Source organism: Streptomyces poriticola (assembly GCF_036689765.1).
In the GTDB taxonomy this organism is placed as follows: domain Bacteria; phylum Actinomycetota; class Actinomycetes; order Streptomycetales; family Streptomycetaceae; genus Streptomyces; species Streptomyces poriticola.
The window spans coordinates 57,672-114,621 of the sequence record NZ_JBAGKH010000007.1 but is presented as its reverse complement, the minus strand read 5'-3'; the positions used below and the strand labels follow the sequence as shown (position 1 = coordinate 114,621).

General features: G+C 72.3%; 51 protein-coding genes, 1 tRNA gene and 1 pseudogene (2 of these 53 only partly in view). 18 read left to right on the top strand and 35 right to left on the bottom strand.

The features are described 5' to 3' along the window. The 4 genes in view from V5O46_RS13770 to V5O46_RS13755 are tightly spaced (at most 3 nt apart) and all read right to left on the bottom strand, a layout consistent with a single transcriptional unit that may run on beyond the window. Positions 1-666, bottom strand: the 5' end (the start) of a protein-coding gene (locus V5O46_RS13770; RefSeq protein ID WP_332884859.1) for a lipid II flippase MurJ. The gene continues 1,359 nt to the left of window position 1, outside the view; the window shows 666 of its 2,025 coding nt (coding positions 1-666); the start codon lies at positions 664-666; its stop codon lies beyond the left edge, outside the window. Beyond that, positions 663-1,964 carry an O-antigen ligase family protein gene (locus tag V5O46_RS13765; RefSeq protein ID WP_332884858.1) on the bottom strand — a complete coding sequence of 434 codons (1,302 nt, stop codon included), beginning with the start codon at positions 1,962-1,964 and terminating at the stop codon, positions 663-665. The genes V5O46_RS13770 and V5O46_RS13765 overlap by 4 nt, the downstream gene beginning before the upstream one ends. A gap of 3 nt (positions 1,965-1,967) precedes the next feature. After that, positions 1,968-3,464, bottom strand: coding sequence for an exopolysaccharide biosynthesis polyprenyl glycosylphosphotransferase (locus V5O46_RS13760; RefSeq protein ID WP_332884857.1), 1,497 nt, complete (start codon positions 3,462-3,464; stop codon positions 1,968-1,970). Continuing rightward, entirely contained in the window at positions 3,461-4,714 is a 1,254-nt protein-coding gene (locus V5O46_RS13755; protein ID WP_332884856.1) for a glycosyltransferase, read from the bottom strand. Before V5O46_RS13755 ends, V5O46_RS13760 begins: the two co-directional genes overlap by 4 nt. Positions 4,715-5,106: 392 nt before the next feature. On the opposite strand from V5O46_RS13755, the gene chpG reads away from it, so the two are divergent. From chpG to V5O46_RS13720, 7 genes are all read left to right on the top strand, one after another. After that, positions 5,107-5,346, top strand: coding sequence for a chaplin ChpG (gene chpG / locus V5O46_RS13750; RefSeq protein ID WP_332884855.1), 240 nt, complete (start codon positions 5,107-5,109; stop codon positions 5,344-5,346). 300 nt (positions 5,347-5,646) lie between these two features. Then, positions 5,647-6,381: a hypothetical protein gene (locus tag V5O46_RS13745; RefSeq protein ID WP_332884854.1), complete on the top strand. Its 735-nt coding sequence runs from the start codon at positions 5,647-5,649 to the stop codon at positions 6,379-6,381. Positions 6,382-6,615: 234 nt separating this feature from the next. Continuing rightward, positions 6,616-6,897: a hypothetical protein gene (locus V5O46_RS13740; RefSeq protein WP_332884853.1), complete on the top strand. Its 282-nt coding sequence runs from the start codon at positions 6,616-6,618 to the stop codon at positions 6,895-6,897. A 1-nt stretch (position 6,898) separates the two neighbouring features. Continuing rightward, entirely contained in the window at positions 6,899-7,495 is a 597-nt protein-coding gene (locus tag V5O46_RS13735) for a vitamin K epoxide reductase family protein (protein ID WP_332884972.1), read from the top strand. A gap of 143 nt (positions 7,496-7,638) precedes the next feature. Beyond that, positions 7,639-8,145 (top strand): hypothetical protein, encoded by a 507-nt coding sequence (locus tag V5O46_RS13730; protein WP_332884852.1) that lies wholly within the window; start codon positions 7,639-7,641, stop codon positions 8,143-8,145. Positions 8,146-8,324: 179 nt separating this feature from the next. Next, positions 8,325-8,840, top strand: a complete 516-nt coding sequence (locus V5O46_RS13725) for a tyrosinase family oxidase copper chaperone (protein ID WP_408648988.1) — start codon at positions 8,325-8,327, stop codon at positions 8,838-8,840. Next, complete coding sequence (locus V5O46_RS13720; protein WP_332884851.1) at positions 8,824-9,690, top strand: tyrosinase family protein; 867 nt, start codon at positions 8,824-8,826, stop codon at positions 9,688-9,690. Before V5O46_RS13725 ends, V5O46_RS13720 begins: the two co-directional genes overlap by 17 nt. 68 nt (positions 9,691-9,758) lie before the next feature. Here V5O46_RS13720 and V5O46_RS13715 read toward each other — a convergent pair whose 3' ends face one another. Together V5O46_RS13715 and V5O46_RS13710 are read right to left on the bottom strand one after the other, a co-directional pair. Next, positions 9,759-10,049, bottom strand: coding sequence for a chaplin (locus V5O46_RS13715; RefSeq protein WP_332884850.1), 291 nt, complete (start codon positions 10,047-10,049; stop codon positions 9,759-9,761). A gap of 496 nt (positions 10,050-10,545) precedes the next feature. Beyond that, a tRNA-Arg gene (locus tag V5O46_RS13710) sits at positions 10,546-10,618 on the bottom strand. A gap of 322 nt (positions 10,619-10,940) precedes the next feature. On the opposite strand from V5O46_RS13710, the gene V5O46_RS13705 reads away from it, so the two are divergent. The 7 genes from V5O46_RS13705 to V5O46_RS13675 all read left to right on the top strand — a co-directional run bounded on the left by V5O46_RS13705 (position 10,941) and on the right by V5O46_RS13675 (position 20,334). Then, positions 10,941-12,548 (top strand): dynamin family protein, encoded by a 1,608-nt coding sequence (locus V5O46_RS13705; RefSeq protein ID WP_332884849.1) that lies wholly within the window; start codon positions 10,941-10,943, stop codon positions 12,546-12,548. 3 nt (positions 12,549-12,551) lie between these two features. Further along, entirely contained in the window at positions 12,552-14,840 is a 2,289-nt protein-coding gene (locus V5O46_RS13700) for a YfjP family GTPase (protein ID WP_332884848.1), read from the top strand. Between the two features lie 288 nt (positions 14,841-15,128). Next, positions 15,129-15,692: a single-stranded DNA-binding protein gene (locus V5O46_RS13695; RefSeq protein WP_332884847.1), complete on the top strand. Its 564-nt coding sequence runs from the start codon at positions 15,129-15,131 to the stop codon at positions 15,690-15,692. Positions 15,693-15,962: 270 nt separating this feature from the next. Continuing rightward, complete coding sequence (locus V5O46_RS13690) at positions 15,963-17,387, top strand: TQXA domain-containing protein (protein WP_332884846.1); 1,425 nt, start codon at positions 15,963-15,965, stop codon at positions 17,385-17,387. 137 nt (positions 17,388-17,524) lie between these two features. Beyond that, entirely contained in the window at positions 17,525-19,189 is a 1,665-nt protein-coding gene (gene ettA, locus V5O46_RS13685; protein ID WP_332884845.1) for an energy-dependent translational throttle protein EttA, read from the top strand. Between the two features lie 6 nt (positions 19,190-19,195). After that, on the top strand, positions 19,196-19,624 hold the full coding sequence (locus V5O46_RS13680; RefSeq protein WP_332884844.1) for an acyl-CoA thioesterase: 429 nt from the start codon (positions 19,196-19,198) through the stop codon (positions 19,622-19,624). Continuing rightward, positions 19,621-20,334: a hypothetical protein gene (locus V5O46_RS13675; RefSeq protein WP_332884843.1), complete on the top strand. Its 714-nt coding sequence runs from the start codon at positions 19,621-19,623 to the stop codon at positions 20,332-20,334. Before V5O46_RS13680 ends, V5O46_RS13675 begins: the two co-directional genes overlap by 4 nt. Here V5O46_RS13675 and V5O46_RS13670 read toward each other — a convergent pair. Together V5O46_RS13670 and V5O46_RS13665 are read right to left on the bottom strand one after the other, a co-directional pair. Beyond that, on the bottom strand, positions 20,321-20,455 hold the full coding sequence (locus V5O46_RS13670; RefSeq protein ID WP_332884842.1) for a hypothetical protein: 135 nt from the start codon (positions 20,453-20,455) through the stop codon (positions 20,321-20,323). The two genes, V5O46_RS13675 and V5O46_RS13670, sit on opposite strands and share 14 nt — an antisense overlap. 246 nt (positions 20,456-20,701) lie before the next feature. Continuing rightward, positions 20,702-21,115 carry a globin gene (locus V5O46_RS13665; RefSeq protein ID WP_332884841.1) on the bottom strand — a complete coding sequence of 138 codons (414 nt, stop codon included), beginning with the start codon at positions 21,113-21,115 and terminating at the stop codon, positions 20,702-20,704. 88 nt (positions 21,116-21,203) lie between these two features. On the opposite strand from V5O46_RS13665, the gene V5O46_RS13660 reads away from it, so the two are divergent. After that, positions 21,204-22,214: a methyltransferase domain-containing protein gene (locus V5O46_RS13660; RefSeq protein WP_332884840.1), complete on the top strand. Its 1,011-nt coding sequence runs from the start codon at positions 21,204-21,206 to the stop codon at positions 22,212-22,214. A gap of 80 nt (positions 22,215-22,294) precedes the next feature. Here the strand turns inward: V5O46_RS13660 and V5O46_RS13655 are convergent, their stop codons facing one another. From V5O46_RS13655 to V5O46_RS13595, 13 genes are all read right to left on the bottom strand, one after another. Then, positions 22,295-23,641, bottom strand: coding sequence for an FHA domain-containing protein (locus V5O46_RS13655; RefSeq protein WP_332884839.1), 1,347 nt, complete (start codon positions 23,639-23,641; stop codon positions 22,295-22,297). A 48-nt stretch (positions 23,642-23,689) separates the two neighbouring features. Next, complete coding sequence (locus V5O46_RS13650; RefSeq protein ID WP_332884838.1) at positions 23,690-25,036, bottom strand: vWA domain-containing protein; 1,347 nt, start codon at positions 25,034-25,036, stop codon at positions 23,690-23,692. Between the two features lie 128 nt (positions 25,037-25,164). Next, positions 25,165-26,550 (bottom strand): PP2C family protein-serine/threonine phosphatase, encoded by a 1,386-nt coding sequence (locus tag V5O46_RS13645; RefSeq protein WP_332884837.1) that lies wholly within the window; start codon positions 26,548-26,550, stop codon positions 25,165-25,167. 378 nt (positions 26,551-26,928) lie between these two features. Then, on the bottom strand, positions 26,929-29,958 hold the full coding sequence (locus V5O46_RS13640; protein ID WP_332884836.1) for a serine/threonine-protein kinase: 3,030 nt from the start codon (positions 29,956-29,958) through the stop codon (positions 26,929-26,931). A 22-nt stretch (positions 29,959-29,980) separates the two neighbouring features. Next, entirely contained in the window at positions 29,981-31,288 is a 1,308-nt protein-coding gene (locus tag V5O46_RS13635) for a hypothetical protein (protein WP_332884835.1), read from the bottom strand. Between the two features lie 144 nt (positions 31,289-31,432). Beyond that, entirely contained in the window at positions 31,433-32,485 is a 1,053-nt protein-coding gene (locus V5O46_RS13630) for a glutamate ABC transporter substrate-binding protein (RefSeq protein ID WP_332884834.1), read from the bottom strand. Between the two features lie 14 nt (positions 32,486-32,499). After that, the gene (locus V5O46_RS13625) at positions 32,500-33,960 is read right to left on the bottom strand and encodes a hypothetical protein (RefSeq protein ID WP_332884833.1); all 1,461 of its coding nucleotides are present in this window, start codon (positions 33,958-33,960) and stop codon (positions 32,500-32,502) included. A gap of 161 nt (positions 33,961-34,121) precedes the next feature. Further along, entirely contained in the window at positions 34,122-35,093 is a 972-nt protein-coding gene (locus V5O46_RS13620; protein WP_332884832.1) for an N-acetylglucosamine kinase, read from the bottom strand. Continuing rightward, positions 35,084-36,352: a 6-phospho-beta-glucosidase gene (locus V5O46_RS13615; protein ID WP_332884831.1), complete on the bottom strand. Its 1,269-nt coding sequence runs from the start codon at positions 36,350-36,352 to the stop codon at positions 35,084-35,086. Before V5O46_RS13615 ends, V5O46_RS13620 begins: the two co-directional genes overlap by 10 nt. Before the next feature lie 101 nt (positions 36,353-36,453). Further along, positions 36,454-37,344, bottom strand: a complete 891-nt coding sequence (locus V5O46_RS13610; RefSeq protein WP_332884830.1) for a carbohydrate ABC transporter permease — start codon at positions 37,342-37,344, stop codon at positions 36,454-36,456. Between the two features lie 3 nt (positions 37,345-37,347). Beyond that, complete coding sequence (locus V5O46_RS13605; protein ID WP_332884829.1) at positions 37,348-38,289, bottom strand: carbohydrate ABC transporter permease; 942 nt, start codon at positions 38,287-38,289, stop codon at positions 37,348-37,350. 10 nt (positions 38,290-38,299) lie between these two features. Further along, positions 38,300-39,646 (bottom strand): ABC transporter substrate-binding protein, encoded by a 1,347-nt coding sequence (locus V5O46_RS13600; protein ID WP_332884828.1) that lies wholly within the window; start codon positions 39,644-39,646, stop codon positions 38,300-38,302. Positions 39,647-39,782: 136 nt separating this feature from the next. After that, the gene (locus V5O46_RS13595; RefSeq protein ID WP_332884827.1) at positions 39,783-41,045 is read right to left on the bottom strand and encodes an ROK family transcriptional regulator; all 1,263 of its coding nucleotides are present in this window, start codon (positions 41,043-41,045) and stop codon (positions 39,783-39,785) included. Between the two features lie 351 nt (positions 41,046-41,396). On the opposite strand from V5O46_RS13595, the gene V5O46_RS13590 reads away from it, so the two are divergent. Further along, complete coding sequence (locus tag V5O46_RS13590) at positions 41,397-41,975, top strand: phosphoesterase (protein ID WP_332884826.1); 579 nt, start codon at positions 41,397-41,399, stop codon at positions 41,973-41,975. Beyond that, entirely contained in the window at positions 41,972-43,543 is a 1,572-nt protein-coding gene (locus V5O46_RS13585) for an alkaline phosphatase D family protein (RefSeq protein WP_332884825.1), read from the top strand. The genes V5O46_RS13590 and V5O46_RS13585 overlap by 4 nt, the downstream gene beginning before the upstream one ends. 66 nt (positions 43,544-43,609) lie before the next feature. Here V5O46_RS13585 and V5O46_RS13580 read toward each other — a convergent pair whose 3' ends face one another. Further along, positions 43,610-44,734, bottom strand: coding sequence for a mechanosensitive ion channel family protein (locus V5O46_RS13580; protein ID WP_332884824.1), 1,125 nt, complete (start codon positions 44,732-44,734; stop codon positions 43,610-43,612). Between the two features lie 327 nt (positions 44,735-45,061). On the opposite strand from V5O46_RS13580, the gene V5O46_RS13575 reads away from it, so the two are divergent. Then, positions 45,062-45,598: an HNH endonuclease gene (locus V5O46_RS13575; protein ID WP_332884823.1), complete on the top strand. Its 537-nt coding sequence runs from the start codon at positions 45,062-45,064 to the stop codon at positions 45,596-45,598. 37 nt (positions 45,599-45,635) lie between these two features. Here the strand turns inward: V5O46_RS13575 and V5O46_RS13570 are convergent. The 13 genes and pseudogenes from V5O46_RS13570 to V5O46_RS13510 form a co-directional block, all read right to left on the bottom strand. Continuing rightward, positions 45,636-46,031: pseudogene (locus tag V5O46_RS13570) on the bottom strand (Uma2 family endonuclease); the annotation flags it as partial. 191 nt (positions 46,032-46,222) lie between these two features. Continuing rightward, positions 46,223-47,401, bottom strand: coding sequence for a winged helix-turn-helix domain-containing protein (locus V5O46_RS13565; RefSeq protein ID WP_332884822.1), 1,179 nt, complete (start codon positions 47,399-47,401; stop codon positions 46,223-46,225). A 226-nt stretch (positions 47,402-47,627) separates the two neighbouring features. Then, entirely contained in the window at positions 47,628-48,401 is a 774-nt protein-coding gene (locus V5O46_RS13560; protein ID WP_332884821.1) for an NAD(P)H-dependent oxidoreductase, read from the bottom strand. A gap of 223 nt (positions 48,402-48,624) precedes the next feature. Beyond that, entirely contained in the window at positions 48,625-49,020 is a 396-nt protein-coding gene (locus V5O46_RS13555) for an ectoine synthase (protein WP_332884820.1), read from the bottom strand. Between the two features lie 48 nt (positions 49,021-49,068). Beyond that, positions 49,069-50,343, bottom strand: a complete 1,275-nt coding sequence (locus V5O46_RS13550; protein WP_332884819.1) for an NAD(P)/FAD-dependent oxidoreductase — start codon at positions 50,341-50,343, stop codon at positions 49,069-49,071. Continuing rightward, on the bottom strand, positions 50,340-50,537 hold the full coding sequence (locus V5O46_RS13545) for a ferredoxin (RefSeq protein WP_332884818.1): 198 nt from the start codon (positions 50,535-50,537) through the stop codon (positions 50,340-50,342). The genes V5O46_RS13550 and V5O46_RS13545 overlap by 4 nt, the downstream gene beginning before the upstream one ends. A 24-nt stretch (positions 50,538-50,561) precedes the next feature. Further along, positions 50,562-51,767, bottom strand: coding sequence for a cytochrome P450 (locus tag V5O46_RS13540; protein WP_332884817.1), 1,206 nt, complete (start codon positions 51,765-51,767; stop codon positions 50,562-50,564). Positions 51,768-51,835: 68 nt separating this feature from the next. Then, positions 51,836-52,468 carry a diaminobutyrate acetyltransferase gene (gene ectA, locus V5O46_RS13535; protein ID WP_332884816.1) on the bottom strand — a complete coding sequence of 211 codons (633 nt, stop codon included), beginning with the start codon at positions 52,466-52,468 and terminating at the stop codon, positions 51,836-51,838. Next, positions 52,465-53,727 carry a diaminobutyrate--2-oxoglutarate transaminase gene (gene ectB, locus V5O46_RS13530; RefSeq protein ID WP_332884815.1) on the bottom strand — a complete coding sequence of 421 codons (1,263 nt, stop codon included), beginning with the start codon at positions 53,725-53,727 and terminating at the stop codon, positions 52,465-52,467. The genes ectA and ectB overlap by 4 nt, the downstream gene beginning before the upstream one ends. Then, the gene (locus tag V5O46_RS13525; protein WP_332884814.1) at positions 53,724-53,987 is read right to left on the bottom strand and encodes an acyl carrier protein; all 264 of its coding nucleotides are present in this window, start codon (positions 53,985-53,987) and stop codon (positions 53,724-53,726) included. Before V5O46_RS13525 ends, ectB begins: the two co-directional genes overlap by 4 nt. 65 nt (positions 53,988-54,052) lie before the next feature. Beyond that, a complete protein-coding gene (locus tag V5O46_RS13520) occupies positions 54,053-55,603 on the bottom strand; it encodes a class I adenylate-forming enzyme family protein (RefSeq protein ID WP_332884813.1) in 1,551 nt (516 codons plus the stop codon). Then, positions 55,603-56,604 carry a holo-ACP synthase gene (locus V5O46_RS13515; protein ID WP_332884812.1) on the bottom strand — a complete coding sequence of 334 codons (1,002 nt, stop codon included), beginning with the start codon at positions 56,602-56,604 and terminating at the stop codon, positions 55,603-55,605. Before V5O46_RS13515 ends, V5O46_RS13520 begins: the two co-directional genes overlap by 1 nt. After that, positions 56,601-56,950, bottom strand: partial view of a type III PLP-dependent enzyme domain-containing protein gene (locus V5O46_RS13510; protein ID WP_332884811.1) — the 3' end only. 937 nt of this gene lie beyond the right edge of the window; the window shows 350 of its 1,287 coding nt (coding positions 938-1,287); its start codon lies off the right edge, out of view; it ends in the stop codon at positions 56,601-56,603. The genes V5O46_RS13515 and V5O46_RS13510 overlap by 4 nt, the downstream gene beginning before the upstream one ends.

Below are 56,950 nucleotides of genomic sequence, written 5' to 3'. Positions count from 1 at the left end.
TCCTGCGCCGGCCACGACCAGCGCGGCGACCGCGGCGAAGGCCAGCAGCAGCCGGGGCAGGGTGGCGGCGACCAGCGAGCGGACCGGGTCGCCGGCGCTGCCCCGCGCGCGGCGGGCCAGGGCCAGGCTGAACATCGGGATCAGCGCGAAGGCCAGCCCGTCCTCGATGAGCAGCGTCGCCGCGAACTCCGGCACCGTCCACGCCACCAGGAACGCGTCCGTCTCGCTCCCGGCGCCGAACAGCCGCGCCAGCGCCTGGTCCCGGGCCAGCCCGAGCACCGACCCGGCCACCGACAGCGCGGCCGTGAGCGCGGTGGCCCTGGCGAGGAACCCACGACCCGGCCGAGCGGCCCCGTCCTTCCGCCCCGCGTCCCCGCCCCCTGCCCGGCCCACCGACTCGCCCGGCGCCGGGTCTGTGGGCCCGTCGGCTACCGGGTCCGTCGGCTCGCCCGGTGCCCGGTCCACGGGTTGGATCGGTGCCCTGTTCGGTGTGGCGTCCGGTGCCGGGTTCGTCGGCTCGTGTGGTGGCGGGTCCGTGGGCTCGCCCGGTGCCGGGTCTGTGGGCTCGCCCGGTGCCGTCTCGTCCGGCGGTACGGACGGGGCGGTGGTCCGGGTGCGCGGCACGGTCGGCGCGCCGTCCGTTGCGGGCGGCGGGGTCGTGGTCATCGCCGGCCACCCTCCTCGGCACCGGACCCGAGCGCCCACCAGAGCGCCAGCCCGAGGGACACGGCGGTCAGGACCGTCGTGGGCCCGCCGATGTCGGCGTATGCGAAGTTCGTCAGCTGCCACACCAGCAGACCGCAGGCGATCAGCCCGCAGTCGGACCCGGAGCGGCCCGCTCTCCGCAGGGCGAGGACGAGCAGCGCCAGCCAGCCCCCGGCCAGCGCCAGCAGCCCGATCAGCCCCTGCTCGGCGAGGACCAGCAGATACATGTTGTGCGGAGACAGCAGCGGCTGCTTGACGTACCCGGCGCCGGCGCCGTCGGTCTCGCTGCCGGAGCTGAGGGCCACCGAGGCGTGCGCGTCCCGGTGCTCGCGGAAGCCCTTGAGGCCCACGCCGGTCAGCGGCTGCTCGCGCCACATGCCGACGGCGGCGGACCACATCGCGTACCGGTCGGTCACCGACTGGTCGGGGGCGTCGGCGACCTGGGTGATGCTGCCCACGCGCTCCTGCAGCAGCGCCGTTCCGAGCCCGAACCCGCCGACCAGCACCACCCCGGCCGCGACCACCGCCGCCCCGACCGCGAGCGCCCGCCGGACCCCGGCGAGGAGCAGCTGTGCCGTGCAGGTCACCGCCGTGGCGATCCACGCCCCGCGGCTGAAGGACAGCGCCAGCGGCAGCAGCAGTGCCAGCGCACAGCCCGCGGCGAGCAGCCGCCGCCGTGGCGCGGTACGGCCCAGCGCCAGCCCGAGCGCGCACACCAGCCCCAGCGCGACCACCGTTGCCATCGCCATCACGTCCTGCGGCCCGAACGTGCCCACGGCCCGGATCCGTTCGCCCTGGTACGAGGCGCCGGTCCCGGTGACGTACTGGTGCACGCCCACCGCCCCCTGCCACAGCGCCAGCGCCACCGTGGACCAGGCCAGCAGCCGGACGTCGCGCCGCGCCCGGACCAGCAGCAGCACGGCCGCCGGGACGAGCACGAACACCTGGAGGTAGCGGCCGAGGCCGGTCAGCCCGGCCTCCGGCGACACCGCGCCCACGGCGGCGAACGCCAGGCCCGCCACCGGCAGGCCCAGCAGCACGGCCGTGGCGGGGGGCAGCGGACGGCGCCGGTCCCGGACCAGGCGGAGCGCGCAGTAGAGCACCACCAGCGCGGAGACCGCGTCGGCGGGATGGGCGCCGCCCTCGCCGTCGCCGCCCGCCGCCACGGGCAGCGCCAGCACGCAGATCACGGCGACGACGGCGGCGGCGGGCGGCAGGCTCCGCGCGCGCACCGCCGGCCGGGGCAGAGCGAGGCTCATCGCTCAGCTCCCCGTCGGACGCACCAGCGACACGGCCGTGCGCAGCAGGATGCACACGTCCTGCCACAGCGACCAGTCGTCGATGTAGGCGTTGTCGAGCCGGGCCCGGTCCTCGATCGAGGTGTCGCCGCGCAGCCCGTGGATCTGGGCCAGGCCGGTGATGCCGACAGGCATCCGGTGGCGGGCGGCGTAGCCGGGGTGGGCCTGGCTGAACCGGTCGACGAAGTAGGGGCGTTCCGGGCGCGGGCCGACCAGGCTCATGTCGCCCCGGAAGACGTTCCACAGCTGCAGCAGCTCGTCCAGCGAGGTGCGGCGCAGAAAGCGGCAGAACCACGGCATCCGCTGCTCGTCCGCCACGCTCCAGCGGGTCGCCGACTCGTGCGCGTCGGCCGGGCGGTGGGTGCGGAACTTCAGCAGGGTGAACGGCCGTCCGCCCGCGCCGATCCGCTCCTGCTTGAACACCACCCCCGGTCCGCTGCTGATCCGCAGCACGGTCGCGCAGGCCAGCAGCAGGGGACCGGTCAGCAGCAGCAGCACGCCGGAGGCCAGCACATCCAGCACCCGCTTGCCCGCGGTGCCCGCGGGGCCGCGTCCCAGGGGCGCCGGCCTGCGGCAGGGGAACCCGGCGAGCCGGTCGCCGTACGGACCGGTGGGGGCGGGTTCCGCGTCGATCTCCCACACCGTGCAGCCGGACTCGGCCAGCGCCCGTGGCAGCGGAGCCCGCCCGGCCCGTGCCGGGGGACGCACCACCAGCACGTCCCGCACACCGTTCTGGACGATGGCGCGCTGCACCTCCTCGCCGGTGGTCAGCACCGGCAGCCCCTCGGCGCCGTCCGGATCGTCGGCGACGACTCCGACCGGCCGCACTCCGCAGCGCGGATCCCGCAGCACCGCCGCGGCCACGCGCTGCGCGGTCGCCGCGGGCCCGACCACCAGCGCGGCGCACGGACGCTGGGCCAGTGCCGTGCGCCGCCACCCGTGCACCGTGCCGCGGGCGGCGCAGCTCGCCGCCGCGTGCAGCGCAAGACCCAGCAGCAGGGTGCGCGCCGACAGCGCGTGCTGTGGGTCGTACGCCGCTGTGAGCGCTGCCAGCGCCAGCCAGACCACCGCGATCCGGCCCAGGACGGCGGGGAGTTCGTCGAGCAGGGCGGGCAGCCGCCGGGCCGGTACCGGCGGGCGCAACAACAGCGCGGCGGCCACCAGCAGAACGGCGAGCTCGGGGCGGTACGGGGCCCCGGTGAGCGCAAGGGCACCCGTCGTCGCCGCCGTGCCGTCGGCGACGAGCAGCGGAAGCGCGGAGGGCGCGGGCCGGGCCGGAGGACGCCCTGCCGGGGGGCGGGCGCGGGGTCCGCCGGTGCGGGGCGGCAGGACGGAGACGGGGGAGGCGCCCGGCGGGCGTTGCTGCCCGGTGGCGGCGGTGGCCGTGGCGCCGGCGGCCGCTGCGGTGCGGAGGTCCCGGGGCTGTCCGGCGGGGCTGGGGACGGTGCTTTCCGCGGTCACGGGTGGCTGGACTCCCTGTATTCGATGGCCTCGGCCTCGGTGGTGTCGATGGCCTCGGTGGTCTCGGTGGGCCGGGCGGACGGCACCCCGGCGGCCGGGCCGACGCCGAGGAGTTCTCGGTACACCGCCGTGACGGCCGCGGCCGTGTGCCGTACGTCGTGTGTGGCCAGCACATGCGCCCGTCCCTGACGGCCCATCGCCTCGCGGGCCGGCGGGTCGAGCAGCAGCGCGGCGGCATGGTCGGCGAGCGCCGCCGGGTCCTCCGGGGGCACCAGGCAGCGGGCGGCGAGCGTGGGCGGCAGCGCCTCGCGGGCGCCGTCGACGTCCGTCACCAGCACGGGCCGGCCGCAGGCCATCGCCTCCAGCGGGGCCAGCGCCATGCCCTCCCAGCGGGACGGCAGGACCACCAGATCGGCGGCCCGGTACCAGGGAGCGGCCTCCGCGACGGGCCCTGCGAACAGCACGGACTCGGGGGCCAGGGAGCGCAGCCGGGCACGGTCCGGGCCGTCGCCGACCAGCACCAGGCGGGCCTCCGGGACCTGACCGCGCACCCGTTCCCAGGCCGCGAGCAGCACGTCCTGCCCCTTCTGCCGGCACAGCCGCCCCACGCACACCACCACCGGCGCGCCCGGGGCGACACCGGCCAGGAGCCGTGACCGTACGGCGTCGGAGCCGGGGTCCGTGCGGTGGTCGGTCCCGGCGGCCGGACGGAACCGGTCCGGGGCGACGCCGTTCGGGATCACCGACCAGCGCGCCCGGATCCCGGCCCGCTCCCCCCGCCGCCGCTCCGCCTGGCTCACGCACACCACCCGCCCCGTCCACCGCGCCGCCCGGCGCTCCCAGCCTCGTGCGAGGGCCGCCATGACCCCGTTCACCGCCTCGAACGACCAGGCGTGCGGCTGGAAGACGGTCGGGATCCGCCCCCGTACGGCCAGCCGCGCGGCGAGGCCGGCCTTCGCGCTGTGCGCATGCACGACGTCCGGCCGCACGTCCGTGACGATCCGGGCCAGGCGCGCTACCTCCGAGGCGAGCGCGGGGCCGGGAGCACGTCCCGCGGGCCAGGGCCGTACCTCCGCCCCGAGCGACCGCAGTGTCCCGGCCAGGAACCCGTCCGGGCAGGCGACGGTGACCGCCAGGTCCGCGGCGAGCTGGGCCCGCGTCAGATCCGCAACCACACGGGCGACTCCGCCGTCCACCGGTTGGGTGATTTGCAGAACCCGTGGCCGAAAGGCCCTGGGTGACAGGTGCATGCGCGGTTTCCTCGCTCACGGGTGACGCTCGGGACGGGGCGGGAACGCGCCTCACGGCTGAGCGACGGCGGCGCCGCGGCGCACGCCGGCGCACACCGCGTCCCGCAGGGAAACGAGCAGGACGGCCGGCTGGTCACAGACAGCCGTCCCGCGGCGGTGCACGGGGGTGCGTCGGATGGTGGGGACTCTAGCTGCTATCCGTACTAATCCGGAGAAACCGGGTATGTGTGTCGGATTGGTGAAGAGTGCTGTGCCGACCGTGCCTCCCGAGATCGCCCGGGGACCGTTCGGAGATCACTCCTTTGGCGGCACAACTCCCGCGTACGTGGCGCGTTGACACTGCGCCGGGCACCCGCCCGGATGTTTGTGTCAACCCCAAGGAGCACCTCTCAATGTCGCGTATTGCGAAGGGTCTGGCCCTGACCTCCGTCGCCGCCGCCGCGGTGACGGGCACCGCCGGTGTCGCCGTCGCCGACAGCGGCGCGCAGGCCGCCGCCGCCCACTCCCCGGGCGTGCTGTCGGGCAACGTGCTGCAGGTTCCGGTCCACGTTCCGGTCAACGTCTGCGGCAACACCGTCAACATCATCGGTCTGCTGAACCCGGCGTTCGGCAACGAGTGCAAGAACGACTGACGTCCCGCACGGCTGACGTCGGCTCCGCATCGGTACCGGCCGTCCGCGCCGCGGTTTCCTCCGCGAGCGGGCGGCCGGTCCGCTGTGCCCTTGCCGGGCGGGCGGATTGGTGCCGTGCCCCGAACGGGCGGTGCGGCCCCGACACGCTGTACGGACCTTGACAACCCGTCCCACCAGCGGCGACCGGCGCCGCCGGTGGACCTGGAAGGACGCGGACCGCACTCGATCGGTTGCAGAGTGCGACAACCCCTCTCACGGTGGGCAGCACATGATCCGACGCACCACCGAAGGGAACCCGCCATGCCCCTGCCCGCACGGCGAATCGCCATCTCCGTACTCTGTGCCGGCCTTGTGCTCGGCATCTCCGGGCCGGCGGCACTGGCGGCCGACGGCGAACCGGCCCGGGAGCGCACCCTCGCGGCGTCCCTGGAACAGCTGCCTCAGCTCGACCAACTACGCGGCCAGGCCGACGGCCTGGGTGATCTGGACGAGGTGCTCGAACCCGCGACCGACCTGCTGGACGCCGTGCTCGCGACCGACGACGGCCTGCTCTCCACCGCCGAGGCGGACGAGCTCGGCGCCGCGGTCGAGGAGGCCCTGGCCCAGGTGGAGGCCGCCGACCTGGACACCACCGCAACCGGGGTCACCCTGCCGGAGCAGCCGATCGTGATGCTGCCGACGGATCCCGCACCGGTCACGCTGCCGGCCCCCGTCGACCAGGCCACCCCGGCCGATTCGGCCACTGCGGCCGACGACGCCGCGGTCCCGGCCGCCGATCCGACCACCGACGCACTGGACGCTCTGCAGGAGCAGATCGACGCGCTGATCACGGCCATCACCGCCGGCAGCGTCGACCAGGTGGTCCCGGCCGTCGACAGCATGGTGACCGGCCTGCTCAACCTCATCGCCGCCCAGCTGGCCGGGCTTCCCGCGCTTCCCGCACTGCCCGCGCTTCCCGCACTGCCCGCGCTTCCCGCACTGCCCTCGCTACCCGTACTGTCCACCGCGTCGAGCACCGCGCTGCCTGCGAGCTGACGCGGGGCCGGCGTCCTCCGCCTTCCGGCCGTCGGCGCTCCCGCAAAGGGCGCCCCGTTTCCTCATATGAGATCTCCTCGGAGTTCTCATATGAGGATTTCTCATGCCGCCCGGATCCCGACGACGGCGGGGAGGAATTCTTCGACGCACGGAGTTTCCTGTTCCTGAGGGAGTTCGTTAGGCACGGCGTCAGAATTCCCTGTGGTGACATGTGTTGCCGAAGAGAGGAACACGATGAAGTCCCTGAAGGCTGCCGCTGTCGTTGCCGGATCCCTCGCCGCCGCCGGAGCCGCCGCGCCCGCGTTCGCCTACGACACCGCAGACCTCACACCCACCAGCCTCAACGGCGCCGTGAACACGCTCACCAAGGGCCCCGTCGACGTCATGCCGCTGCAGCAGCAGTCGGACGCGCTCGACACCGAGAACAAGGACTCGGCGCTGCACACCGTCAAGGGCGCGACCGAGCGGCTGAACGCCGCGGGCAGCCTGCTCGGCGGCCTCCCGCTGGGGGGCTGACCTGTCCCCAGGCCGCGCGCGGACCGCGGGTTCCGGCCCCGGTCTCGCCCTGCTGCTGGTGATCACGGGGGCGGTCGGACTGCTCGCCTCGTGGATGATCACCCTCGACGAGTTCAAGCTGCTCGAGGACCCGGACTTCGTGCCGGGCTGCAGCCTGAACCCGGTGGTGTCCTGCGGCAGCGTCATGGAGAGCGACCAGGCCAGGGTCTTCGGGTTCCCCAACCCGATGCTCGGCCTGGTCGCATACGCCGTCGTCGGCTGCGTCGGGGTGAGCCTGCTGGCCGGCGCCCGGTTCCCGCGCTGGTTTTGGCTCGCCCTCGCCGCGGGCTGCCTGTTCGGCGTCGGGTTCGTCAGCTGGCTGCAGTTCGAGTCGCTGTACCGGATCGACGCCCTGTGCCTGTGGTGCTGTCTGGCCTGGGCCGCCACCATCGTCATGTTCTGGTACACGGCGTCCTTCGCCGTACGGAACGCGTTCCTGCCCGCGCCGCGCCGACTGCGCATCTTCCTCGACGAATTCACCTGGGTGCTCCCGCTTCTCCACATCGGTGTCGTCGGCATGCTCGTACTGACGCGCTGGTGGGACTTCTGGACCGGCTGACCGTCGTACTACTGCGGCACTCGGGGGAATCCTGTGCTCCGGGCAGTCCCGGAATCGTTACGCATGGCGCTCCGAGTATCGCCCCTTCCCACACCCCGCATCTCCCAAGTCTCCCCCCACCTCCCGAAGGGACCGTGCCTGACATGAAGCCGACCACCCGAGGAACCCTGGCCGCCGTCGTCACAGGGGTCGCCGCCGCGGTGGGCGTCGCCGCGACCCCCGCCGCCGCGGTCCCCGTGCCGGTGCCGCTGGACGGTGCCGAGAAGGCGCTCGGTATGGAACTGCCCGAGGTCGGCGGCGAGCTGCCGGTGCCGAAGCCGGGCGCGCCCGAGGGCCCCCGGTACGTCGAGGGCCGGCTGCTGCCGGAGCGGACCCTTCCGCAGCTGCCCGTGCACGGCGGGCTGCCCGGCGCTGACCTGCGCCAGCCGCTGCCGCACCTCATCGGCAGCGGCTTCGACCACGTCGGCGTCGATGCGCACGCCTCCGAACTGCGCACGCTCGCCCCGGGGCTGTCCGCGGACGCCCCGCTCAGCGCGCCCGACGCCGGCGCGTTCGGTCTGCCGGAGGCCCGGCTGCCGCAGGCCGGCGTGCTGGCACCGGTGGTGCAGACGGTGCCCACCGCCGGTCTCGGCATCGCACCGGGGCTGTAGGCCGACGGCGAGGCCCTCGCACCGGGCGTCCGCCGAGCCCGCCCGGCCCCGTCCACGGTGACCCCCGGGCCCTTCGGCCGGTTATCCCCTACGGATCACCGGGACCGGACGAGGAGCGAGTCATGGGCGGCGGCGTGGACGAATCGACGACAGCGGCTCCAGCGACCACAGCGACCACAGTGACCACAGCGGTCACAGCGGTCACAGCGGCGACCGGGCGCGCGGAGCGGACCGCGGCAGCGGCACCGGGGACGGCGAGAGGCGGGCCCGCCGGACGTTCCCGCCGGGACGCCCTGCGCCGTCTGCTCGCCCCGGCACTCGCCGCCGCGTTCGCACCCGTGGCCGCCGGCTGCCGCCCCTTCGGGCCCGAGGCGGACGCCGACGACCACGCAGGTGACGGCTCCGGCGCCGGGTACGAGGGCGTCGTCTTCGAGGAGACCTACCGGGGCCGCCGGATCCGCGGCGTCCGCTCCGCCGCCGGGCGGGCCCTGGGCGCCGGGAGCTGGCACGTGACCGTGGACGGCCGGCCGCTGCACCTGATGCGCCGCGCCGACGGCAGCTGGCTCACCATGGTCGACCACTACCGCTCGTACCCCACTCCGCTCGACGCGGCCCGCGCGGCCGTCGACGAGCTGGGCCCGGGACAGCACCTGCGCGAGGGAGGAGCGGCGGCCCACCATGGCGTACACGCGTAAGGACGTCAGCACGCTGACCCGGGCCGAGAAGCGGCGACTGGTCGCGGCGCTGCTGGAGGTCAAGCGCAGCGGCGAGTACGACGAGTTCGTCCGTATCCACATCGACTTCTACGTCTCCGACGGCGAGGACGGGCTGCGCACCGCCCACATGGCGCCCTCCTTCCTGCCCTGGCACCGACGGCTGCTGCTGGACCTGGAACAGGCGCTGCAGCGGGTGGACGCGTCGGTGACCGTGCCGTACTGGGACTGGACCAAGGACCGCGGCACGACGTCGGCACCCTGGACCGACGACCTCCTCGGCGGCACCGGACGGCCCTCCGACCACCGGGTGACGACCGGGCCGTTCGCCCATGCCGGGGGCAACTGGGAGATCAAGGAGAACGTCACCGACACCGAGTACCTCACCCGGGACCTCGGCCGCTCCCGCGACCCGATCGAGCTGCCCACCGCGAGCGATCTGGAGTGGGCGCTGAAGGATTCCGGGTACGACGCGGCGCCGTGGGACTCGACGACCGGCAAGGGGTTCCGCAACAAGCTGGAGGGCTGGGGCAGCGGCCGCGGCAGCAGCTCCTGGCGCAACCACAACCGGGTGCACCGCTGGGTCGGCGGCGCGATGGTCGGCGGCGCCTCCGTCAACGACCCGGTGTTCTGGATGGTGCACGCCTTCGTCGACCTGCAGTGGACCCGCTGGCAGCGCCGGCACCCCGGCGCCCGCTATCTGCCGGCCGAACCCCCCGCCCCGGGCAGTGCGCAGGACGGGCGGATCGTCGCCCGGCACGAGCGGCTGCCGCCGTGGGACGTGACGCCGGACGAGCTGGAGGACGTCAGCGGCATCTACCGATACGCGTGACGTGATCCGACGCCACGCGAGGAGCCCCGGTGCCGCGGGCACCGGGGCTCCTGACGGGGCGAGAGGCGTCAGCTGCCGTAGCCGTAGCCGTGGCCGCCGCTCCGCAGGCCGCCGCCGTCACCGTTGTTTTCGCAGGCGTTGCCGAAGGCCGGGTTCAGCAGGCCGACCACGTCGACGGTGTTCCCGCACACGTTGACCGGGATGTGCACCGGCACCTGCAGGACGTTGCCCGACAGGACGCCGGGCGAGCCCACGGCCTCGCCCTTCGCGCCCGCGTCGGCCATGGCCACACCGGCGCCGCTGATCACCACGGCGCCGGTACCGAGGGCGACACCGGCAGCCTTCGCGATGCGAGACATCACGTTCTCCTTCTGACTCGGGGGGAGCGGCAGCAGATGACGCCGCCGCACGGTCCGTTCAACGCGGCGGATCATGGAGGGTCACGGCGGGAGTGTGAGGATCACCCTTTTCGAACGCTGGACTGGCCGTCCCCCCTCAACCCCTGCTCATGGACGACGCCGAGGAACTCCCACGCGACATCCGCTTCTTCGGCCTCGGCCTCACCTCGTCGGCCCCGAGTCTGCCCGCGAGGGTCTGCGATCGTGGGGATCGGCCCGCTGCTCCGCGACCCGACCCCGTCCTGACGACTGCTGGGCCTGGTCATCTGCCCAGGGCAGGAGCGAAGGCCGGAACTCCCCGCCGTGCGTACGGCGTTCATGCGGCCGAGGGGGTGGAGACGCCGGGGCGCCGCAGGCTGGTCGGCCCCTGGTCCATCCGTGGCCGCGCCCGGTCCCATCCGGGGGCGGGGAGCGCACGGCGGCGGTCGCCGGGGCGGCTGACCGGCCCAAGAGTGAGCGCCCCCGGCAGGACTCGAACCTGCGGCCAAGCGCTTAGAAGGCGCCTGCTCTATCCGCTGAGCTACGGGGGCCTGGTGTGGTGGCCTCTGTCGTGGGTGCCCTGGTGTGGGCCGATCCGTGACGTTGCCGGGGACAAGGATAGGGCTCCCGGCTCCTTGACCCTGCTGCTTCGCCTCCGTGGCTCGATGTGGAGGTTCGGTGAAGCGGTCCTGATAATCGCAGGCAGGTACGAATCGTGCATCGCTTTTGGCGTCTCGCGCATCGGGTGTTGTGCACTCGTTATGCCTCGACTGCGATCCCGCCCCACTCGTCCCTTGTGCCCCTTCTGTCCGATCGGCGCGCAGGCATGCCTATATGCTTCAGAATTCCCCTGAAATTGGGCATTCTTCGCATGTGGTGACCTTGGACGTACGGCCTCAGCTGCTCGACGCACTCTCCGCCCTGCGCGACCGTGTCGCGGCCGCACGCTTCCCGCTGCCTCTGGCCGGGGCCCCACGCGCGCGTGCCAACCGCGACGAGCTCCTCGCGCAGCTCGACGACTACCTGGTGCCCCGGCTGAGGGAGCCTGAAGCACCCCTGCTGGCCGTCGTGGGCGGCTCGACCGGCGCCGGAAAGTCCACGCTCGTGAACTCACTCGTGGGCCGCCGGGTCAGCGAGGCGGGCGTGCTGCGGCCCACCACGCGCACGCCCGTCCTGGTCTGCCATCCGGAGGACCATCACTGGTTCAGCGGCATGCGGGTGCTGCCCGACCTCACGCGCGTGTGGGTGCCCCAGCAGGAACCCGACGACGACCTGCTGCTCCCCGGCGAGAGCCCCGCGCGCGTGCTGCGCATCGAGACCGCCGACACCCTGCCGCCCGGGCTCGCCCTGCTCGACGCACCCGACATCGACTCCCTGGTCGCCGAGAACCGGATCCTGGCCGCCGAGCTGATCTGCGCCGCCGACATCTGGATCATGGTCACCACCGCCGCCCGCTACGCCGACGCCGTGCCGTGGCATCTGCTGCGCACCGCCAAGGAGTACCACGCCACCCTGATCACCGTGCTCGACCGGGTGCCCCACCAGGTGGTCTCCGAGGTGTCCCGGCAGTACGGCGCCCTGCTCACCAAGGCGGGCCTGGGCGATGTCCCCCGGTTCACCGTGCCCGAGCTGCCCGAGTCGGCCTGGGGCGGCGGCCTGCTCCCGGCCACCGCCGTGGCCCCGCTGCGCACCTGGCTCGTGCACCGGGCGCAGGACCCCGCGGCCCGCGAACACGTCGTGGCCCGTACCGCCCAGGGCGTCCTCGACTCCCTTCGGGCCCGGATGCCCGAACTGGCCGGTGCCGCCGCCGCGCAGTATGCCGCCGCGCTGCGGCTCACCGCGGCCGTGGACCGCGCCTACGACAACGAGCACGCGCGCGTGCGAGGACGGCTGCAGGCCGGCGCCGTGCTCGCCGGGGACGCCCTGAAACGGTGGCGCGCCTTCCCGCTGGACTGCGCCGCCGGGGAACTCCTCGACTCGCTGGTGGAGAGCCTCACCGCGCTGCTGCTGTGCGCGGTCACCGCCGCCGACGAGCGCGTCGACGACGCCTGGCGGCGCGAGCCGGCCGGCACGGCCCCGGGGCTGACCGACCGGGACGGACTGCCGGAGAACGCCGAGCACCGCATCGGGATGGCGGTACGGCGGTGGCGGCGCGAGCTGGAGGAGTACGCGGACGACGAGGTGCGCGAGCTGGAGCGGAGCCTCGCCCCCGACCCCGAGGTGATCGCCGCCCTGGTCGCCGCCGCCCTGCTCGGCGGGCGCCGCGGCCGGTCCGCCGGGGAGAGCCTCGCCGAGCGGCTCGGTGCGCACGGCGCGCTACGGCTCCGTGACCGGGGCGGGCGCCTGCTCGCCGAACACGTCGACCGGATCATGCACCGGGAACGCGAGCGCCGGCTCGCCCCGCTCGACGCGCTGGGAGTCCACCCCGAACCCCAGGCCGAACTCATCGCCGCCCTGTCCGTACTGCAGAAGGAGAGGTGACCGGTGACCGCCGTCACTGACGAGGACCCCACCGAGCACACCGACCACACGGGGAACGCGGGTGTACACGACGCCGCCGGGAACGGACGCCCGCGCGGGGACGACGGACGTCCTGGTGCCGCCCCGGAGGGGGAGGCCGGCTCCCCGTCCGGGCGGGCGGAGCAGCCCCGCGGTGAGGACGACCCCGGGGAGGACGCCGGGGAGCGGGCGGAGGGAAGGACCGGGGAGACGGGAACCCGAGGCCGGTGGCCCCGGGAGCGCTGGCGCATCCTGGACCGCGGACGCGGCCGGGAGCGGGACGGAGGCCGGGACAGGGACCGGGAGACGGGCGGCGAACGGGACGGGGACAAGCTCCGCGAGCGGGGCGGGGGCGGGGACAGACCGCGCGACCGCGACCGCGACCACGACCGCGACCGTGACCTCGGCCGAGGTCGCGACCGTGACCGCGTCCGGGGTCGGGACCGGGACCGGGACCGCGACGGGCGGTTCCCGGGGGACCGGGAACCGGGCCTCCGCGCGCGCGACCGTGACCGCAACGCCCCCGCGCGCGCGACGGCCGCCGGCGCCCCGACCCGGGCGGACGACGAGGAGGGCGCCTGGGACGACGGACTGATCGCCCGCCGGGTGAACGAGACCGACGGTTTCGAGGCGTACCCCGTGCCGGAGCGCAGCAGGCCGCACAGCCCCTCCGGCGGTGTGACCCCGCTCGCTTACGACGGGCCGCTCCGGGCCAGGCTGGACGCACTGCGCGAACTGGTGGGGCTCTCCCGCACCCGGCTCGACAGCAGGACCCTCTCCGAAGCCGGCCGGGTGCTCGACGAGGCCACTGCGCGCCGCAGACTCTCCGGGCAGCACACCGTCGTCGCCATCGCCGGCGCCACCGGCAGCGGCAAGTCACAGCTGTTCAACGCGCTCGCCGGGGTGACGATCTCGGAGACCGGCGTGCGCCGGCCCACCACCGCTGCACCCATCGCGTGCAGCTGGAGCGACGGAGCGGCGACCCTCCTGGACCGGCTCGGCATCCCGGGCCGGCTGCGCCGCCGCCCCGTGCAGCACCCGGACGCGGAGTCGCAGTTGCGCGGACTGGTCCTGGTCGATCTGCCCGACCACGACTCCGCGGCCGTACAGCACCGCGAACAGGTGGACCGCATCCTGGCCCTGGTGGACGCGGTCATCTGGGTCGTGGACCCGGAGAAGTACGCCGACGCCGTCCTCCACGAGCGCTATCTGCGGCCCATGGCGGGCCATGCGGAGGTCACCTTCGTCGTCCTCAACCAGATCGATCGGCTGCCCGGGGAGGCCGCCGAGCAGGTCCTCGACGATCTGCGGCGGCTGCTCGACGAGGACGGCATCGCGCTGGGCGAGTACGGCGAACCGGGCGCCACCGTCCTCGCCCTGTCCGCGCTCACCGGGGACGGCATGGGTGAACTGCGCGAGACGCTGGGCCAGTTCGTCGCCGACCGGAGCGCGCCGGCCCGGCGGATCTCGGCCGATGTGGACGCCGCCGCCTGGCGGTTGCGGCCGGTCTACGTCACCGGACAGCGGACCGGGCTGAGCGAGGAGGCGCGCGAGGAGTTCGCGGCGCGGCTCGCCGACGCGGTCGGTGCCACCGCGGCGGGGGACGCCGCCGAACGCGCCTGGCTGCGCAATGCCAACCGCGCCTGCGGGACCCCCTGGCTGCGGCTGTGGCGCTGGTACCACGACCGGCGCGAACCCCCCACCGGACGGCTACCGCTGCGCGCCCAGGCCGACGAGGAGGCCACCGCCCGTCAGCGTGTCGAGCAGGCGGTGCGCACGGTCTCCGACCGGGCGTCGGCCGGGCTGCCCGCGCCCTGGGCACAGGCGGTGCGTGAGGCGGCGGTCCGCGGCTCCCAGGGACTGCCCGAGGCGCTCGACGAGCTGGCCGCGCGCGCGGGGCTGCCGCCGGGCCGCCCGCCACGGCCCGGGTGGTGGCCGATGGCGGTGCTGGCGCAGGCGTCCATGACACTGCTTCAGGTGGTGGGCGGCCTGTGGCTGCTGGGCCAGATCCTCGGGGCCATGTCGCCGAACCTGGGCGTGCCGGTGCTGCTGATGGTGTGCGGCATCGTCGGCGGTCCCGTCATCGAGTGGAGCTGCCGCATGGCGGCGCGCGGACCGGCACGCCGGTACGGCTACGAGGCGGAACGCCGATTGAGGGAGGCGGCGGCGGGCTGCGGCCGGGCCCGGGTACTGGATCCGCTGGCGGCGGAGCTGCTGCGGTACCGGGAGGTGCGGGAGCAGTACGGGCGGGTCACGGGGGCGGGGGCCAGGTAGGAGGGCGGAGGGGGCGGCGGCCCGGGTGCTCCGGGCCGGGTGGGGCGGCCCGGTCCCGGAGTCCCGGGGCGGTTCACTCGTTCGAGTGGCGGAGTTCTCCACAGCCCAGGGCGCGGTCCACAGGGCCCGGCGGGCCCGGCTCCGACGGCGGCAGTCTGGCTGTGCGCCGGCCGCGACGGATGCGGCGGACGCGGCAGACACAGCCCCACGGGACGGGCCCGTGGGCGTATCCGCCCGGCGTCGGCGTCCGCAAGGGCGCCGGGACCGTGCGGGAAGGGGTGGGCGACGATGAACGAGACGATGGTCTGCGCAGTGGGCAACGTGGCGACGCAGCCGGTCTACCGCCAGCTGACGAACGGCCCGTCGGCGCGGTTCCGGCTGGCGGTGACCGCGCGCTACTGGGACCGGGAGAAGAGCGCGTGGACGGACGGCCACACCAGCTTCTTCACGGTGTGGGCCAACCGGCAGCTGGCCACGAACGCGGCGTCCTCCCTGGGCGTGGGCGATCCGGTCGTCGTGCAGGGCCGGCTGAAGGTGCGCACGGACCTGCGCGAGGGGCAGAGCCGGACGTCCGCGGAGATCGACGCGGTGGCGATCGGTCATGACCTGGCGCGCGGCTGCTCGGCCTTCCGGCGCGCCAACCGGTCCGCGCCGGCGGTCTCTCCGCCGCGTCCCGAGCCCGACTGGGAGACTCCGGCGGCCGACGACGCCAACAACCCGCAGCCGCAGCCGCAGCCGCAGCCGCAGTCGCAGCTGCCGTCGCGGTCGCAGCCGCAGTCGCGGATGGAGCAGGAGCCGAGCGGCGGGGCGGAGGCGGCCAGGCCGGACCGGGAGCCCGCGGCGGTGACATGACGTCAGCGGAGCCCGCGTCCGCCCCGACTGACCGAAGTGCGGCGTATCGGCGCTTCCGCATCGGACGATCCCGTGTGGATTTGTCGATAGGACCAGCTCGCCCGCGGTCCCGGCGATAACGATTCCGAGTCGGATCCGCGATCGGACGGCAACCCCGCAAGGCGTGGTGCCGGTGATCCTTAGGATGCCGAACAGGCCTTCTGAGGCTGCTGATTCTGCCGGTGGGACCGTGCCCCCCACACCAACGGGTCCTGCTCGAAAGGAAATGTGGTGCTCTTCTCGTTCTCCGTGCGCTCCGTGACCGGGCGAGCCGCGGCGCGTCTGGCCGCCGTGACGGCGGTCTCCGCGCTGGCCGCCACCGCTGTGGTGACCGGCGCCGGCCGGGCCGTCGCGGACGGCACGGCGCCGGGCCAGGGCGGAGCGACCGCCACGATAGACGGCCTGAAGACGTACGGCGCCGCGGTGATCCACGGCGACGCCGGCGACCAGGAGGTGTCGGCGGGTCTGTTCGAGATGTCCGTCGAGGGCGGCGGCACCCTGCAGACGTACTGCGTCGACATCCACAACCCCACCCAGAAGGACGCCAGGTACCGCGAGACGTCATGGAGCGGGACCTCGCTGGGGGTCAATGAGGACGCGGGCCGGATCCGCTGGATCCTGCAGAACTCCTACCCGCAGGTCAACGATCTCGCGGCGCTGGCGAAGAAGGCGGGCGTGAGTGGCGGGCTCACCGAGCAGGACGCGGCGGCCGGCACCCAGGTGGCCATCTGGCGCTACTCGGACGACGCCGACGTGGAGGCCGTCGACCCGCAGGCCGAGCGGCTCGCGGACTATCTGCACCAGCACGCCCGCGACCTGGGCGAGCCCCGGGCGTCGCTCACCCTCGACCCGCCCGCGGTCTCGGGCCGCCCCGGCGCACTGCTCGGCCCGGTCACGGTGCACACCGACGCGCGCCGCGTGACCGTGACCCCGCCGGCCGACTCGGCCACGAGCGGTGTGCGGATCGTCGACCAGGACGGCCAGGCCGTCACCTCCGCGGCCGACGGCAGCCGGATCTACTTCGACGTGCCCGAGGACGCCCCGGCCGGCACGGCCGCGCTGACCGTGCAGGCCTCCACGACCGTCCCGGTCGGGCGTGCCTTCGCCGCCGAGAGCCGCAGTCAGACCCAGATCCTGGCCGGGTCCAGCGAGTCGACGGTCTCCGCGGTGGCGAGCGCGACCTGGGCGGAGCAGGGCGCGATACCCGCGCTGTCCGCCGCCAAGAACTGCGCCGAGGGCGGCGTGGACATCACTGCCGTCAACAAGGGCGACGAGGCGTTCACGTTCGGGCTGATGGGGGCCGAGCACACCATCGCGGCGGGCGAGACCCGCACGGTGACCGTGCCGCTCCAGGAGGACCGCTCCTACGACTTCACGATCCGCGGCCCCGGCGGCTTCGAACAGCGCTTCACCGGCGTCCTCGACTGCCGGACGCAGGGCAGCGCGACGGGCGGCGAGGCGACGCAGACACTGAGCGAGCCGAGCCCCGCCACGGTCGGCGGCACGGGCACGGACCCGGACCCGGACACCAACCTCGCCGAGACCGGCGGCTCGGGCGTCACCCCGCTGATCGGCGGCATCGCCCTGGCCCTGCTGATCCTCGGCGGCGGCACCCTCCTGGTCGTCCGCCGCAGGGACACCGCGACGCGGGACTGACCGACGTACCGCCACTCCGGCCACGAAACCCCAGGTCGGAGCCACCAGAACCGACGGGTTTCCACCCAGGGCTGGCGGTACGGCAAGATGGGGTGTATCTGCCCACTGCCAGATTTCAAGCTGCCGGACGGTTTCTCTTGGCTGAGTTCATTTACACCATGCGCAAGGCGCGCAAGGCGCACGGCGACAAGGTGATCCTCGACGACGTCACCCTGAACTTCCTCCCCGGGGCGAAGATCGGCGTCGTCGGCCCGAACGGTGCCGGTAAGTCGACCGTTCTGAAGATCATGGCGGGGCTGGAGCAGCCGTCGAACGGTGACGCATTCCTCACTCCCGGTTACACCGTGGGCATCCTGCTGCAGGAGCCCCCGCTGAACGAGGAGAAGACGGTCCTGGAGAACGTCCAGGAGGGCGTCGCCGAGATCAAGGGCAAGCTCGACCGGTTCAACGAGATCGCCGAGCAGATGGCGACCGACTACTCCGACGAGCTCATGGACGAGATGGGCAAGCTGCAGGAGCAGCTCGACCACGCCAACGCCTGGGACCTGGACGCCCAGCTGGAACAGGCCATGGACGCCCTGGGCTGCCCGCCCGGCGACTGGCCCGTCGTCAACCTCTCCGGCGGTGAGAAGCGCCGCGTCGCGCTGTGCAAGCTGCTGCTGGAGGCGCCCGACCTGCTCCTCCTCGACGAGCCCACCAACCACCTCGACGCCGAGTCGGTGAACTGGCTGGAGCAGCACCTCGCCAAGTACGAGGGCACGGTCGTCGCCGTCACCCACGACCGGTACTTCCTCGACAACGTCGCCGGGTGGATCTGCGAGGTCGACCGCGGCCGGCTGCACGGCTACGAGGGCAACTACTCCAAGTACCTGGAGACCAAGCAGACCCGCCTCAAGGTCGAGGGCCAGAAGGACGCCAAGCGCGCCAAGCGGCTCAAGGACGAGCTGGAGTGGGTGCGGTCCAACGCCAAGGGGCGGCAGGCCAAGTCCAAGGCGCGACTGGCCCGCTACGAGGAGATGGCCGCCGAGGCCGAGAAGATGCGGAAGCTGGACTTCGAGGAGATCCAGATCCCGCCGGGCCCGCGTCTGGGCAACGTCGTCGTCGAGGTGAACAACCTCAGCAAGGCCTTCGGCGAGAAGGTCCTCATCGACGACCTCAGCTTCACCCTCCCGCGCAACGGCATCGTCGGCGTCATCGGCCCCAACGGCGCGGGCAAGACCACCCTGTTCAAGATGATCCAGGGGCTGGAGGAGCCGGACAGCGGCAGCATCAAGGTCGGCGACACCGTCAAGATCTCCTACGTCGACCAGAGCCGCGAGCACATCGACCCCAAGAAGACGCTGTGGGCCGTCGTCTCCGACGAGCTCGATTACATCAACGTCGGCCAGGTCGAGATGCCCTCGCGCGCGTACGTCTCCGCGTTCGGCTTCAAGGGCCCGGACCAGCAGAAGCCGGCCGGTGTGCTCTCCGGCGGCGAGCGCAACCGGCTGAACCTCGCCCTCACCCTCAAGCTGGGCGGCAACCTGCTGCTCCTCGACGAGCCGACCAACGACCTCGACGTCGAGACCCTCTCCAGCCTGGAGAACGCGCTGCTGGAGTTCCCCGGCTGCGCCGTCGTCGTCTCCCACGACCGGTGGTTCCTGGACCGCGTCGCCACCCACATCCTCGCCTACGAGGGCGAGTCCAAGTGGTTCTGGTTCGAGGGCAACTTCGAGTCCTACGAGAAGAACAAGATCGAGCGGCTGGGCCCGGACGCGGCGCGTCCGCACCGCGCCACCTACAAGAAGCTGACCCGGGGCTGATCGGTCTTGCGGCACATCTACCGCTGCCCGCTGCGCTGGGCGGACATGGACGCGTACGGCCACGTGAACAACGTGGTCTTCCTCCGCTACCTCGAGGAGGCCCGTATCGACTTCCTGTTCCGCCCGGACAAGGACTTCCAGCAGGGGTCGGTGGTGGCACGCCACGAGATCGACTACAAGCGGCAGCTCGTCCACCGGCACGCCCCGGTCGACATCGAGCTGTGGGTCACCGAGATCAGGGCCGCCTCCTTCACCCTCGCCTACGAGGTGAAGGACGGCGACCAGGTCTACGTCCGCGCCGCCACGGTGATAGTGCCCTTCGACTTCGAGGCACAGCGGCCCCGCCGGATCACCGGGGAGGAGCGGGAGTTCCTCCAGGAGTACATGGAGGACTCCGTGAGCACGAAGGACGAGGAGGAGGCCGTCGCCGCATGACGGTGCTCCACCTCGCCGACGAGGGGGAGGCGGCGGATCTCGCGGCCTTCCTCTCCCGGCTGCTCCACTACGACCGGTCGGCCGCGGTGCGGCTGCAGGCATCCGGCACCGCGCTCGCCGTCTTCGGCCGGCCCCCCTCCTTCGAGGTGCTGGCCATCCGCGCGGTGCGGCTGGCCAAGCCGTACGAGAACGGGCTCGACGCCACCCTCGACGTCACCGTCTCCGCCGGTGAGCTGCTGGAGTCGGTGGACGAGACGGGTGCCACCGCCACCGTGCCCGGCGCGGTCACCGGGCCACCGTGGGCGGGCGTGCTGCCGCCGCGCGGCGGCTGGCGGACCGAGCCGGGCCTGCCGCCCCTGGACGCGCTGCGTGCGCTGGTCGCCGCCGGGGTCGCCGAGTTCCGACGCCGCACCCAGGAGCTCGCCCCCGAGGAGCGGACCAGGGCCGCCCTCGACCGGATCGGCCGCGACATCTGGTCCCGCACGGTCGGCGACACCGGGCTGCCGGTACGGGCCGTGCACGCGGCGCAGTCACTGGGGTTCCTGCGGCCGACGGGACCTTCCGGACCGCAGGGATCCGCGGGGCCCGCGGGATCCCCGGGCGGCCCCGGGCTGTTCTCGTCCGGCGTATGGCTGCGGCTGCGGACGCCGTACGGGTCCGTCGCCGTCCGCCGGGCCGGGACCGGCACGCTGGGCATCACCGTCGGCTGAGCCGCGAGCCGTCCAGCGCCGGTGCCGCGTCCGGGGAGCCGCCGGACAGCAGCACCGTCGGCCGGGCGGCCTCCGCGGACAGCGCGGCCCGGTCCACGACCAGGAAGCCGGTGCCCGGCACGGCCGGGGTGCGCGGTCCCGGACGGCAGCGATGCCGTAGTACAAGCTTCCGGCGGTGCTGTCGGACGGCATCGGGCCGGGGGTAAGCGCTTGTAGCGTGGGTCTGACGGATCGAGACCGGATTCCGGCGACCGGATTCCGCGCGCCAGGCGTCCGTGACCGCAGGGTCAGCCGCTGATCGGGGGCGCCGACCAGGGTGTCGGGCGCAGACCGGAGTGTCAGGCGCAGGCCGGGGCCGGGGCGGTGCTCATCCGGGGGCGTTCACCATCGAGGCCGCGGCATACGTCAGGTACTTCCACAGCGTCTGCTCGTGCTCCTCGGACAGGCCCAGCTCGTCGACGGCGGCCCGCATGTGCTTCAGCCACGCGTCGTGCGCCGCGCGGTCCACGGTGAACGGGGCGTGGCGCATGCGCAGCCGCGGGTGGCCGCGGTTGTCGCTGTACGTCGTCGGACCGCCCCAGTACTGGATCAGGAAGAGCGTCAGCCGCTCCTCCGCCGGGCCCAGGTCCTCCTCGGGGTACATGGGCCGCAGCAGCGGGTCCTCCGCCACACCCCGGTAGAAGTAGTGGACGAGCCGGCGGAAGGTCTCCTCCCCGCCGACCTGCTCGTAGAAGGTCTGCTCCTGAAGCGTGCCGCGCCGAATCTCATTCACACCGTCCATGGTCTCAGACGGGTGGACATAGGTCTCAAGGCTTAGGACCACCCCCGCGGGGGGCCACTTGCTGTGCAGGGCCGCCTACTGTGGAGGCATGGGCGGGCGCGCTGCGAACCACAGCGGGTACGACGAGCACCTGGACGGCCTGGCCGCCTCCGCGCGGGCGGCGCTGGTCCGGGAGATCGAGCTGAGCGGGGCGTGGGCGGACGACCCGGTGTGGCGGGAGGCCTTCGAGGCGGTCCCGCGCCATCTGTTCGTGCCCTACTACTACGTCCCGGCGGTGGGCGTCACCGGTGGCTACGAACGCCGCTGGGGCGAGCACCCCGACCCGGCGGCCCGCGAACGCTGGCTGCGCGGCGCCTACGCCGACACCCCGCTGGCCACCCGGCTGCGCGACGGCGAACTGGTCTCCTCCAGCAGCCAGCCCTCGCTGATGGCGATGATGCTGGCCGCGCTGGAGATCGCCGACGGCCACCGGGTCCTGGAGATCGGCGCCGGTACCGGCTACAACGCCGCCCTGCTCGCCCACCGGCTAGGCGACGACGACCTGGTCACCACCGTCGATCTGGAGCCGGAGATCACCGAGTCGGCCCGGCGGCACCTGGCCGCCGCCGGCCACCGACCGGTCGTCGTCACCGGCGACGGAGCGCGCGGGGTGCCCGAGCGAGCCCCGTACGACCGGATCATCGCCACCTGCTCCCTGCCCGCCGTGCCGCGTGCCTGGCTCGCCCAGTGCCGGCCGGGCGGCGGGATCCTCACCCCGTTCGCCACCGGTCTGCTGGTGCTGACCGTGCAGGACGCCCGGCACGCCGAGGGTCGCTTCCTGCACACCCCCGCCTACTTCGTGCCGCTGCGCGGCGGCGAGCGGTCCGAGCCGGGGGTGCCGGGGCTCGGCGGGGTGCCGCGCCGGGCCCGGAGCGACGACCTGTTCCGGTTCCTGCTGGCGCTCACCCGCGGCAGCCTCGACCCACAGGAGGCCTACGCGCTGTGGGAGCGCGAGGGCGCGCCCCGGCGCGAGCGCTACGGCGTGACCGTCAGCGGGGAGCACGCCTGGGCATGGCTGGACGACCCGGAGGGACCCTACGTCTGGTCCCTGCCGGCCTGACAGGCCCTCCCGGCCCGGCCGGTCCTTCCTGCTCCACCGCCCTGCCGGCTGACGGTCCTTCCCGGCCCGGCCGGGTCCGCTCAGCGGCGGCGGACGGTGATCGTCGTCCAGGCGCCGACGTGCACCCGGTCGCCGTCCTGCAGCGGTACCGGCACGAACGGCTGGATCGGCTCCTCGGCGCCGTTGACCGTCGTGCCGTTCGTCGAGTTCTGGTCGACGACGGCCCAGCTGCCGTCCGGCTGCTGTACCAGGACCGCGTGCTGGTGCGAGACGCCCGGGTCCTCCGGCGGCACCGACAGGTCGATGTCGGGGGTGTCGCCGGTGGAGTGGCGGCGGCGGCCGATGGTGATCTGGTTGCCGGTGAGGGTGCGCTGCTGCTCGGGCGAGTACGCCGGCAGGTTCAGGCCCGCGGCCTCGGGGCCGGAGCGCTGCATCATCGCCATGAAGTACTCGCGGTCCGGGCCGATGGTCGCGGTCCAGGTCGTCGGATGCTGAGGCGCCTGCGGCTGCTGCGGCTGCTGCGGCTGATGGGGCGCCTGCGGCTGCTGGGGCTGCTGCGGGAAGCCGGGACCGGGCGGCGGCGGGGGCGGGGCCTGGGTCGCACCGGGCTGCGGATAGCCGTACCCGCCGCCCGGACCGGCGCCGTTCGGCCCGCCGGGAGCGCCACCGGGGGCTGCGCCGGGTCCGGTGGACGACGGCGGGGAGAGCAGCCAGTCGTCGTCACCGCCGCCGAAGGAGGGGCCGCCCGGCTGCTGCCGTCCGGTCTCCTGCGGGAAACCGGGCGGGGCCTGCGGGGCCGACTGCTGGAAGCCGTGCGGAGCGCCACCCGGGACGCCCGGACCGGTCTGTCCGGCACCGGGACCGCCGGGACCGCCGGGACCGCCCGGCGCACCGGGGCCGCCACCGGGTCCCATGGGTGCCCCGGGAGCAGGCGGCGGGGGCGGTGGTCCCGGCCGGGACGCCTCGTCGCCGAAGCCGGCCGGACCCGGCGGGATCGGCTCGGCGGGGCGGTTCACCTGCGAAGGGCGGGAGCTCTGGTAGTCGTAGCCCTCACCGCCGCCGTAGGACGGGCCGGGGCCCGGCGGCGGCTGCTGGAAGCGGACCGCCGGGCCGGGCGCGGGCGGGCGCGGGGCGGCCGGGGTGTACGAAGTGGCGGTGTTGGTCAGGAAGTTCCACCGGCACTCCTCGCAGAAGGGCGCGCCGCCCTCCCGGGGCGTGCGGCACTGCGGGCACAGCTGCGGCTCCGCGCCCGGGCCGCCGGGACCACCGGGAGTACCACCGGGACCGCCCGCCGGTGGCGGGAAGCCGTAGCCGCCCGTCGGGGGCGGCGGCGGGGGAGGCGGCGGCACGGCACCGGCCATGCGGTGACCGCAGACCTCGCACCAGTCGTCGGAACCCGACTGGTGTCCGTTCGGGCAGGTCGGCATGTCGGTGCTTCCCCCTCTTGCGGAGCTACCCGCGTGTGATGGTCGGTGTCACTTCTTGACGCGAACCGTCTTGGTCGACCGGGTTTCGAGAGTCATCTCGTCGGCCTCCTCGACCTTCGCCTTCAGTCGCACAGTACCTGCCGCCGCGTCGACCACGTCCACCACCTTCGCAAGCAGTTTCGCAGTATCCGCGTTTCCGGAGGCTCCGGCGAGCTGAACCGCGCGGCCCAGTTTGGCCGTTGCTCCGTCGATGTCTCCCGCTTTGCGTAGTTCCAGCCCTTGTTGGATGGCCTGTGCCAGTTCGGCCTGGCCGGTGTAGTGGGCGACCTGGGGGTTGATCGAGGTGGAGGCGACCATGTCGTCGGTCCACACCGCCCGTACCAGACCCTGTGCACCGAGGTTCTGCACGCTCCCGTCGGACTGCGGGACGACCAGCGAGACCCGGGCGGCGAGCATCTCCCGGCCCAGTCCGGCGGGCGGCACCTCCACACACAGGTGGTAGTCACGGGACTCGTCGCCCCAGGAGCCGGTGGGATAGTCGCCGGCCCGCGGGCCCGCCTCGGTGCGGCGCCCGGTCAGCTCCTCGACCGTGGGGGCGACCTGCTTGACGAACTTCACCGTGGTGTCGACCGGGGTCCACAGCCGCAGGGCGACGTCCGCGACCTCCTTGCCCATGGCCGTCTCCATCATCCGGGTGAAGTCGGCGGCCAGGCCCGCCGGATCGGCGACGATGTCGGCCGAGCCGAGCAGGGCGGAGGCGATCCCTGTGACTTCTTTCACTTCCCAGTCGGTGCCCACGCCCCGGGCGTCGCAGGTGAACCGCCCGGCACCGGCGTCCAGCGCCGCCTTCAGCTCCTCGGGCGTCTCGTGCTCGTTGCGGCCGTCGGTGAGCAGGATGCCGTGCCGGATGGCGACCTCCGGGGAGGCCAGCAGGCGGTCGGCAAGCCGCAGCCAGGTGCCGATCGCCGTTCCCCCGCCCGCGCTGAGTCTGCGCAGCGCCTGCTTGGCCTGCTCCCGGGTGGTGGCGTCGGCCACCGCGAGCCGGCCGCCGCCTGGATAGACCTCCTTGGCCACATGGGTGCCGCCGATGACGCAGAAGTGCACGCCGTCGCGGAGGGTGTCGATCGCGGCGGCCGTCGCGTCGCGTGCGTTGCGCATCTTGGTCGGCGGGTAGTCCATCGAACCCGAGCAGTCGACCATGATCGCCACCGCGGCGGAGGGGCCCTGGCCGGGCGAATAGAGGTGCGGTGCCGCGACCGCGCTGCCGATGGTGCCGCCACCGGTGGCGGTGACCGTCACGATCGCGTTGACCTCGTGTCCGCCTTCCGGCAGATACTCGTTCTGGTAGACGTCCACCGAGAACTGCGGCACGTTCGGCTTCGAGAAAATGGCCATGCCCGATCGCATCCCCCTCGACCTCGCATCCCCCACGACGGTGGGGTGACGGCTGACCGCGGACCGCCCCCTGCGGTCCGCGGGAGGCCGGCCTCCCCTCGGGCGTACGCGGCCTCCGGCCGGTATACCTACCCCTGCGGCGGGGCCGGGAACGGCAGCACGGCCACTGTTACGTTGTCGTGGCCGCCACCGTCCAGGGCGTGGCCGACCAGTACCCGGGCGCCGTGCAGCGGGCGCTCGGCGGCGTCGGGCGGGACCGCCTCGGCCATCTCCTCGGCCGCCTCCGCGTAGTTCCACAGGCCGTCGGTGCACACCACGACCACACCGGCCCGGTCCGGCTTGAACGACGTGGTGTGCGGCTCCAGTTCGTAGGCGTCGGCGCCGAGCCAGCCGGTGATCGCGTGGGCGCGTTCGTCGGCGTACGCCTCGGCCTCGTTCATCAGTCCGGCAGCGACCATCTGTGCGGCCCAGGAGTCGTCCTCGGTGAGCCGGGCGGCCGGTGCGGAGCGGTCCACCGGGACCCAGTAGACGCGGCTGTCGCCGACCCAGCCGACGACCAGCAGCCCGGCGGTCACCACGGCGCCGACCAGGGTGCAGGCCGGGGCGTTCTGGTGCGGGGCGTGCTCGCGGGCCGTGGCCGGTTCCTCGGCGAGGGCGTTGACGGCGTGCGAGGCGGCGACGATCGCGTCGTGCATCGCCTGCTGGGGGTGGGTGCCGTGCGGCAGGGCGGCGAGCAGCGACTCGCTCGCCGCGCGGGAGGCGGCCAGGGAGGCGTCGTCGGGGCGGGTGGCCGAGGAGACGCCGTCGCAGACGATGGCGACGGACGCGGGAGTGCCGTCGGGCAGGGCGGTGTGGCCGACGCAGAACGCGTCCTCGTTGCGGTGGTGACGCAGCCCGCGGTCGCTGACCGCGGCGATCGGACCGGACTCCTGCTCCATATGGTCGCGTTCGCGGGGCTGGGCGTGCCCGCAGTTCTCGCAGTAGCCGTCGTCGTCGACCCGGCCGGCCCGGCAGGCGACGCACACCGGCTCACCGGGTACGGGCGGGGCCGGGGGTGCGGGCGGGGCCGGAACCTCCGCGGCCCGGCGCGGGTCCGGCGCCTGGAGGGGGTAGTCGTCGGGCTCGGGCGGCCGGTGGAAGCGCACCCCGGAACCCGGTTCCCGCGCGGGCGGCAGCGGAGTACCGCCCGAGTCGGTGCCCTGCAGATCGGTCGGCAGATGCACCGGTGCCGGACGTCCGGAGGAGTCCGCGCCGGTGGGTGCCGGCCAGTCGTGCCCGGGCCGTCCGGGGCCGCCGGGACCGGCGGAGGCGGCCAGCCCGGTGGGGGCATCGGGTTCGTACGGCACCGACGGTCCCGTGGCTTCGGCGGCGGCGCCGGGTCCGGGTCCGGGTCCGGGGGGAGCTTCGGGGCCGACGGGTCCTGTGGACCCGGTGGGTGCTGTGGGTCCGCTGGGCGCTGTGGATCCCGCCGGAGCCGCGGGAGCGGGGGGTCCGGCGGGACGGGAGGGCTCCATGGGCCCGGCGGGCGCTGGAGGTTCGGTGAATCCGGCGGGAGTACCGGGTCCGGGGGGAGCGGGGGGACTCAAGGGCCCGGTGGGCCCCTGGACGGAGGGGGAGGGGCCGGTGGCTCCGGTCGAACCCGTGAGCCCCGTGGGTCCCGTCGGCCCGGCAGGACTTCCGGTGGCACCGGTGCCGCTGCCGGAGCCGTGCGGGGCGGCGCCCGGCGGACCGGGGGGCGTCGCCGCGCCGTTCATCGTGATCGTCGGGTCGTCCTGCGGCCGCTCGGGCACGGCGGACAGGTCGTATCCGCACGCTCCGCAGAAACGGTCACCCGACTCGAGGGGTTCCTCGCAGCTCGGGCAGGCAGACAACTGGGGCATCTGCGACATCAACTACACCCACGTTCGGGGGCGGTAACGGTTGGCACGTTCCACCAGGTCGATCCTCTCCTCGCCGCCCCGCGCCAGCCGGGCCAGCGTGCGGTACGAACGCTCCAGGCCGAAGCGCAGGCCCCGCTCGTCCAGGCCGCTGCCGAGCAGCGTCCGTCCCCCGGCGGCGGAAGGGGCGGAACCCTGGCCACCGGAGAGTACCCAGTCCAGCGCGCAACCGAGGACTTCGGCCGCCAACTGCTCGCGGCGCGCCGGGTCCAGACCGTACACGTCCAGCGCCTCCACCTGCCCCGCCGCCGCGGTCAGGTCCTCCAGGAAGGGTACGTCCGCGCCGACCGCCGTGCGCTGCCGCAGCCGGGCCCGCACCGCCGCCACGCGCGCGGCCGTGTAGTGGATGGACGCCTCGGGCACCGATTCCAGGGTCCGTACGGCGCCGCGCCGGTCGCCCGCCGCCAGCTGCACCCGGGCCAGCCCGAACGCGGCGCTCACATGGCTCGGGTCGGCCGCCCACACCAGCCGGTAGTACTCGGCGGCGTTGTCCAGCTGCCCCAGCACCTCCGCGCAGAGCCCGAGCGCCAGCTTGGGCGCGGTCTCCCCGGGGAAGGCGTCGTAGACGGCGTCGAAGGCGAGCGCGGCGCCCGCGTGGTCGCCGGTCACCAGTGAGGCCACGCCCCGGTACCAGACCACCCGCCAGTCCTCTGGCCGCTCACCCTCCAGCGCGCTCAGGGCGTCCAGGGCGGCCGAAGCGTCGCCCTGCTCCAGCCGGGCCCGGGTCTGCCGCAGCCGGGTCTCGACGGACGGCGTCTGCACGGCGGTCAGCGCGCCCAGCAGCTCACCCGGCGCGGAGGCCGTCAGGCCCGCCAGGAAACCGGCGTTGGGGTCCCCGGGGTCGACCCGGAGGAGAGGCAGGGCGAGTGCCGCGTGCGCGGTGTCGACGGGTCTGACCAGGCTTGCGGTGCCGTACCGCGAGCCGCTCCCGTCCGGCGCGGCGGCGGAACCGACGGCCGTAAGAGCCTCGGACACGCCGGGCGTACGGGCCCCGGGCACACCGGCCGCACCCGGCACGCCGGGGTCACCTGCCGCAGCGGGCCGGCCACCCCGCGCGGCCTCCTCGGAGCGGCCGGCCGCGCCGCCCGGTCCATGCGGACCGTACCCACCCCCGATGGCACGCCCCGAACCGCCGGACATCCCCGAACCGCCGGACATCCCCGAACCGCCGGACATCCCCGAAGGCCCGGACGCCGCCGACCCGGGCACCCCGGAGACACCGTGCGTACCACCGGGCGCGACTGCCCCGGACGTGCCGGCTCCGCCAGTCGTACCTGATGTGCCGGATGCGCCGGACTTGTCGGCTCCGCCAGTCGTACCTGATGTGCCGGACGTGCCGGACGTGCCGGGCGCCCCGCCGGACCCCGCGGACGGGGCCGGCTCTCCGGCGTTCGGCTCCGCCGCGCCCGGGAGCAGCGCCGCCGTCCTCCCGTTGCCGCCGCCCCCGAGGCGCGCGAACAGGTGACCGCGGGCGGTGTGCACCGCCCGCGCCCCCAGCCGCGACACCTCCCCGTCCAGCGCCGGGAACAACTCCGTGTCCGTGACCCTGGCTTCCGGACCGAACAGCGTCGACACCGCGGGCCGGGCGCGGCCCGTCTGCAGCGAGACCACCTCGCGCAGCACCCCCGTCAGCTGCTCCGCCATCTCCTGTGCGGAGGCGAACCGCCGGGCCGGATCGGGGTCGGTGGCGCGCACCAGCAGCCGGTAGAAGGACTCGTACTGCCGGAAGACGTCGACCGTGTCCGGGTCGGGCAGCGAGTCGGCGTACACATTGGTGTAGCCCTGGAAGTCGAAGGTCAGCACGGCCAGCGTACGGCCCACCGTGTACAGGTCGGACGCGACCGACGGGCCGGCGTCCGCGACCTCCGGCGCCTGGTACCCGACCGTGCCGTAGATGGCCGACTCCTCGTCGTCCATCCGGCGCACCGCGCCCATGTCGATCAGCTTGAGCTGGTCCTCGGTCTGGATGGCGTTGTCGACCTTGAAGTCGCAGTACAGCAGATTGCGGCTGTGCAGATGGCCCAGCGCCTCCAGCGCCTCGATGCCGTAGGCGCAGGCCTGCTCCACCGGCAGCGGGTCCCGCCGCCCCTCCGGGGTGCGGCGGGCGTTGGCGATCTCCTTCAGCGACTTGCCGCCGACGTACTCCATGACGATGTAGCCGTCGAGGGAGCCGGTGCGCTGGTCGAGATGCTCGACGAAGTTGTAGATCCGCACGATGTTGGCGTGCTCGATCTCGGCGAGGAAGCGCCGCTCGGAGATGGCCGCGGCCATCGCGTCCTGGTCGCCGGTGTCCAGCAGGCCCTTGAGCACCACCCAGCGGTCGGAGACCGCCCGGTCCACGGCGAGGTAGATCCAGCCGAGCCCGCCGTGCGCCAGACAGCCCGCGACCTCGTACTGGCCGTGCACCACGTCCCCGGCGCTCAGTTTCGGCACGAACGAGTAGGGGTGCCCGCATTTGGTGCAGAAACCTTCCGTGCGGCCCGGACGGTCACCGCGGGCCCGCCCGACCGGTGCCGCGCAGTCCGACCGCGAGCAGAACCGCTTCCGCTCCGGCACCTCGGGGCGGTCCAGGACCATCGACTGCGGGTCGGGCCGCGGGATCGCCGGGACCTGGACCAGGCCCGCGCCCAGCCGGCCCCGGGTGGTGGAACCGGCCGCGGAGCCCGAGCTGCGCACCGACACCGAGCGGCCGGTGGACGCGCCGGACAGGGCGCGTGAGAGCCGGCCCGACACCGAGCGGCGGGACTTCGACGACTGTGACGAGGTGCGCGAACTGCGACTGCTGGGGCGGGAACCGCCACTGCCCTGCGAACCCCGAGACCCCCTGCCGCCGCCGGTCACGCCGGTGGGCACCGAGCCGACCATGCCGGACGCGGACACCACCGGCGCCAGTCCGCAGGTGTCGCAGTACAGCTCGCCGCCGCCGACGTCCTCGTAGCGGCCGCCGCAGCCGGGGCGCTGGCAGGATCGCTGTGCCTGACTCATCGCATTGCCTCCCCCTCGTCGCTCAGCCGCCGGGCCGGGTGCCGCCGAGCTGTTCCGCCGCGGCCTGCTGGTAGCGCAGCACGGCCTGCTCGGCGACGCGCAGGTCGCAGGGTGCGCTCCACAGCATGCGGCGGGCCTTCTCGTACTTCTCCACCAGCTCGGGCTCCTCCGCCAGGCCGTGCCGGGCGACCTTCGCCTTGTACGCGTCGAGCCGGCCGCGCAGCTCGGCGCGGACCGCCAGCGGTGCGGTGACCGCGGTCAGCGACTCGCGGGCCCGGACCAGTTCGTCCTCCGCCTTCTGCTCCAGTGACTCCAGCAGCGGTGACAGCCGGTGCCACTGGGCGTGTCTGCGGTACTCGGCGGCCGTCGCCAGCTGCTCCTGCAGCACGGTCGGCGGTCCGCTGACGACCGGCACCTCCGTCGCCGCGATCTTCGCCAGCACCTCCCCGCGCGCGGTACGGGCCTCGGCCAGGGTGCGGTCCGCGCGCGAGAGCACGTCCCGCAGCCGCACGATCCGCTGCTCCGCGTCCTGGCGCACCGTCAGTACCGCGTCGATCTCGCGGCGTACGTCCTCCAGAGCGCGCGCCTGACGGTCGTACGCCGTGGTGTCCGGGCGACCGCCGCCCGGCGCCGAGCTGCCCTCGGCCGGCAGCCAGAACGCCAGCGGGTCGGACACCACCTGCTCGCGCAGCTTCGTCAGGGTGCGGGTGATCCGCTCCAGGTCGTCGCCGGCCGGATGCTCGCCGGGGCGGACACCGACGGAATGGGCGAGCTGCCGGGTGCGCTGCAGCTCGGCGGCGAGCAGATCGATACGGGCGGGCAGCGCGGACCAGACCGCGTCGGCGGCGACCACCATGTCCAGGGAGGTCGCGTACAGCTCGTTCATCCGGTCCACGAGTGCGGCCAGCGAGAAGCGCTCGGCGAGCCGGGGCGCGCCGCCGCCCGGAGTGCCGTTCAACGTGGGCGCGTCGGCCGTGGCGGTGGCGCCGCCGGCCACGGTCACGGCGTCGCCGCGCAGCAGCTCGGTCAGCTCCGCGAGGTCCTCGCGGCTGGACCAACGGCGGCGGGAGCGGATCTCCCGGGCGGTGCGCAGCGCCCCGGAGTACGCGTCGAAGTAGGCCCACAGCAGCGTGATCGACGCCTCGGCGGCCTTCCAGCGTTCGGCGGTCCGTCCGGTCAGGCCGGCGCCCTCCAGGAGCCTGCGGCCCGCGTGGTCCTGCAGAGCGAGCAGCGAGGTCTCGACCGCCTCGTGCTCCGCGCCGAGCCGCGCCAGCGCACGGTCCACCTCGTCCCGGTCCATCACCGGCCCGGTGGGTCCCGCGCCGCCCATCGATCACCTCTCGCTGTGTCGGACGTGCTCTCTGCCGTGCCTGTGCCTGGATCTGTGCTTGGGTCTGCGCCTGTTGTCAGTTGTCCGGGACCTGGTGACTGTCCGCCAGTCGTCCGTCCTGCCGCTGCCGGACTCGTGGGCCGGTCAGCTGTCGCGCTCGTACTCGGGCGGCGGAGGCGCCGACTTGGCCGCTTCCGCGCGTCCGCCCAGTGTGGCCGAGAGCCACCGGTCGTACGACGCCTGCCAGCCGCCCGCGGTGTGCGCGCGGTAGTCCTCCAGGATCTGATTGACCCGCCTCACCAGATCGTCGGCGTCCTTCCGCATCGCCACGCCGTAGTACTCGGTGGTGAAGGCGTCGCCCTTCAGCTCGACCGTGGGGTCCTGCGCGGCCTGGCTGGCGGCGAGCGCCCCGTCGGTGACCACCGCGTCGACCTCGCCGAGCTGCAGCCGGACCAGACAGTCGAGCTGGTTCGGCACGGTGGTGCCGAGGTCGGCGGAGGCGGACAGCCGGCCCTGGCGCTGGTCCTGCTCCAGGGTGCTGAACGCCGTCGAACCGGTCGCCGTGCAGATCTTCTTGCCGGCCAGGGTGTCGTCGTAGCCGGTGATCGGCGAGGACTTGTGGGCCAGCAGCTGCTGTCCGGTCCTGAAGTAGGGGGCGGAGAACGCGACGTCCTGCAGCCGGGAGCAGTTGATGGTCATGGTGCGGACCACCATGTCGACCCGGCCGCTCCGGATCGCGGGTATGCGCTGGTCGGTGGGGATCGCCTTGAACTGCACGGCGTCCGGGTCGCCGAGGACGTCCTCGGCGATACGGTGCACCAGGTCGATGTCGAAGCCCTCCAGCCGGGCCTCGCCACCGCTGTTGGGGTCGCGGTAGCCCCACCGGTAGCTGTTCTGGTCGACGCCGACGACCAGCTTGCGACGCTCGCCCTCGCGGCTCTTGATGGCCTCGATCGTGGGGCCGTCCGCGCCGGACGGGGCCAGCGTCTGCTTCTCCGGCTCGGTGCACTCCTCCCCGGCCACCGCCTGGCTGCCGCGGACCGCACCCTGGCCGCCGGCCGGTGTCCCCTCGCCGGCGACCTGTGACCGGGCCAGCGGCAGCAGCAGGGCGAAGAGCACCGCCAGGGCGCAGACGACGGCCATGGCGCCCACCCCGCCCCAGCCCCTCAGGCCGGCCCGCAGTCGTCGTGCACGCATCCTCGCGCCCCCTTTCACCGGTACTCCGACAGCCGGCGGCCGATGCCCAGCACCGCGCCCGCCGCGCCCAGCACCGCGAGGGTCGCGGCACCCGCCGGCAGGCCCGTCATCGCGTCCCGGCCGCCGCCGGCCGCCTGCTCGAACTCACGCTCCTCGTGGGCGATGGCGTCGGCGAGGGCGGCGTCGACGTTGTCGAAGCACTCGCCGGTGGTGCCCTTGCCGCCGATCACCCGCTCCAATGCCTGCTGGTAGTTGCCGTTCTCGTCCTGCTCGCGGGCCGCGGTGTGCCGTTTGTTCCACTCGGTCATGCCGCCGACCGCCGTGCTGACCGGCCGCTCGCCCGCCTCGTCGTCGGCCAGTTCCCCGGCCTCGCCCAGGCGGGCCTGGAGGGTCTTCATGTCCTGCCGGAAGTCGTAGTCGTAGGCGTCGTACGTCTCCCCGTCCACCTTGGTGGTCTGCGCGCCGCGGGAGACCAGCGTCAGGTTCTCGTTGCCCCGGGCCTTGAGGGAGGCGATGCGCGCGTCGTGCAGCGCGTTCAGCGAGCGGACGCCGTGGTCGCGGGAGTCGTGCAGCTGGGCGCGGGCCACGCTGTGGCCGATGGCCAGCCACAGCAGCACCACCGTGGTGGCGGCCGTGGCCGCGACCAGGCCGTGGTTGAGGACCCGGTTGGTGCGCCGGTAGGTGCGGTGCTGGGCCCAGGCGAGCGCGGCCAGAGCGGCGACGCCGAGGGCGATGGCCGCCCATGGGTAGGGGGTGGCGTCCGCGTAGTCGGCGCTCAGCCGCCGCTTCTCCGTGATGTAGAGCTTCTGGGCCGCCGGGAGCATCTCCTGCTGCATCTTCTCGTTGGCGTAGCGCAGATAGGCGCCGCCGACCGGGAAGCCCTGGCGGTTGTAGGTACGGGCCCGCTCGACCAGCCCCTTGTACTCGGGCAGCAGGCGGTTGAGTTCGGCGATGGTGGCGGCCGACGGGGAGCCGGGGTCGGAGTTGGCCGCGGCGTTCACCAGGCCGGCCGCCGCGGTGCGGATGTCCTTCTCGTACCGCTCACGGGTGGCCCTGGTCTCCTGGCCGCCGGCCAGGAAGCCGCTGGAGGCCGCGGTGTTGGCGTCGGCGAGGGAGCGGTAGATGTCGGCGGCGTCGGAGGTGAGCGGCTGGCTGCGGGTGAGGACGTCGTCCGCGGCGGCGCCGCGGTCGCTGGTCTGCCAGGCGGTGACGGCTCCGAAGGCGATGACGAGCAGGGCGAGTACGGCTCCGATGGCGCGCAGCCGGCCGGGCTCGGTGGTGGCGGCGGCGCGCAGCCGGTCGACTCCCTCGGCGAACGCCGTGCGCCGCGGCCGGGGGCGGGGCTGCGGGGCATGACCGGGCGGGTGCGGCCCGGTCGGGTCCAGGGGGCCCGGTTGCGCAGGGACGGCCGGCAGTGTGGTGGGCGGGCCCGTGCGCGGCGGTGCCGGTGTGCCGCTCCTCGGCGGTTGTGTCACTGCTGACCTCCCCCATGGTCATCCGTAGCGCCAAGTATCGCTCCCGGCACCGGCATCCGCACCGGCGCTCACCCGATCTTGGTGCGATCCGTGTGCCCCGCACCACCCCCTGCCCATGAATACGCCCTCGGAATCGGTTCGGTTCCCACCCGTACCGGGCCTCAGCCACCCCAGTGCGTACGGGCCCGGGCGTGCGCCCCCGGAGCCGCCCCCAGGTGGTCCAGCCCCAGCAGCACCGCCCCCAGCACCGGGCGGGCGGTCACCACCCGCGGCTCCGCCTTCGGGGCCCGCTCGGCCAGCAGGTGGCGTATCCGCGTGTCGAGCCGGGGGTGCCGGGCGGCCAGCACACTGCCGCCCAGCAGTACCGGCGCGGCCTCTTCCAGCAGCTGGAGCCGGGTCAGCGCCACCACGGCCATCGCCACCACCTCGTCGGCCTGCCGGTCGACGATCGCACCGGCGACCGGGTCGCCGTCCGCGGCGGCGGCGAACAGCACCGGCGTCAGCTCGTGCCGCCGATCCTCCGTGATCCGGCCCAGATGCAGCGCCTCGATCAGGGCGTACACGGACTCCAGCCCGAAGTGCGCGGGGAGAGCGCGGGCCAGCGCGGTCGGCTCCCCGCGCCCGTCCTCCGCGCGCGCGGCATGCCACAGCGCCTCCTCGGCCAGCCCCGAGCCGCCGCCCCAGTCACCGGAGATCCGGCCCAGCGCCGGGAACCGGGCGGTGCGCCCGTCGGGGCGCATACCGACGCAGTTGATGCCGGCGCCGCACACCACGGCGACCCCGCGCGGCTCGGCGACGCCGGCCCGCAGGATCGCGAAGGTGTCGTTGCGGACGTCGACGCCGTCGCCCCACGCGCGCGCGTGCAGCGCGGCGGCGAGCTGTTCCTCCTCCGCCGGCAGATCGGCGTTGGCCAGGCACGCCGAGACATGGTCCACACCGGTGACGCCCGCTTCCGCGAAGGCCCGCGCCACCGTCCCGGCGAGCGCGTCCACCGCCCGTTCGACACCCACGGCGGGCGGGCGGAAACCGGCGCCGCGGGCCGTGCCGAGCACCTCCCCGCCGGCGGTCACCACCGCCACGTCGGTCTTGCTGTTGCCCGCGTCGACGGCGAGGACACGTGCGCTCAGGCCCACGCCAGGTGCTCCCGGTTGTGTGCGATCAGCTGGTCGGTGAGGCGCTCGGCACGGTCGTACCGGCCGATCAGCGGGTGGGCGAGCAGCGCTCGGAAGACCCGGTTCCGCCCGCCGTGCAGGGCCGCCTGCAGTGCCAGGTCCTCGTAGCCGGTCACACTTGCCATCAGCCCGGCGTACAGGGGGTCCACCTGCGGCACCGGCAGCGGGCCGGCGCCCTTGCGGTCCACCGCCGCCTGCACCTCGATCACGGCGTCGTCGGGCAGGAACGGCAACGTCCCGCGGTTGAGGGCGTTCACGACCTGGTAGGGGGCCGCCCCGGCCCCGCCCAGCAGGGCCGCCGCCAGGTCCACGGCCGCCTCCGAGTAGTAGGCCCCGCCCCGCCGGGCCAGCAGCGCGGGCTTCTCGTCCAGCGCCGGGTCGGCGTACAGCTCCAGCAGTTCCCGCTCCATCGCCGCGACCTCGGCCGCCCGGGACGGCTTGCCGCGCTGTTCCGCCACGACCTCGTCGTGCGCGTAGTAGTAGCGCAGGTAGTAGGAGGGCACCACGCCCAGCCGGTCCAGCAGCGCGCGCGGCAGCCGCAGGTCGGCGGCGACGGCGTCGCCGTGCTCCGTCAGCAGCCGTGGCAGAACGTCCTCGCCCTCCGGTCCGCCGAGCCGCACCCCGGTCTCCCAGGTGAGGTGGTTCAGGCCCACGTGGTCCAGGTGCACGTCGCCGGGTGCGACGCCGAGACGCGCGGCGAACCTGCGCTGCAGGCCGATCGCCACGTTGCACAGCCCCACCGCCCGGTGCCCGGCCTGCAGCAGGGCGCGGGTGACGATGCCGACCGGGTTGGTGAAGTCGATGATCCAGGCGTCCGGGTTGGCGCGCCGGATCCGCTCGGCGATGTCCAGGACCACCGGGACCGTGCGCAGCGCCTTGGCGAGCCCGCCCGCGCCGGTCGTCTCCTGGCCGACGCAGCCGCACTCCAGCGGCCAGGTCTCGTCCTGCTCGCGGGCCGCCTGGCCGCCGACGCGCAGCTGCAGCAGTACCGCGTCGGCGCCGTCGACGGCGGCGTCCAGGTCGGAGGTGGTGGTGATCCGCCCGTCGTGTCCCTGCCGGGCGAGGATCCGGCGGGCCAGACCGCCGACCAGCTCCAGCCGGTCCTTCGCCGGATCGACGAGGACCAGTTCCGTCACCGGGAGGGCGTCCCTGAGCCGGGCGAAGCCGTCGACGAGTTCGGGTGTGTAGGTCGAACCGCCGCCGACCACGGTGAGTTTCATGAAAGTAAGCCTCTGTCTCAGTCAGCCTGTGTCTCAGTCAGCCTGTGCTTCAGTCAGCCTGTGCTTCAGTCAGCCCGTGCTCAGGGCAGCCTGTGTCTCGGTCAGCCCTTGACTCCGGTCAGCGTGACGCCCTCGACGAACGCCTTCTGCGCGAAGAAGAACACAAGGATCACGGGGGCCATGACCAGCACCGTCGCGGCCATGGTGAGGTTCCAGTCGGTGTGGTGGGCGCCTTTGAAGGACTCCAGGCCGTAGGAGAGGGTCCAGGCGCCGGGGTTCTCGGAGGCGTAGATCTGTGGCCCGAAGTAGTCGTTCCAGGCGTAGAAGAACTGGAACAGCGCCACCGCCGCGATACCGGGTCTGGCCATCGGCAGGACGACCCTGAGCAGGGTGCGCAGCTCGCCGCAGCCGTCCACCTTCGCCGCGTCCAGGTACTCGTCCGGGATCGTGGTCAGGAACTGGCGCAGCAGGAAGATGGAGAACGCGTCCCCGAACGCCATCGGGATGATCAGCGGCCACAGGGTTCCGGACAGGTCCAGCTGCTTGGCCCAGAACAGATACATCGGGATGATGACCACCTGCGGCGGCAGCATCATCATCGAGATCACCAGCATCAACGCCGTCCTGCTGCCCCGGAAGCGGAACTTGGCGAGCGCGTACGCGACGGGCACGGACGACACCACCGTCAGCACCGTGCCGAGCCCGGCGTACAGCAGCGTGTTGCGCCACCAGGTGAGAAAGCCCGGGGTGTCGAAGACCCTCCGGTAGTTGTCCCACTGCCAGGTGTCCGGCACGAGGTCGCGGGTGAGCGCCTGCTGGTCGCTCATCAGCGAGGTCAGCACCACGAAGACGAACGGCAGGGTGAAGAAGAGCGCGGCGGCCACACCGAGGGAGTGGACGGCGATCCACTCCAGCACCGCCCGGCGCCGGGCCGGCCGCGGCCGCCGGGCCGGCGTGTCCGCCTGCACCGGCCGCTCCAGTAGCTGCGTCATCGGTCAGTCACCTGCCTGGATCAGTCCGCCCCGGCGCCGCATCAGCAGGGCGGTGCAGGCCATCGCCAGCGCGAACAGCACCAGCGCCACCACACAGGCCGCCCCGTAGTCGAAGCGCTGGAAGCCGAGGTTGTAGACGAGCTGGGGGAGGGTCAGGGTGGACTTGTCCGGGTAGCCCGGCTCGAAGGACTGGCCGGAGCCGCCGATGATCCCGGAGGCGACCTTCCCCGCCACCAGCGGCTGCGTGTAGTACTGCATCGTCTGGATCACGCCCGTGACCACGGCGAACAGCACGATCGGCGAGATGTTCGGCAGCGTCACGAACCGGAACCGCTGCCAGGCCGACGCCCCGTCCAGCGAGGCGGCCTCGTACTGTTCCCTCGGTACGTCGAGCAGCGCGGCCATGAAGATGACCATGAGGTCGCCCACGCCCCACAGCGCCAGCGCGGTCAGCGCCGGTTTGGACCAGTCGGCGTCCGTGAACCAGCCGGGCGCCGGCCCGCCCAGCCCCTCCAGCACGGAGTTGACCGGCCCGGTTCCCGGGTTGAGCAGGAAGACGAACGCGAGCGTCGCGGCGACCGGCGGGGCGAGGTAGGGCAGATAGAACAGGGTGCGGAAGACACCCGAGCCGGTCCTGATCCTGGTGACGAGGAGCCCGACGCCGAGCCCGAACACCACCCGGCAGCCCACCATCACCAGCACCAGCCACACCGTGTTGCGCAGGGCGGGCCAGAACAGCGGGTAGTCCTGGAAGACGTACGTCCAGTTGTCCGGGCCCCGGAACTCCGGGACGCCGAACCCGTCGTACTTCATCAGCGAGAAGTACACGGTGGACACCAGCGGGTAGGCGAAGAAGACCCCGAACCCGATCAGCCACGGTGACAGGAAGGCCACCGTCCGGAGCGCCGAGGCCCGGCGTTTGGCGCGGAGCGTGTGCACGGCCATGGGGTGCCCGCTACTTCGCCTGCTCGATGTCGCGGTCGATCTGCGCGGCGGTCCTCTCCAGCCCGGCCCGCAGATCCGTCACCTTGCCCGACTCGTACCGGTAGCCGAAGTCCTGGATCGTCAGCTGGTACGTGGAGCCGTTGACGGAGGCCGGCGGGGTGTTCGACCCCGGGTGCTGTGCGATGTCCAGGAAGGTCCGGAACGCCGGGTCGGTCTCGAGGCCCGACGACTTCAGCGCCTCGAACGTGGAGGGCACGTTGCGGATGCCGTTGGCGAAGGAGACGACCGCCTCGGTGTCGGTCGTCATGTACTTCACCAGCTCCCAGGCCGCGTTCTGCTTCTGGCTCTGCGGGGCGATGCCCATGATCGTGCCGGACAGGAAGCCCTTGCCGTACTCGTCCACCTCGTCGTCGGCGACGGGCATCGGCGCGGTGCCGATCTCGAAGTCGACCCCCGCGTCCCTCGCCATGCCGAGCCGCCACTCGCCGTCGAGCTGCATGGCGACCTGACCGGTGTGGAACGGGTGCTCGGCGCCCCACTCGTCGCCGAAGGTGTTGCGGTACTTCTCCAGCTTCGCGAAACCGCCGAGGTCGTCGACGAGCTTCTTCTGGTACCTGAACATCTCCGCGAACGCCGGGTCCTCGGCGATGTTCGACCTGCCGTCCGCGTCGAAGTAGGCGTGGTCCCACTGGGACATGTAGTGGCCCACGGTGGTCTCGTAGCCGTGGAAGTTCGGCATGAAGCCGAGCTGCTCGTAGCCGTCGCCGCTGGGCTCGGTGAGCTTCCCGGCCACCTCGGCGAACTCGGACCAGGTCCTGGGCGGTTCCTCGATGCCGGCCGCGTCGAAGGCGTCCTTGTTGTAGTAGAGCCCGTACGCGTCGCCGAGCAGCGGCAGCGCGCAGCGGGTGCCCTCGAACCGGGTGTAGTCGAGCATCGGCTTCGGGATCATCGCGTCTAGGTCGAGCTTCGACTTCTCGATGAAGGGCTCGAGGTCGAGGAAGGCCCCCGACGAGCAGAACTTGCCGATGTTGGAGGTGGTGAACGACGACACCACGTCGGGGCCGTTCGAACCGCCCGCGCGCAGCGCCTGGTTGAGCTTGTCGTCGTTGATGTTGCCGACGACCTTGACCTTGATGTAGGGGTGCGCCTTCTCGAACCGGTCCACGTTCTCCTGCACGGCCCTGACCTCTGCGGGCGCGCTCCAGCCGTGCCAGAAGGTGAGGGTGGTCCCGGCCTTCGGGTCGTCGGTGGCGCCGGTGCCCGAGGAGCCGGACTGGCCGGTGCAGGCGGTGGGGAGGAGGACGAGGGAGGCGGAGGCGGCGAGCGCGACGGCGGCTTTTCCGGATTTTCCGGGCATGGCGGAGTCTCCTGTGGACGGGGGAGATGAAGCGCCCCGGGAGGGGCGGGGGCTGCAGGGGTATGTGACTCCGCCGCGCGGGCGCGACCGGCCGCATGCGGCCCGCGGTGTGGAGGCAGCCGCAGGTGTACGGCTCCTAGCGGAGCGCCAGCGTGTCGAAGACCTCGTCGCGGGTGGTCGCGAGCGCGTTCTCCAGTGCGCCGCGCAGCACGGGGTCCTCGGTCACGTCGCCGACGACGAGCCGGGGTCTGGCGGCGGCCAGTTCCTCCAGCTCGGCCTGGATCAGCAGGCGCAGCGGCTCACCGCCGGAGGTGAGCGCGGTGCCGCTGAGGACGACGAGCTCGGGGTCGAGGACGGAGACGAGGGAGGCCAGGCCGGTGGCCAGGCGGGTGGCGTAGGTCTGGAGCAGACGGCGGTAGGGGTGGTCGTCGGTCGGGACGGTCGGGACGGTCGGGTCGGTCCGGTCGGCCAGCCCGGCCCGGGCGGCACGGGAGAGGAGCTCGGGGGCGGTCTCGGTGTACCGGCCGGCCGGCACCCGCGGGACGCCGAGCTCGCGGGCCAGCTTCGGCACGGCCTGCGCACCGGCCAGCTCCTGGAAGCCGCCGCTGCCCGCCCGGCCGACCTGGCGGACCAGCGGGGTCCCCGGCACGGGCAGGAACCCGACCTCGCCCGCGCCGCCTGTGAAGCCCCGGTGCAGCCGGCCGCCGAGGACCAGGGCGGCGCCCAGGCCGTCCTGGTTCCAGAGCAGGACGAAGTCGCCGTGTCCGCGGGCGGCGCCGAGCCGCTGCTCGGCCACGGCGGCGAGATTGACGTCGTTCTCGTACTCCACCGGCATCGGCAGGGCCGCGGCGAGGTCGTCGAGGAGGGCGGGGGAGTGCCAGCCGGGCAGGTGGGCGGCGTAGCGCAGCCGTCCCGTGCCGGGGTCGAAGGCGCCCGGGGTGCCGACCACCAGCCTGCGGACGTCGTCCCGGGCCAGCCCGGCCGCCTTCACGGCACCGTCGAGGGCGTCGGTGACCTGCTGGACGACCGGGACGGCGGGGCGGCGGCCCGGGGTGGGCAGCTCGTACCGGCCGACGGTGCGCCCGGTGATGTCGGCGACGGCGGCCAGGATGCGCTCCGGTGTGACGTCGAGCCCGGCGGCGTACCCCGCGGCCGGGTTCACCTCGTACAACCGGGCACCGGGTCCCGGGCGGCCCTCGGTGGTGCCGCCGGCCAGCACCAGGCCCGCCGCCTCCAGCCGGGCCAGCAGCTGGGAGGCGGTCGGCTTCGACAGACCGGTGAGCTTGCCGATCCGGGTACGGGAGAGGGGACCGTGCTCGAGGAGCAGATCCAGGGCGGCACGGTCGTTCATGGCGCGCAGGACGCGCGGGGTGCCCGGCGTACCGGCCGTTCCTGCCATGGGTCGACACCTGCCTTTCGCGCTTCGGGGCCAGCCTGCCAGGGGTCGCCACGGGAGTGGTACCGCGGGTGCAGTAGCGAGCATTGTTAGGAAAGTTTCCTATCTGCTGTCGAACGTAATCCCGCAGCCGGGCGCCCGTCAAGAGCACCGGCACACGCCGACAGGTTCGGACTGCGGCGAACGCCCCGTGACGGCAAGGCCGTTGCCCGGCGGCCCGGCGGAGGCGCCCGCGCCGCTCCCAACTTGTCTGGACAAGTTGACGTGTCCGTTCCCCGCCCCGTATCCCCCGGTTCACCCCCGACTGCTGCGATGCACGTCGATCCCAACCCGTGCTCGATCGAGGAGGCTTGAGTGAATCTCGTGGTCAACGGCGATGCCGAGAGCGGACCCGGAGGGTCCGCGGAGCCGGTCACTGCGGTGACCGGCTGGGACATACGGGAGGGGGCGCCCGCGCTCATCCCGTACAGCCACGGAGGCGGCTACCCCGGGCCCGACACCCCCGGGCCCGCCGACCGGGGCAGCCGGTTCTTCTCCGGCGGCGACAGCCCCCGCACCGCACTCGTCCAGGACGTCGCGCTGCCCGTGCGCGGCCGCACCGGCCGCCGGTCCGTCGACGCCGGGCGGGTGCGCTACACCCTGACCGCCTGGCTCGGCGGATACGCGACCCAGGAGGACGGCGCCCGGCTGTCCGTCGAGTTCCGGGACGCCGCGGGGACGCCCGTCGCCCTCTCCGTGCTCGGCCCGGTGACCGCCGCCGAGCGGCTGTCCCGTACCGCGCTCGTGGAACGCACCGAGACCGCCACCGTGCCGCCCGGTGCCCGCACCGCGCGCGTGCTGCTCGTGTTCACCCGCAGCGGCGGCACGTCCAACGACGGCTACGCCGACGCCGTATCGCTCGCACTCACCCCGGCCGACGGAGGACGCAAATGACCCGGCTCAACCGACGCGACCTGCTCAGGGCGGCCGGCGCCGCCGGGGCCCTGAGCGTCGCCTGGCCGCTCGCCGCCGGCCTGTCGCCGGCCCAGGCCCTGGAGGCCGCCGAGGCGCTGGGCGCGCAGTACGACCGCGCGCCGTTCACCCTGGGCGTGGCCTCCGGCGACCCGCAGCCGCACAGCGTGCTGCTGTGGACCCGGCTCGCCCCCGAGCCGCTGGCCGCCGAGCAGAACCTGCCCGACATCGTCGAGGTCGACTGGGTCGTCGCCACCGACCCCCGGCTGCGGCGCGTCGTCGCCCGCGGCACGGCTCCGGCCTCCGCGACGCTCGGCCACAGCGTGCACGTCCCCGTCTCCGGGCTGCGCCCGGGAACCCGCTACTGGTACGCCTTCAGGGCACTGGGCAGACGCAGCCGGACCGGCCGCACGAAGACCGCGCCCGCCGGGCGCGTCGCCTCCGTCCGCTTCGCCGCCGCCAACTGCCAGGCCTTCCACGACGGCTTCTACGCCGCCCACCGCGGCATCGCGCGCGAGAACGTCGACTTCGTCGTCCACCTCGGCGACTACATCTACGAGCACGGGCAGGTCGGCGGCGTCCCCGAGGACCACGTCCGCGATCACGAGGGTCCCTCGGTCTTCACCGTCGCCGACTACCGCCGCCGCCACGCCCTCTACAAGGGCGACCCCTCCCTCCGCGCGGCCCACGCCGCCCACCCCTGGTTCCTGACCTGGGACGACCACGAGGTCGTCAACGACTACTCCGGAACCGGCGGGGGAGCACCCTTCATGCAGCGGCGGGCGGCCGCCTACCAGGCCTGGTACGAGAACATGCCGCACCGTGACGCGACCGCCGCCGCCACCGCGCTCCCCGACCCCGAGATCCACCGGGTCCGCCGCTGGGGCGACCTGCTGGAGCTGACCGTCCTCGACCTGCGTTCGTACCGCTCGGCACAGAACCTGTCCGACGGCACGATCCTCGGCGCCGCCCAGAAGTCCTGGCTGAAGCGGAACATCGACCGGGCACCGGACACCTGGCACGTCTGGGCCAACTCGATCATGCTCAGCCAGCTGCGCCGCAGCCCCGGCGGCTGGTACATGTTCACCGACCAGTGGGACGGCTTCCTGGCCGAGCGCAAGGAGGTCCTCGGACATGTGCACAGCGCCGGCATGGAGGACCTGGTCGTCGTCACCGGCGACTGGCACTCCGCCTTCGTCGACGACATCCGCCCCGACTACGACGACGTGTCGTCCCCGGTGATCGGTACGGAGTTCACCGCGCACTCGGTGACGTCGGGCGCCTACTCGGCGGACTGGAACCGGACCAACGGCCCCGTCATGGGCGCGGCCAACCCGCACCTGAAGTACTTCGAGGGCAACCGCTACGGCTACGACGTCTACGAGGTCACCCCGGAACGCTTCAGCGCCCGTATGCGGGTGATCGCCGACCGCCGCGACCCGGCATCGCCGGTCACCACGCTGACCACCTTCCACGTGGACCGCGGGAAGGCGGGCTCGTACGAGGACCCCGCGACGAGGGACTCCCCGGCGCAGTACCGCCGCGACTGAGGCGCCCGGCCGTCCCGCCCGGCACCGTGCCCGGCGGGACGGCCGGCCGCCGGCTGCCGGACGGCCCTACTTGGTCGTGCTCGTCATGCCCGACGTACCCGGGGTACCCGGCGGAGTGATCGGCGACGCGGCCACCGACTGCGGCGAGATGTTGCTGGCGAAGGCCGAGGGCGCCGCCATGCCGGCCGTCGGGTCGGCACCCTGCCCCGCCTCGCCCGTGGCGGGGTCGCCACCGACGATGGGGACACCGGCCGCGTCGAAGGCCTGCTTGACACGCCAGCGCAGCTCGCGCTCGACGCCGAGCGCCTTGCCGGGCATGGTCTTGGCCGAGACGCGTACGACCATCGAGTCGAGGAGCACGCTGTCCAGGCCGAGCACCTCCACCGGCCCCCAGAGCTGCTCGCTCCAGGGCTCGTCCTTGCTCATGTCCACGCCGACCTCGGTGAGCAGCTCCTTCAGCCGGTCGAGGTCCTCCGTCGGACGGACGGTCACGTCGACACCGGCTGTCGACCAGCCCTGGGAGAGGTTGCCGATCCGCTTGACCTCGCCGTTGCGGACGTACCAGATCGCGCCGTTCTCGCCGCGCAGCTTGGTCACGCGCAGCCCGACCTCGACGACCTCGCCGGAGGCCACGCCCGCGTCGATGCTGTCGCCGACGCCGTACTGGTCCTCGAGGATCATGAACACGCCGGAGAGGAAGTCGGTGACCAGGTTGCGGGCGCCGAAGCCGATCGCGACACCGGCGACACCGGCGGAGGCCAGCAGTGGGGCCAGGTTGATCTGGAAGGTTCCGAGGACCATCAGGGCCGCGGTGCCGAGGATCACGAAGCTCGCCACGGAGCGCAGCACCGACCCGATGGCCGCCGAGCGCTGCCGGCGGCGCTCGGCGTTGACCAGCAGCCCGCCCAGCGCACCGCCGCCCGAGGCCGGGGCGGCGCGGTTCATCCGGTCTATCAGCTTGGTGATCGCCCGCCGTACCGCCGCTCTGAGCACCGCCGCGATCACCAGGATCAGCAGCACCCGCAGCCCGATCGCGAGCCAGGTCGACCAGTTCTGCTCGACCCAGCTCGCGGCGTTCGTCGCGCTCTCCTGGGCGTCCCGGAGCGAGGGCACCGCCGGAGCCGTCGACTCCGCCGGGGACGGCGAAGGGGACGGATCGGCGGCCGGCAGGACGGCGGTGGACAGGGACACGGCGGAAACCTCCAGATGCGGTGCCCTCCGGCGCGGCCCGGGCGGCCGCGCGCAGTCCGGTCGTGGTCCAAGGTCACGAAAAGGTAACCGGACGGGCGGAAGACCACACTAACGGGGCACGGCGCCGGTTCCGGCTCGAACTTCAGGCCAGTAAGGGCACGCACCCGCGCTTGAACAGGTCACGCTCCGGGGGATGCATCCGATGTGGTCGAAAACACTCCCAGCCCGTTACCGGGAGATGGTGGCGCTTCCACCAGGCATGAGGGGAGACTGACTACGGATCGTCCCGGCGCGAGCCACGCGCCGCCGGCGTACAAGGAGGCATCCGTGCCGCATGTCCTGGTCCTCAACGCGTCGTACGAGCCGCTCGGCGTCGTACCGCTCCGCCGCGCGCTCGTCCTCGTCCTCGAGAACAAGGCCGTATGCCTCGAGGAGTCCGGCGCCTATCTGCACAGCGCAACCGTCACCGTCCCCGCACCCAGCGTGGTCCGGCTCAAACGCTTCGTGCGGGTCCCCTACCGGGGGCCCGTTCCACTCACCCGCCGCGCGCTCTTCGCCCGCGACGGGGGCCGGTGCATGTACTGCGGTGGCGTCGCAACCAGCGTCGACCACGTCATCCCGCGCTCACGCGGGGGCAAGCACGTCTGGGACAACGTGGTCGCGTCCTGCCGCCGCTGCAACCACGTCAAGGCCGACCGCCACCTCGGCGAGATCGGCTGGCGCCTGCGCCACAAACCCGCCCCACCCTCCGGCCTGGCCTGGCGCATCATCGGCACCGGCCATAGGGACCCGCGCTGGCTGCCCTACTTGCAGCCGTACGGCGCGGACGACGCCTTGGCCCGGATCGACGGCATCTCCGCCTGACGATCCGGGCCTCTGTCTTGCCCGGCCGGGACCGTGCTCAGCGCACCCGGCTCTGCAGCTGCTCGGTGTCCAGCGTGATCCCGACCGGCGCGGGGAGGATGACCTGCTTGCCGAAGGGCAGCGTCCGGCCGGTCTCGTACCGGACGGCGTCCGGCTGGCCGTGCACCTCGACCTCGCAGGTGTCCCGGTCGATCGGCAGACGGACCGGGTTGCCGGCCTCGGCGTAGGCCCGCGGCTTCTCGACCCGGTCGCACCGGTCGGTGTCGTAGTCGTAGTCGTAGTCGTAGTCGTACGAGGTGACCTCGACGGCCATGAGGACGGGAGCGGGGTCGGCCCACTCTCCCCGCCCGACGTAGGCGTCGGCCGGAACCAGGGAACCGTCCGGACGGGCTCGGCCCTGGCGGTAGGCCCCGACCGACAGGCGCTGAGCAGGTCGTACCGGATCACCGGCCGCACCCGGCGCGGACGGCTGGGCCGGAATTGCTCAGCGCCCGATTCCCATCCCGGCCACCCTGCTCGACCGACTGCGCACCCACGGTCAGCAGGACGCCACTGGTGGAGGTACGGCCACGACACGGGGAAGCCGATCGAGCGGGCACTGCAGTGACCCCTTCCGGGCGGTGATCAGGCCGGGGCGAGCGCGGTGGCAAGCGGGGCGGCGAGCGTTTCGGGGAGTACCCGCTCGGCGCGCACGGACGTGCAGCCGACCCACTCGGCGGCCTCCCGCAGCGCTTTCGCCGCGGCCGGTACGTGCCTGGCGCCGGTCAGCGAGATCTGGCGCGCCACCAGGGTCTGCCCCTCCCGCGCCGGATCCACCCTGCCCACCAGACGGCCGCCCGAGAGCAGCGGCATGGCGAAGTAGCCGTGCACTCGCTTCTCCTTGGGGACATACGCCTCCAGGCGGTGGGTGAAGCCGAAGACGCGTTCGGTGCGCGCCCGGTCCCACACCAGTGAGTCGAAGGGCGAGAGCAGCGTCGTGCGGTGGCGGCCGCGCGGCTGTTCCGTCAGAGCGGCGAGGTCGGCCCAGGCAGCACCCGCACGGCCGTCCTTGCCCCAGCCGGCGACCAGCACCTCGACCAGCCCGCTGCCGGGGAGTCCCGAGCGGACCTGCTCCACCGTCAGCCGTTGGTAGTCCGCGAGGTCCTTCACCGTGGCCACCCCCAGCGCCGCTCCCGCCCGCGCGGTGAGCTCGCGCAGACAGGCCGCATCGTCCAGGTCCTGCGCCAGCAGCTCGGTCGGCACCACCCGTTCGGCAAGGTCGTACACCCGTTTCCAGCCCCGGCGTTCGGTGCAGACCACCACACCGGTGTCCAGCAGCCACTCGATGGCGATCTTCGATTCCGACCAGTCCCACCAGGGGCCGCCGTTCTTCGCCCCGCCCAGCTCGGTGGCCGTCATCGGGCCCTCGCCGCGCAGCCGGGCCAGAACCTCGGCGCAGGAGCGTTCGCTGTCGGCCAACTTGTGCCAGCGGTGGCCGCGCCTGACGAACGCCCGGCGCCGGAAGGCGTACAACGGCCAGGCGTCGATGGGGAGTACACAGGCGGCGTGCGACCAGTACTCGAACGTGCGGGTGTGCCGCCAGTACGCCGCCTCCACCGCGCCCCGACCGACCGCACCGAGCCGGGCGTAGGGCACCAGCTCGTGCGAGCGCGCCAGCACGCTGATGGTGTCGAGCTGCACGGCGCCCAGCCGGCGCAGCACGGTCCAGGGGTCGCCGCGTCTGCCGTAGGGAGATCCGAGCAGGCCCTGGGCGCGCAGGAAGATCCGGCGCGCCTCGTCGGCGGCGAGGGTCAGTTCTGGCATGACAGCAGTCCGGGAGTCGGCACCGACACCGAGCGAGGCAGCCCCGTGATCCCGGACACGACTCCGTCATGCCGCGCGGGCCCGGTCTCGTCGAGGGCGCGGACGGGGCTCGCGGTCTCGGCCTCCGCCTCAGCCGGTGTGGCTGTGTTCTCGCTGGTCACAGGTGACAGTCCCGCATGATCGGAGTTCCACCGTTTCCTTCCTTCCACAGGATCCTCCAGCGTGCTCAGCGCCCGGTGCGGTAGTGGGCGGCGAGTCCGGTGATGTGGGGGCTGAGTTCGGGGCGCAGGACCAGGTCCTCGTCGTAGTCGCCGCCGTTCTGGTGGCGGAAGGGCAGCGGCTCGGTGTGCGGGAGGTCCCGCAAGCGCTCGCGCAAGGCCTTCGCGTGGAAGGCGTAGGCGTCGGCGTCCATGCGGTCGGCCCCGTGCACCAGCAGCGGCGGGAGGACGTCGATGCCCGCGTACCACAGAGTGCCGTGCTGGAGAGGGAAGAGCAGGTCGTCGAGTTCACCGTTGACACCACGCGGCCCCAGGCTTGCTTGGCGCGCGCCGGCACTGACGACGACCATGGCCCGCTTGCCGGCGAGCGCACCTTCGCCGTAGCGCAGCTGGCGACCCTGGGCGTCGTGGACGCCGAAGGCGAAACCGCCGACGAAGACGCGGTCGAACCAGCCCTTGAGGATGGCGGGCATCCCGTACCACCACAGCGGGAACTGCACGATCAGGGTGTCGGCCCAGGACAGTTTCTCGTGCTCGACGGTGATGTCGGGAGCCAGGGTGTCTCGGCGTACCGCCTCCTGTGCCGCGCTACCGACGATCAGCCGCTCGCCTCCCGGGTGGGAGAAGTCGTCGGCCGTCACGACCGGGTTGAACTTCATCGCGTACAGGTCGCTGATGCGGACCTGGTGCCCCTGCTCCTCGAGAGACCGGACGCCCTCGCGATGCAGGGAGCCGTTGAGGGAGCGGGGTTCGGGATGGGCGGTGAGCCACAGGACTCTCACCAGCGGATCCTTTCTTTCATGTGCGTGATCGTTCGGACGTGCCCGACCTGCCGTGGGCCGAACACGGAGTCCCCGTCGACGAGATGACGGGGACTCATGATGGAGCGGAACGAGGCGGATCGCACCTTCCACAAGCCCCGGAGGGATGTTTCAGGTCCTGTTCCGGCGCAGGACCGGGAATCGTCCTGGGCCGGATGGGCGGTGCGATCCGTGTGTGATGCCTCTATCCGTCCGTCAGCAGCGGATAGACCCCGTTCTCGTCATGATCCTCACGTCCGGTGAGCGCCGGCGTGAAGATGCACAGAAAGGTGCTGTCCACAATCGGCTTGATCGTGTGGTTGTCGGCGTCGTCCAGAATGTGCAGGGTGCCGGGTTCGATAATGTGCTCTTCGTTCTCGTCCCGATCGACCAGAATCATCTTGCCGGAGATGCAGAACACCGCTTCTACGTGATTCGCGTAGCAGATGTCGGTCTCGGTGCCGGCGTAGACCACTGTCTCGGACACCGAGTATCCGAATCCGTCCGATGCAAGCAGGATGCGCTTGCTCCGCCACGCGCCGCTGGCAGCCGTGACATCCCGGTCTGTGCCTTCGATCTCCGAAAGCCTACGAACCTGCATGACAGCCCTCCTGATCGTTCTCGATGTACGACGTGAGATGAACCTGCGCTAGTGGGCTTTCAGCGATTTCAGCAGCTCTATGTAGAGACTGTTGAACCGAGCTCCCTTGTCCAGGTAGGCAGCTCCGACCAGCACGTCTTCTCGCAGAAATTTGACGAGCACTCCGTGGTCCGGCCGGTCCAGGTCTCCACGGACAATCTCCATGGAGTCGGATGTCTTCGGGTTGCCGGCGATCTGGATGCGCAGTCCGAAGAATTCGGTGGCCGTGCTGGGGAAGTACCCGATTCTGGAGGTTCTTGAATCGTAGCCCAGGGACGACGCTACGGACCTACCCGCAAGATCGCCGGTGTCGATCGCGTTCTTCCAGAACTCCATACGCGTGAGGTTCGCAGTCCTCCACGGGTCGGGATAACGGGCGATATCCCCGGCCGCGAACACATCCGAAAACCCTGACACGCGCATGTACTCATCCACGCGCACCCCGTCGGACAAATCCAGACCGTTTCCGTGGAGCCATTCCACGTTGGGCACGCTTCCGATCGCCTCGATGAAAAGAGATCGATCCGGAGACGGCCTCGGATCCGGCGCGTCCGGGTCGTTCGTATCCCTGGCGGGAACGGCAGCGCGATCGCAAAGCAGCTCCTTCGCGGAATCTCCCGTCAGGAATGTCACACCATTCTGTGTGACCCAACGCCCGAGGGCAACCGAGATGCGCCTGCCGAGAATGCTCTCGAACGGACCGTGCCGCAGTGTTTCGAGCATGACGACTTCACAGCCGTATTCTTTGGCCAGCGACGCCAGCTCACAGGCAATGAATCCGGCGCCTACAATCGTGACCTTCCTGCTCGTTTGAAGTTCGTTGTGAATGTACTGCGCGTCGTCCAGACCCCGCAGAGTTCGATGGGTGTGCAACTCGCAGTCGTTGTCGCCCTCGACCGAGGTGCGCGGGCGCACACCTGCGGCAATGACGAGAGAGTCGTAAGCGAATGTTTCGCCTGTGCTGAGACGCAGGACCTTGTCACGCAGGTCCGCAGTCTCGACCCTGGTGTCGAGACGCCAGGTCAGAGCAGTGTTCTCGACGCCGTTGACCTTCAGATCCTCGGCGATGGTCGTTTCGAGGGAGTCCGTGGCGTCCGTGGGCTCCGTGGGGTCCGACAACGGATACCGCTTCTTCGTCAGTCCTGGCCGATTGTAGGTACGGTGGTCCTCGTCTCCGAAGATGACGATCCTGGCGTCGACCTTGCACTTGAGCAGCGCGTTGGCCGCTCGCAGGCCGGCTATGCCAGAACCGACTATGCCGATGAGCGGCGCTCCACCGGTCATGCGGCATCACGGCTCAAAAGGATGGCCTGCAGAGGGCAGGAGTCGATGGCATCCTCGATGTCATCGACGTGTTCCTCGTCGAACGACTCGTGATACTGAAGCTCCCCATCGGTGTCGAGCTCGAAGTTGGCCGGAGCCGATATTGCGCACAGTCCGTGGTTCTGGCACTTACTTCGATCGACGAAGATCTTCACGGTTTCCTCCAAGCGTGAAAGAGGTCAGGAACGCGAGGTGAACGTGATCGGCAGCCTGTTCGCGCCGGTGTTTCCGGAGTCAGGCAGCCACTCGGCACCTTCTCCCACGCGCAGCTGGGTCATTCGTGTGGCCATCGCCGAGAGGGCCACACCTATGTCCGCCCTGGCGACGAAATGTCCCAGGCAGTGATGCAGACCACCACCGAACGCAAAATGGGGCGAACGATCGGCGTCGAGATCGATACGGTCCGGGTTGTCGAATTCGGCAGGATCGGTGGCAGAGGTCAGGGTGAACAGGTGGAGTGTCGTACCCTTCTCGATCGTGCGCTCCTTGTGCTGGAACGTCTCTGCGGCTTCGCGTGAGATCCAGCGGCCTATCGGATTGACGCGGAGCGCCTCTTCGACCGCCTTGGCGGAGTAGCGATCAGGGTCGGCGGCCAACTTCTCCCACTGGTCCGGCTGCCTCGAAAATGCTTCGACAGCCAGAGCCAGTTGATTTCGCGTCGTGTCTATCCCTGCGAATATGAGCAGGATGATGAGATTGATCAGTTCCTGATCCGACAGTCTGCCGGCATCCTCGTCCCTCGTCTCCACCAGAGTGCTCAGGATGTCGTCCCGAGGTGAGTTCCTCCTGCTCCGAACGAGGAACTCCGCGTACTGGGTGAGCTCAACGATGGCTTCGTCGATTTGTGCGATGTTTTCTTGGATGGTGATGCCGAGACCGAGCCCGATCGTTGATGCGAGCTCATGGATCTTCTTCCAGTCATGCTCATCGATGCCCAGTAGCATGCACAGGATCCTGGTTGCGTACGGGGCCGCGAAGCGACTGGCGAATTCGGTTTGCCCGTCGTCGATCCATTCGTCGACGAGACTGTCCGCCAGGGCTCGGAACCGAGAATGCAGTGGCTCTATCCGGCGCGGCGAGAACGCGGGATTGACCAGGCGACGGATCCTGTTGTGCTCGTCCCCCTCCAGCACGAGCAGAGTCTTCTGCCACCAACTGTCGAAGTGACCGCCGACCACTCCGTGTTGGGACGGCCACTTGGCGGACCCCTGTGTCAGCCGAGGGTTCTTCAGGAGGAAGCTGCTGTCCTCGTAGGAGAGGACGGCAATGCCCCAGTCGGTTCGTGCGTACCAGTGTGTCGCTCGCGCCTTCCGCACTTCTTCCGAGTCCATGCGGAAGTGCTCGGCACTGATGTCGAGGTGCAGAGTTGTGGGTTGCTGAGCCATGGCAGACGACTCCCAATCGTCGTTACTGTGCTGATCGGACCTGTGCCGAGGCAGTCAGGCGGACGGAATCAACCGACAGACAAGGGGCCTATGCGGTAGAGGACCTCGTCGTGGTGACTGCCGGCGAAGAGGCTGCTGGGGAACAGCACGCGAGTCTCGATATGCGCCGAGTGCTTCTTGGCGAACTGCTTCAGCACCATGATGATCGACTTGTTCTCGGCGGAGACTGTGGCCTCGACGTACCGGGCGCCGTTGGCCACCTGCTGGTCGGCCGCGGCCTGGAAGAGCTTCACCCCGAGGAAAGGGATGCCGTGGCGCGGATTGACGGCGGTCTGCCAGACGAAGTAGGTCTCGGGCTCGTCGGGGCGGCGGTAGCCGGTGAGGAAGCCGACGAGTTCGTCGTCCACGGTCGCGACCAGCGAACCGTCGGCGAAATCCCGGAACCACAGCGTGTAGTAGTAGCGGCTGTTGGAGTCCAGGCCGGGAGTGTTGTCGACCAGCTGCCACACGGCTGGGCCGTCCTCGGGCACCGGTGCCCGGAAGACCGCCTGCTTGTTGCCGACTGTGCTCCGGTCCGCGGGGGTGGTGGTGATCGTCATGTTCTGACCGCCTCGGTCTTTCGTCAGCAGTGGGTGGACACCGTTCTCGTCGTGGTCCTCGCCCCGTGTCACCGGCGAGATGGAGCCGCGGGGCACGGTCATGCCGCTTCGTGGACGGCGCGTTGAACGATGCGCAGTCCCTGGTCGAGTTCGGCGGCGGTGATGGTCAGCGGGGGCAGCAGCTTGACGACCTGGCCGTGAACCCCGGAAGTCTCGACGAGGAGACCGAGTTCGAAGGCTCGGCGTGCGGCGCGGACGGCGTGCTGCGGATCGGAGAGCTCCAGACCCCAGACCAGCCCGCGGCCGCGATAGGCGGATCCGCTGTGGTGCGCGGCGGTGTCGCGCAGTGCGGCCTCGATGGTCTGGGCATGCGCCAGCGTCTGCTGCTCCAGCTTGTCGTCGGCCCAGTAGGTGTTGAGAGTGGCGGCGGCAGTGACGAACGCGGGGTTGTTGCCGCGGAACGTGCCGTTGTGTTCGCCCGGCTCCCAGACGTCCAGTTCCGGCCGGAACAGGCACAGGGACATGGGGAGCCCGTACCCGCTGATGGACTTGGAGACGGTGACGATGTCCGGGGTGACGCCGGCCTCTTCGAAGGAGAAGAATGCTCCGGTTCGGCCGCAGCCCATCTGGATGTCGTCGACGATCAACAGCATGTCGTGCTCTCGGCAGAGCTGGGCAAGGGCACGCAGCCACTGCGGGCGAGCCACGTTGATGCCACCCTCACCCTGGACCGTCTCCACGATCACCGCGGCAGGCTGGTCCAGCCCGGAACCGTCGTCCCTCAGCAACCGCTCGAACCACAGGAAGTCGGGTGCGGTCCCGTTCATGAAGTGGTCGAAGGGGATGCGAGCCGTGTGCACGAGCGGGACGCCGGCGCCGGCCCGTTTGAAGGCGTTGCCGGTCACTGCCAAGGAGCCCAGCGACATGCCGTGGAAGGCGTTGGTGAAGGAGACGACCGTCTCGCGACCCTTGACCTTGCGCGCCAGCTTGAGGGCGGCTTCGACGGCGTTGGTGCCCGTCGGGCCCGGGAACATGACCTTGTAGGGCAGTTCCCGCGGGCGAAGGATCATGTTCTGGAAGAACTCCAGGAACGCGCGCTTGGCCGTGGTCGACATGTCCAGGCCGTGGGTGACGCCGTCGCGCTCCAGGTAGTCGAGCAGGGCGCGCTTCAGCACCGGGTTGTTGTGGCCGTAGTTGAGCGATCCGGCGCCTGCGAAGAAGTCCAGGTACTCGTGCCCGTCCTCGTCGTACATCCGGCTGCCCTGCGCCCGGTCGAACACGGTGGGCCAGCCGCGGCAGTAGCTGCGTACCTCCGACTCCAGGGTCGTGAAGACGCTCAGGTCGGGCTGGGTGAGCGTCATGCCGCCACCTGCCCGAGCTGCGCGGCCAGTACGAAGTCGGTGAAGGTGTCCACCGAGATGAAGTCGTCCGCGTCCAGGTCCTCCGGGTCGACGACCAGGCCGATGGAGTCCTCCAGGAACATCAGCATCTCGAGCATGGTGGTGGAGTCGAGGTGCAGGTCGTCGAAGAGCTTCACATCGCCGGTGAGGCCGGTGACGGGGTGCTCCAGGACGTCGGTGAGGGCGTTCTCGAGGGCGGTGAGCACGTTCTGGCGGTCCATGGTCATGTCCTTGCGTCCGATGGGAAGTTGCTGCGGAGTCGTTGTGGTCGGGTGCTTGGGGGGCGTCAGTGGGCGAGGCGGGCCTGCAGGGCCTCGGTGATGACCGACGTGGCCGGGGTCTGCTCGATCAGAGCGGTCAGCTTCCTGCGGTCGACCTTGCCGTTGCTGTTGGTGGGCAGGGCGTCGAGACGGACGCAGCGCCGCGGGATCTTGAAGGGCTCGATATGGTCGCGCATGCTCTCGCGCACCTCGTCCGCGGTGATGTCGGCGACCACCGCGAGGAGCGCGGTCCGCTTCCCCTCGGGCGGAAGTACTGCGGCGGAGGTCACCCCGTCGACGCGCGTCGCGGCGGCCTCGACCTCGGTGGCGCTGAGGCGGAATCCCCGCTCCTTGTACAGGTCGTCCCGGCGGCCGGAGAAGTAGAGGTAGCCTTCTTCGTCCTGCCAGCCGTAGTCGCCGGTACGCAGTTCGGGGAACAGTCCCTCCGCGCGAGGGAAGCGCTCGGCGGTCAGCTCGGGGCGCCGCCAGTAGCCGGCCATGACGTTCGGCCCGCGGACCACGAACTGGCCGATCTCGCCCGCCGGCAGGCGTTCACCGTCGTCGCCGACGACGAAGACCTCGGTGCCGGGCAGCGGCACGCCGCACGAGCCGGGACGGGTCAGGTCGCCGTCGGGCGGCATGATCGCGGTGCGCTTGCACTCGGTCAGGCCGTACATGACCTGGATCCGCAGCTGGGGCAGCGCGCCGCGCAGCGCGGACATGGTGCTCTCCGACAGGGCGGCGCCGGTGTTGGTGAGCAGTCGCAGCCTGCCGAGCTTGCCGGTGCCACGGCGCAGCAGCCAGGCCAGGCGGTCCGCGACCGAGGGCACGCCCGGCAGGACCGTGGCGCCGGCCGCCTCCAGGCTGCGCAGCAGCGGCGGGCCCGCCTCGGCGACCGTGCCCAGGTGGAGCCGTGCGCCGCTGAGCGCGGACAGGTACACCTGGTAGAGGCCGTAGTCGAAGGACAGCGGCAGCGGGCAGTAGACGACGTCGTCGCTGCGGTAGTTCAGACAGGCCTGGATGGCCGTCGTCGAGAACAGCACCTGCTGGTGGGTGCTGACCACGGCCTTGGGCAGGGCGGTGGTGCCGGAGGTGTAGATCAGGCTGACCGGGTCGACGGCGAGTGTGCCGGGATTCCCGGGCGGCGGGGCGGCGACGGTCCGCCGGTCGAGGGCGTGGCCCACCAGTTCCTCGATCCTCAGGAACGTCAGGCTGTGCCGCACCGCGGTGTGGGCCACCTCCGGGTCGTCGGACACCAGCAGTTCGGGCTCGCAGTCCTTCACTACGTGCTCGAGCGGGCCGCCGCGCACCTGCTCGTGCAGGACGCTGAAGACGACGCCGAGGCGAGATGCGGCGTACACGAGAAGTGCGATGCCGAGACCGTCCGATGCGGTCACGACCATACGGTCGCCGCGCTTGAGGCCCTCCACGTGGAGACGGCCCGCCATGCGCACACTGGCCTCGGCGAGTTCGCCGTAGGTGAGGGTGCTGCCCTGGGTGCTGAGCGCGACGGACTGCGGGCTGCGCTCGGCGGCCTGGTCGAGGAGTTCGTGCAGCAGCTGCGCTGTGCGGGCCATCAGATCTCCTCGGCGGTGCGGTTGGGGGCAGCCGCCTTGTCCGTCCTGCGGTAGGGGACGACGGTGGTGGCGGTGGCGGTGCACACGAGCTGGGGCGCGTCGAGGACCGCGGCGGCGCTCTCGGCCGCTCCCGGGCGGGCGCTGAGGACCTTGTGGGCCTGGAGCTCGACCACCCGGCGCAGCCTGGTCCGTCGTACCAGCCGCCCGCGTGCCTCGATGTAGTCGCCTGGCTTCACGGGTGCGGTGAAGTGGAGGTCGCTGTACTGGGACAGCAGTCCCTCGTCGCCGTCCGTGCGGATGGTGATCTCGGTGACCAGGTCGCCGAACAGTCGCAGGATGCGGGCGCCGTCCACCAGGTCACCTCCGTAATGGGCCTCCTCCTGGCCGATTCGTACGCGGAGGAAAGCGGTGGTCTCGGTGGTCTCGTTGGTCCCGGTGGCCTTGTTGGTCCCGCTGGCCTTGTTGGTCTCGTCGGTTCCCGGGGATCGTCCGTCACGGGCGCTCTGCCGGGCGGTGGTGGCGGTGGTGGCGGTGGTGGTGGTGGTGTTTTCCGGGGGCGACACGGCGTCAGGCTCCTTCGATTCTGTTCGTCCGTCGTCGGCTGCTGTGCCGGCGGCCGAGGGGAGGCCGAGGGCGACCGCGGCTACGACGTTCTGTTTGTGAGTGATGGACACCGAGACCGAGGACGGCGTCAGTTGGGCCGCCCGCCCGCGAAGGTGGACGACGGGGGCACCGCGCGAGGTGTGCTGCACGTATATCTCTCGCGGCGCCACTCCCTGGAGGAGGCCGGTCTCCAAGACCTTGAGGACGGCCTCCTTGGCGGCGAAGCGGCCCGCCAGGAACTCCAGGAGCCGATGGGCACCGAGGGTGTCGGCATGGGCCAGTTCCTCCGGGGCGAAGGCAAAGCGCAGAAACCAGGGGCGCTCGACCAGGCGTCGGAGTTCTGAGCAGTCGAGGACATCCACTCCGACCCGGGCGGCCCGGCTCGCTGCCGTGTTCATCCGGATGCTGTGCGGAAGTCGACGAGGTGCTGCTTGGCCAGCAGATCCTCAGTGGCGTCGCGTTCTCGGACCAGATGGGCCCGCCCGCCATGCACCATCACCTCGGCCGGGAAGCCGTGGCTGAGGAAGAGCCCGGGGGAGGCCGTGGGCCCGTAGGCCCCGGACCGCTCCACTGCCAGCAGATCTCCCGGCCGCACCTCCGGCAGCCGAACCCTCCTGGCGACCACGTCGTTGGGGGTGCACAGCGGTCCGGTCACGGTGTAGGGCCGCAGCGCGTCGGCCGCCCGGTTCCCCAGATGGCGGATCGGGAAGTTGCGCTTGACGAAGCTCCCGACACCGACGGCGG

Coding starts and splice junctions, on each gene's coding strand:
- V5O46_RS13765 (WP_332884858.1), bottom strand. CDS start 1,964: ATGAGCCTCGCTCTGCCCCGGCCGGCGGTGCGCGCGCGGAGCCTGCCG.
- V5O46_RS13755 (WP_332884856.1), bottom strand. CDS start 4,714: ATGCACCTGTCACCCAGGGCCTTTCGGCCACGGGTTCTGCAAATCACC.
- chpG (WP_332884855.1), top strand. CDS start 5,107: ATGTCGCGTATTGCGAAGGGTCTGGCCCTGACCTCCGTCGCCGCCGCC.
- V5O46_RS13745 (WP_332884854.1), top strand. CDS start 5,647: ATGCCCCTGCCCGCACGGCGAATCGCCATCTCCGTACTCTGTGCCGGC.
- V5O46_RS13740 (WP_332884853.1), top strand. CDS start 6,616: ATGAAGTCCCTGAAGGCTGCCGCTGTCGTTGCCGGATCCCTCGCCGCC.
- V5O46_RS13730 (WP_332884852.1), top strand. CDS start 7,639: ATGAAGCCGACCACCCGAGGAACCCTGGCCGCCGTCGTCACAGGGGTC.
- V5O46_RS13720 (WP_332884851.1), top strand. CDS start 8,824: ATGGCGTACACGCGTAAGGACGTCAGCACGCTGACCCGGGCCGAGAAG.
- V5O46_RS13715 (WP_332884850.1), bottom strand. CDS start 10,049: ATGTCTCGCATCGCGAAGGCTGCCGGTGTCGCCCTCGGTACCGGCGCC.
- V5O46_RS13695 (WP_332884847.1), top strand. CDS start 15,129: ATGAACGAGACGATGGTCTGCGCAGTGGGCAACGTGGCGACGCAGCCG.
- V5O46_RS13675 (WP_332884843.1), top strand. CDS start 19,621: ATGACGGTGCTCCACCTCGCCGACGAGGGGGAGGCGGCGGATCTCGCG.
- V5O46_RS13665 (WP_332884841.1), bottom strand. CDS start 21,115: ATGGACGGTGTGAATGAGATTCGGCGCGGCACGCTTCAGGAGCAGACC.
- V5O46_RS13660 (WP_332884840.1), top strand. CDS start 21,204: ATGGGCGGGCGCGCTGCGAACCACAGCGGGTACGACGAGCACCTGGAC.
- V5O46_RS13655 (WP_332884839.1), bottom strand. CDS start 23,641: ATGCCGACCTGCCCGAACGGACACCAGTCGGGTTCCGACGACTGGTGC.
- V5O46_RS13650 (WP_332884838.1), bottom strand. CDS start 25,036: ATGGCCATTTTCTCGAAGCCGAACGTGCCGCAGTTCTCGGTGGACGTC.
- V5O46_RS13645 (WP_332884837.1), bottom strand. CDS start 26,550: ATGGAGCCCTCCCGTCCCGCCGGACCCCCCGCTCCCGCGGCTCCGGCG.
- V5O46_RS13640 (WP_332884836.1), bottom strand. CDS start 29,958: ATGAGTCAGGCACAGCGATCCTGCCAGCGCCCCGGCTGCGGCGGCCGC.
- V5O46_RS13635 (WP_332884835.1), bottom strand. CDS start 31,288: ATGGGCGGCGCGGGACCCACCGGGCCGGTGATGGACCGGGACGAGGTG.
- V5O46_RS13630 (WP_332884834.1), bottom strand. CDS start 32,485: ATGCGTGCACGACGACTGCGGGCCGGCCTGAGGGGCTGGGGCGGGGTG.
- V5O46_RS13615 (WP_332884831.1), bottom strand. CDS start 36,352: ATGAAACTCACCGTGGTCGGCGGCGGTTCGACCTACACACCCGAACTC.
- V5O46_RS13610 (WP_332884830.1), bottom strand. CDS start 37,344: ATGACGCAGCTACTGGAGCGGCCGGTGCAGGCGGACACGCCGGCCCGG.
- V5O46_RS13605 (WP_332884829.1), bottom strand. CDS start 38,289: ATGGCCGTGCACACGCTCCGCGCCAAACGCCGGGCCTCGGCGCTCCGG.
- V5O46_RS13600 (WP_332884828.1), bottom strand. CDS start 39,646: ATGCCCGGAAAATCCGGAAAAGCCGCCGTCGCGCTCGCCGCCTCCGCC.
- V5O46_RS13595 (WP_332884827.1), bottom strand. CDS start 41,045: ATGGCAGGAACGGCCGGTACGCCGGGCACCCCGCGCGTCCTGCGCGCC.
- V5O46_RS13585 (WP_332884825.1), top strand. CDS start 41,972: ATGACCCGGCTCAACCGACGCGACCTGCTCAGGGCGGCCGGCGCCGCC.
- V5O46_RS13565 (WP_332884822.1), bottom strand. CDS start 47,401: ATGCCAGAACTGACCCTCGCCGCCGACGAGGCGCGCCGGATCTTCCTG.
- V5O46_RS13555 (WP_332884820.1), bottom strand. CDS start 49,020: ATGCAGGTTCGTAGGCTTTCGGAGATCGAAGGCACAGACCGGGATGTC.
- V5O46_RS13550 (WP_332884819.1), bottom strand. CDS start 50,343: ATGACCGGTGGAGCGCCGCTCATCGGCATAGTCGGTTCTGGCATAGCC.
- V5O46_RS13540 (WP_332884817.1), bottom strand. CDS start 51,767: ATGGCTCAGCAACCCACAACTCTGCACCTCGACATCAGTGCCGAGCAC.
- ectA (WP_332884816.1), bottom strand. CDS start 52,468: ATGACCGTGCCCCGCGGCTCCATCTCGCCGGTGACACGGGGCGAGGAC.
- ectB (WP_332884815.1), bottom strand. CDS start 53,727: ATGACGCTCACCCAGCCCGACCTGAGCGTCTTCACGACCCTGGAGTCG.
- V5O46_RS13525 (WP_332884814.1), bottom strand. CDS start 53,987: ATGGACCGCCAGAACGTGCTCACCGCCCTCGAGAACGCCCTCACCGAC.
- V5O46_RS13520 (WP_332884813.1), bottom strand. CDS start 55,603: ATGGCCCGCACAGCGCAGCTGCTGCACGAACTCCTCGACCAGGCCGCC.
- V5O46_RS13515 (WP_332884812.1), bottom strand. CDS start 56,604: ATGAACACGGCAGCGAGCCGGGCCGCCCGGGTCGGAGTGGATGTCCTC.